The 44,885-nt window shown below is 74.2% G+C and carries 45 protein-coding genes; 15 read left to right on the forward strand and 30 right to left on the reverse strand.

Features of this window, described 5'->3' with window-relative positions:
* Positions 1–718, reverse strand: a 718-nt coding sequence (locus ABZ128_RS31170) for a hypothetical protein (protein ID WP_356852699.1), incomplete at its 3' end; no start/stop codon positions are given.
* Positions 719–850: 132 nt separating this feature from the next.
* Between ABZ128_RS31170 and ABZ128_RS31175 the strand changes: the two genes are divergently transcribed.
* Together ABZ128_RS31175 and ABZ128_RS31180 are read left to right on the forward strand one after the other, a co-directional pair.
* Positions 851–1,285 (forward strand): Hsp20/alpha crystallin family protein, encoded by a 435-nt coding sequence (locus tag ABZ128_RS31175; protein ID WP_356852701.1) that lies wholly within the window; start codon positions 851–853, stop codon positions 1,283–1,285.
* Between the two features lie 109 nt (positions 1,286–1,394).
* A complete protein-coding gene (locus ABZ128_RS31180) occupies positions 1,395–1,853 on the forward strand; it encodes a DUF2267 domain-containing protein (protein ID WP_356852703.1) in 459 nt (152 codons plus the stop codon).
* 19 nt (positions 1,854–1,872) lie between these two features.
* On the opposite strand, the gene ABZ128_RS31185 is transcribed toward ABZ128_RS31180, so the two are convergent.
* From ABZ128_RS31185 to ABZ128_RS31195, 3 genes are all read right to left on the reverse strand, one after another.
* Positions 1,873–1,995 (reverse strand): hypothetical protein, encoded by a 123-nt coding sequence (locus ABZ128_RS31185; RefSeq protein WP_356852704.1) that lies wholly within the window; start codon positions 1,993–1,995, stop codon positions 1,873–1,875.
* A 79-nt stretch (positions 1,996–2,074) separates the two neighbouring features.
* Positions 2,075–2,488 carry an ATP-binding protein gene (locus tag ABZ128_RS31190; protein ID WP_356852705.1) on the reverse strand — a complete coding sequence of 138 codons (414 nt, stop codon included), beginning with the start codon at positions 2,486–2,488 and terminating at the stop codon, positions 2,075–2,077.
* Between the two features lie 158 nt (positions 2,489–2,646).
* The gene (locus tag ABZ128_RS31195; RefSeq protein WP_356852707.1) at positions 2,647–3,570 is read right to left on the reverse strand and encodes a SigB/SigF/SigG family RNA polymerase sigma factor; all 924 of its coding nucleotides are present in this window, start codon (positions 3,568–3,570) and stop codon (positions 2,647–2,649) included.
* Positions 3,571–3,716: 146 nt separating this feature from the next.
* Here ABZ128_RS31195 and ABZ128_RS31200 point away from each other — a divergent pair, with 146 nt between their 5' ends.
* Entirely contained in the window at positions 3,717–4,061 is a 345-nt protein-coding gene (locus ABZ128_RS31200; RefSeq protein ID WP_356852709.1) for an STAS domain-containing protein, read from the forward strand.
* 22 nt (positions 4,062–4,083) lie between these two features.
* Here ABZ128_RS31200 and ABZ128_RS31205 read toward each other — a convergent pair whose 3' ends face one another.
* Entirely contained in the window at positions 4,084–4,455 is a 372-nt protein-coding gene (locus tag ABZ128_RS31205) for an ATP-binding protein (protein ID WP_356852711.1), read from the reverse strand.
* Between the two features lie 194 nt (positions 4,456–4,649).
* Here ABZ128_RS31205 and ABZ128_RS31210 point away from each other — a divergent pair, with 194 nt between their 5' ends.
* On the forward strand, positions 4,650–6,116 hold the full coding sequence (locus ABZ128_RS31210; protein ID WP_356852712.1) for a DegT/DnrJ/EryC1/StrS family aminotransferase: 1,467 nt from the start codon (positions 4,650–4,652) through the stop codon (positions 6,114–6,116).
* A 59-nt stretch (positions 6,117–6,175) separates the two neighbouring features.
* Here the strand turns inward: ABZ128_RS31210 and ABZ128_RS31215 are convergent, their stop codons facing one another.
* The 9 genes from ABZ128_RS31215 to ABZ128_RS31255 form a co-directional block, all read right to left on the reverse strand.
* Positions 6,176–7,705 carry an FAD-dependent oxidoreductase gene (locus tag ABZ128_RS31215; protein WP_356852765.1) on the reverse strand — a complete coding sequence of 510 codons (1,530 nt, stop codon included), beginning with the start codon at positions 7,703–7,705 and terminating at the stop codon, positions 6,176–6,178.
* Between the two features lie 86 nt (positions 7,706–7,791).
* Positions 7,792–8,418, reverse strand: coding sequence for a nucleoside/nucleotide kinase family protein (locus tag ABZ128_RS31220; protein WP_356852714.1), 627 nt, complete (start codon positions 8,416–8,418; stop codon positions 7,792–7,794).
* 54 nt (positions 8,419–8,472) lie between these two features.
* The gene (locus tag ABZ128_RS31225; protein WP_356852715.1) at positions 8,473–9,123 is read right to left on the reverse strand and encodes a M15 family metallopeptidase; all 651 of its coding nucleotides are present in this window, start codon (positions 9,121–9,123) and stop codon (positions 8,473–8,475) included.
* A 107-nt stretch (positions 9,124–9,230) separates the two neighbouring features.
* Positions 9,231–9,434, reverse strand: a complete 204-nt coding sequence (locus tag ABZ128_RS31230) for a hypothetical protein (protein WP_356852717.1) — start codon at positions 9,432–9,434, stop codon at positions 9,231–9,233.
* 110 nt (positions 9,435–9,544) lie between these two features.
* Positions 9,545–10,618, reverse strand: a complete 1,074-nt coding sequence (locus ABZ128_RS31235) for an SDR family oxidoreductase (protein ID WP_356852766.1) — start codon at positions 10,616–10,618, stop codon at positions 9,545–9,547.
* 91 nt (positions 10,619–10,709) lie between these two features.
* Complete coding sequence (locus tag ABZ128_RS31240) at positions 10,710–10,904, reverse strand: hypothetical protein (RefSeq protein ID WP_356852718.1); 195 nt, start codon at positions 10,902–10,904, stop codon at positions 10,710–10,712.
* Positions 10,905–11,075: 171 nt separating this feature from the next.
* Positions 11,076–11,270: a hypothetical protein gene (locus ABZ128_RS31245; RefSeq protein ID WP_356852719.1), complete on the reverse strand. Its 195-nt coding sequence runs from the start codon at positions 11,268–11,270 to the stop codon at positions 11,076–11,078.
* 102 nt (positions 11,271–11,372) lie between these two features.
* Positions 11,373–12,890, reverse strand: a complete 1,518-nt coding sequence (gene glpK / locus ABZ128_RS31250) for a glycerol kinase GlpK (RefSeq protein WP_356852721.1) — start codon at positions 12,888–12,890, stop codon at positions 11,373–11,375.
* A gap of 90 nt (positions 12,891–12,980) precedes the next feature.
* On the reverse strand, positions 12,981–13,835 hold the full coding sequence (locus ABZ128_RS31255; protein ID WP_356852722.1) for an MIP/aquaporin family protein: 855 nt from the start codon (positions 13,833–13,835) through the stop codon (positions 12,981–12,983).
* 329 nt (positions 13,836–14,164) lie between these two features.
* Here ABZ128_RS31255 and ppk2 point away from each other — a divergent pair, with 329 nt between their 5' ends.
* Entirely contained in the window at positions 14,165–15,124 is a 960-nt protein-coding gene (ppk2, locus tag ABZ128_RS31260) for a polyphosphate kinase 2 (RefSeq protein WP_356852724.1), read from the forward strand.
* A 13-nt stretch (positions 15,125–15,137) separates the two neighbouring features.
* Here ppk2 and ABZ128_RS31265 read toward each other — a convergent pair whose 3' ends face one another.
* The 7 genes from ABZ128_RS31265 to ABZ128_RS31295 form a co-directional block, all read right to left on the reverse strand.
* Entirely contained in the window at positions 15,138–16,007 is an 870-nt protein-coding gene (locus ABZ128_RS31265) for an SDR family NAD(P)-dependent oxidoreductase (protein WP_356852726.1), read from the reverse strand.
* On the reverse strand, positions 16,004–16,600 hold the full coding sequence (locus ABZ128_RS31270) for a TetR/AcrR family transcriptional regulator (protein WP_356852728.1): 597 nt from the start codon (positions 16,598–16,600) through the stop codon (positions 16,004–16,006). Before ABZ128_RS31270 ends, ABZ128_RS31265 begins: the two co-directional genes overlap by 4 nt.
* 160 nt (positions 16,601–16,760) lie before the next feature.
* Entirely contained in the window at positions 16,761–17,027 is a 267-nt protein-coding gene (locus ABZ128_RS31275; protein ID WP_356852729.1) for a hypothetical protein, read from the reverse strand.
* A gap of 28 nt (positions 17,028–17,055) precedes the next feature.
* On the reverse strand, positions 17,056–17,442 hold the full coding sequence (locus ABZ128_RS31280; protein ID WP_356852731.1) for a VOC family protein: 387 nt from the start codon (positions 17,440–17,442) through the stop codon (positions 17,056–17,058).
* 84 nt (positions 17,443–17,526) lie between these two features.
* Complete coding sequence (locus ABZ128_RS31285; RefSeq protein ID WP_356852732.1) at positions 17,527–18,486, reverse strand: ABC transporter ATP-binding protein; 960 nt, start codon at positions 18,484–18,486, stop codon at positions 17,527–17,529.
* Positions 18,483–21,224, reverse strand: coding sequence for a hypothetical protein (locus ABZ128_RS31290; RefSeq protein WP_356852734.1), 2,742 nt, complete (start codon positions 21,222–21,224; stop codon positions 18,483–18,485). Before ABZ128_RS31290 ends, ABZ128_RS31285 begins: the two co-directional genes overlap by 4 nt.
* On the reverse strand, positions 21,221–24,595 hold the full coding sequence (locus ABZ128_RS31295; RefSeq protein WP_356852735.1) for an FtsX-like permease family protein: 3,375 nt from the start codon (positions 24,593–24,595) through the stop codon (positions 21,221–21,223). Before ABZ128_RS31295 ends, ABZ128_RS31290 begins: the two co-directional genes overlap by 4 nt.
* Before the next feature lie 191 nt (positions 24,596–24,786).
* On the opposite strand from ABZ128_RS31295, the gene ABZ128_RS31300 reads away from it, so the two are divergent.
* Positions 24,787–25,488, forward strand: coding sequence for an ABC transporter ATP-binding protein (locus ABZ128_RS31300; RefSeq protein WP_356852737.1), 702 nt, complete (start codon positions 24,787–24,789; stop codon positions 25,486–25,488).
* 15 nt (positions 25,489–25,503) lie between these two features.
* Here the strand turns inward: ABZ128_RS31300 and ABZ128_RS31305 are convergent, their stop codons facing one another.
* Positions 25,504–27,717 carry an FUSC family protein gene (locus tag ABZ128_RS31305; RefSeq protein ID WP_356852738.1) on the reverse strand — a complete coding sequence of 738 codons (2,214 nt, stop codon included), beginning with the start codon at positions 27,715–27,717 and terminating at the stop codon, positions 25,504–25,506.
* A 228-nt stretch (positions 27,718–27,945) separates the two neighbouring features.
* Between ABZ128_RS31305 and hemC the strand changes: the two genes are divergently transcribed.
* Together hemC and ABZ128_RS31315 are read left to right on the forward strand one after the other, a co-directional pair.
* Positions 27,946–28,884 (forward strand): hydroxymethylbilane synthase, encoded by a 939-nt coding sequence (gene hemC, locus ABZ128_RS31310; RefSeq protein WP_356852740.1) that lies wholly within the window; start codon positions 27,946–27,948, stop codon positions 28,882–28,884.
* A 25-nt stretch (positions 28,885–28,909) separates the two neighbouring features.
* Entirely contained in the window at positions 28,910–30,103 is a 1,194-nt protein-coding gene (locus ABZ128_RS31315; RefSeq protein WP_356852742.1) for a Gfo/Idh/MocA family oxidoreductase, read from the forward strand.
* Between the two features lie 107 nt (positions 30,104–30,210).
* On the opposite strand, the gene ABZ128_RS31320 is transcribed toward ABZ128_RS31315, so the two are convergent.
* Together ABZ128_RS31320 and ABZ128_RS31325 are read right to left on the reverse strand one after the other, a co-directional pair.
* Entirely contained in the window at positions 30,211–30,810 is a 600-nt protein-coding gene (locus ABZ128_RS31320; RefSeq protein ID WP_356852744.1) for a hypothetical protein, read from the reverse strand.
* Positions 30,807–31,073, reverse strand: coding sequence for a hypothetical protein (locus tag ABZ128_RS31325; protein WP_356852745.1), 267 nt, complete (start codon positions 31,071–31,073; stop codon positions 30,807–30,809). The genes ABZ128_RS31320 and ABZ128_RS31325 overlap by 4 nt, the downstream gene beginning before the upstream one ends.
* A 173-nt stretch (positions 31,074–31,246) precedes the next feature.
* On the opposite strand from ABZ128_RS31325, the gene ABZ128_RS31330 reads away from it, so the two are divergent.
* The gene (locus tag ABZ128_RS31330; RefSeq protein WP_356852747.1) at positions 31,247–31,975 is read left to right on the forward strand and encodes a DUF2625 family protein; all 729 of its coding nucleotides are present in this window, start codon (positions 31,247–31,249) and stop codon (positions 31,973–31,975) included.
* Between the two features lie 246 nt (positions 31,976–32,221).
* Here the strand turns inward: ABZ128_RS31330 and ABZ128_RS31335 are convergent, their stop codons facing one another.
* The 4 genes from ABZ128_RS31335 to ABZ128_RS31350 form a co-directional block, all read right to left on the reverse strand.
* The gene (locus tag ABZ128_RS31335) at positions 32,222–33,460 is read right to left on the reverse strand and encodes a cytochrome P450 (RefSeq protein WP_356852748.1); all 1,239 of its coding nucleotides are present in this window, start codon (positions 33,458–33,460) and stop codon (positions 32,222–32,224) included.
* A gap of 24 nt (positions 33,461–33,484) precedes the next feature.
* Positions 33,485–34,876 (reverse strand): FAD-dependent oxidoreductase, encoded by a 1,392-nt coding sequence (locus ABZ128_RS31340; RefSeq protein ID WP_356852750.1) that lies wholly within the window; start codon positions 34,874–34,876, stop codon positions 33,485–33,487.
* The gene (locus ABZ128_RS31345; protein ID WP_356852768.1) at positions 34,869–35,123 is read right to left on the reverse strand and encodes a ferredoxin; all 255 of its coding nucleotides are present in this window, start codon (positions 35,121–35,123) and stop codon (positions 34,869–34,871) included. The genes ABZ128_RS31340 and ABZ128_RS31345 overlap by 8 nt, the downstream gene beginning before the upstream one ends.
* Positions 35,124–35,229: 106 nt before the next feature.
* Positions 35,230–35,862 (reverse strand): hypothetical protein, encoded by a 633-nt coding sequence (locus ABZ128_RS31350; protein ID WP_356852751.1) that lies wholly within the window; start codon positions 35,860–35,862, stop codon positions 35,230–35,232.
* Between the two features lie 244 nt (positions 35,863–36,106).
* Between ABZ128_RS31350 and ABZ128_RS31355 the strand changes: the two genes are divergently transcribed.
* From ABZ128_RS31355 to ABZ128_RS31365, 3 genes are all read left to right on the forward strand, one after another.
* The gene (locus ABZ128_RS31355; RefSeq protein ID WP_356852752.1) at positions 36,107–38,185 is read left to right on the forward strand and encodes a SpoIIE family protein phosphatase; all 2,079 of its coding nucleotides are present in this window, start codon (positions 36,107–36,109) and stop codon (positions 38,183–38,185) included.
* A gap of 63 nt (positions 38,186–38,248) precedes the next feature.
* A complete protein-coding gene (locus tag ABZ128_RS31360; RefSeq protein WP_356852754.1) occupies positions 38,249–38,689 on the forward strand; it encodes a hypothetical protein in 441 nt (146 codons plus the stop codon).
* A 64-nt stretch (positions 38,690–38,753) separates the two neighbouring features.
* A complete protein-coding gene (locus tag ABZ128_RS31365; RefSeq protein WP_356852770.1) occupies positions 38,754–39,650 on the forward strand; it encodes an aminoglycoside phosphotransferase family protein in 897 nt (298 codons plus the stop codon).
* Here the strand turns inward: ABZ128_RS31365 and ABZ128_RS31370 are convergent.
* Positions 39,641–40,327, reverse strand: coding sequence for a DUF4230 domain-containing protein (locus tag ABZ128_RS31370; RefSeq protein WP_356852756.1), 687 nt, complete (start codon positions 40,325–40,327; stop codon positions 39,641–39,643). The two genes, ABZ128_RS31365 and ABZ128_RS31370, sit on opposite strands and share 10 nt — an antisense overlap.
* A gap of 158 nt (positions 40,328–40,485) precedes the next feature.
* A complete protein-coding gene (locus tag ABZ128_RS31375; RefSeq protein ID WP_356852757.1) occupies positions 40,486–40,845 on the reverse strand; it encodes a hypothetical protein in 360 nt (119 codons plus the stop codon).
* A 399-nt stretch (positions 40,846–41,244) separates the two neighbouring features.
* Between ABZ128_RS31375 and ABZ128_RS31380 the strand changes: the two genes are divergently transcribed.
* From ABZ128_RS31380 to ABZ128_RS31390, 3 genes are read left to right on the forward strand one after another with little or no spacing between them, the layout of a single operon-like run.
* Positions 41,245–42,585 (forward strand): uracil-xanthine permease family protein, encoded by a 1,341-nt coding sequence (locus ABZ128_RS31380; protein WP_356852759.1) that lies wholly within the window; start codon positions 41,245–41,247, stop codon positions 42,583–42,585.
* A 23-nt stretch (positions 42,586–42,608) separates the two neighbouring features.
* Positions 42,609–44,051, forward strand: a complete 1,443-nt coding sequence (locus ABZ128_RS31385; protein ID WP_356852761.1) for an amidohydrolase family protein — start codon at positions 42,609–42,611, stop codon at positions 44,049–44,051.
* Positions 44,048–44,758, forward strand: coding sequence for a sulfite exporter TauE/SafE family protein (locus ABZ128_RS31390; protein WP_356852763.1), 711 nt, complete (start codon positions 44,048–44,050; stop codon positions 44,756–44,758). The genes ABZ128_RS31385 and ABZ128_RS31390 overlap by 4 nt, the downstream gene beginning before the upstream one ends.
* Positions 44,759–44,885: the final 127 nt, after the last annotated feature.

The following is a 44,885-nucleotide window of genomic DNA, read 5'->3' on the forward strand; positions in this document are numbered from 1 at the left end:
CCCCCTCGCCTGAGGGGTCGTGGCGCCGGGGGTCGCGGCGCCGGTTGCTGCGGTCGCGGAGCCGGCGGGTGTGCCGGCTGATCGCCGCGACGCGTTCCGCCAGGTCGCCGTGGGCCGGATGGAGGTCGTCCCGTGTGGCCGTCAGCGGGGCGACGAGGCGGGCCGGGTCGTGGTGGCCGAGCGCCTCGTTGAGGTCGCCGAGTCGCTGCTCGGCTCCCGCGGGCAGGTCGGTCAGCGCGGTGACCTGACCGGCCAGCTGCCGCAGGGCCGCCGCGTTCTCCCGGGCCCAGGCGGCCACCGAACGGTCGGCGGCCCGCCGGTCGCGTACGGCCTGCACCCGCTGTTCGCCGGTCGAGTCGGCGGGACCGGGACGCAGGCGCAGGTAGCGGCGTTCGGCGGCCTGCCGGCTGGCCACCCCGAGCGGCGCGGCGAGGTCGGCCCAGCTGGCCCCCGCGTCTCGGGCGGTCTCGATCAGCCCGGCCTCCCATCCGGCGAGCCGCTCGCGGACCTCGCGCAGCAGCAACAGCGAGGCGAGCGCCGGGTGCGGGCCGCCCTCGGCCCTGCCGGGCGTCGGCTCGGCCTCCTGGGCGGCGCGCACGGCTTGGTCGATGGCCTGCAGGGCGGAAGCGGCCGCCAGGAAGGAAGCCGGGCCGGATCCTGCTGCAGGCCCGGCCTCGGGCTCGGCCTGCGGATCCGTGGGGCGGTGGGCCGGGGGCATCTCGGTCTCCGTTCGCAGATGTCATCCTCCAGATGACGTCTTTCTTGTCATCGACTGGATGACATGTTACAACGGAGGCACGTTGAAGCGCATGGGCAGGTACTGCCTGAACCAACCGGAGGTGTTTCGCGAATGCTGATGCGCACCGACCCGTTCCGCGAGCTCGACCGGCTCACCCAGCAGCTGACGGGGTCACCCGGCACCTGGTCCAGGCCGGCGGCGATGCCGATGGACGCGTACCGCGAGGGCGAGGAGTATGTGATCGCCTTCGACCTGCCGGGGGTGGCGGCCGACGCCATCGACGTCAGCGTCGAACGGAACACGCTCACCGTGAAGGCGGAGCGCCGCCCGGCGGCCGGGGCCGACGACGTTGCCATGGAGTTCTCCGAGCGCCCGCTCGGTGTCTTCTCCCGCCAGATCACCCTCGCCGACACCCTCGACACCGAGAACATCCGCGCCGACTACGACGCAGGCGTCCTGACCCTGCGCATCCCGGTGTCCGAGCGTGCCAAGCCCCGGAGGATCGCCATCGGCACCGGCGCCGCACACAAGGAGATCAGCGGCTGAGCGCAGGCCGCCCCCCGTACCCCGTGCGACGGCACACCGCGCGCGGCGCGGCCGGGCCGACGGCCCCGTGGTCCGGCAGTCCCTTCGAGGAGAAAGGCATGCAGCACCCATGTTCCCCCCGCCTGAAACGCTCCAGCAGGCCCCGGACATGACGTACGAACAGATGCTGGAGACCGTGCGCTACGAGGGCGCCTACCCGACGCGTGAACGGGCCGCGGAGGCCGTCGGGAACGTCCTGGCGGCCCTGGGGCGCCAGATCACCGGGGATGAACGCGTCGACCTCGCGGCCCGGCTGCCGAGGGAGGCCGCCCTCGCCTTCACCGGCCAGATCCCCGACACCCGGCAGCTCACCGGCTGGGGCTTCGTGAAGGATCTCGCAGGCCGGACCGGCGCCACACCCGCGACCACCCGCTGGGAAACGGGGGCCGTCCTCACCGTGGTGGCCCGTCTCGCGGGGCCCGAACTCCTGGCCCGCATCCTGGGCCGGCTCCCCGACGGCTGGGCCCTCCTCTTCGGGCAGGCGGAGCTCGTCCGCCACCCTCAGGTCGCCGCTCAGGCGGCCGCCTAGGAGCTGGGCCGGCCCCCCGCTACCGGTGTCGGGCCAGGCTGTGCAGCAGGACCAGCAGGGCGAACGCCATCACCAGCAGGTGCAGCCAGGCCGGCCCGGGGGCGGGGGCCAGGGCCAGGGACGTGAGCAGATTCGAGGTCATGCCGCGCGCCTGCCCCCTTCCGCGGAAATGAAGCTCCGCGGGCGAGGGTGAAGAGCGTACGCGGGCGGCCGACGGGGCCTCAGGGCCGCGCAGGCCTGCCCGAGACCAGACGGGAGGACTCGAACTCCGCCCAGACCACCTTGCCCGGCGGCCGGGGGTCGGTGCCCCAACGGTCGGAGAGCCGCTCGATGATGTACAGACCATGGCCGCCGGGCAGGCCCCGCTGGGGCGAGGGGTGACGGCGCGGCAGGTCCGCCGTGCCGTCGAGCACTTCGATCCGCAGCGAGTCACCGGCGGTCAGGACGAGTTCGAGGCAGCCGTCCGCGTGCAGACCGGCATTGGTCAGCAGCTCGGAGACGACGAGCAGGGTGTCCTCGGCCGTCTCGTTCCCGTACCAGCCCCAGTCGCGCAGCGCCTGGCGGGTGAAATCACGGCCCTTGCCCACCTGGCCCCGCACACCGGCCAGCGCGAGGCGCCGCCGCTGGCCCGGCACGGGAGGTCCTGCACGCAGTGGATCGCCGGTATCCGGCCCGCTGGTCTTCACAGTGGTCTCTCACCCCCGGCGTTTCTGCGTCTTCGAGTGACCTGCGCACGCCCGTGACAGTGTAGGCGACCGGGGGTCTCATACGGTTGTCGTGCCGCGCTTCGCCGTTACGACGCGAGCATGCCGGCCCGGAGCCGGCCCAGCATCCGCGACAGCAGCCGCGAGACCTGCATCTGGGAGATGCCGAGTTCGGCGCCGATCTCCGCCTGCGTCATCTCCTGGCCGAACCGCATGCCGAGGATCAGCCGGTCCCGGGCGTCGAGTTGCTCCAGCAGGGGGGCGAGGGTGTGGAAGTCCTCGAACAGCTCCATCGCCGCGTCCGGTTCGCCGAGCTTGTCGCTGAGCGGACGCGTCGGCCGGCCGGATCCCGCGGCTTCCTCGGCCTCCGTGGCGGTGTCCAGGGAGCCGCTGGTGTAACCGTTGGCCGCGACCAGGCCGTCTATGACCTCGTCCTCGGACAGTTCGAGGTACCGCGCGACCTCCTTGACCGTCGGGGCGCGGCCCAGCGTGTCGGTGAGCGACTCCTGGGCCTTGGCGAGTTCGGAGCGCAGTTCCTGCAGGCGGCGGGGGACGTGGACGGCCCAGGTGGTGTCGCGGAAGTACCGCTTGATCTCGCCGGTGATGTAGGGGAGCGCGAGGGTGGAGAACTCCACCTCGCGCTCGGGGTCGTACCGGTCGATGGCCTTGATCAGGCCGATGGTGCCCACCTGGATGATGTCGTCCATGTCCAGCCCGCCGCCCGCGGCGCGGGCCCGGAAGCGGCGTGCGGCGAACTGCACGAGGGAGAGGTTCATCTCGATCAGGGTGTTGCGGGCGTACTGGTACTCGCGCGTGCCCTCCTCCAGCACCCGCAGCCTGCCGAAGAACTGCCGCGACAGTTCTCGGGCGTCGGCAGGCGCGATCTCCCGCGCGTTCGCCAACTGCGGCAGCTCCACGTCCTGCGCGGGCTCCCCTCCCACGGGCCGGGCCGATACCGGTACCTGCACATCGGTCGCGCGAACGGGGCTTGCAACTGCGGCCGTACGAAGCATGGTGGCCGTTCCCTCCCATTGACTGATGGCTGCCGGACCCGCTTGTGCCCAGAGCTGCCGCTCCCACACAAGGGCGTCGTGATCCACAGCGCGAACGGGCATACTCCCCAGTGGAGGCCGCACATGTGACGATCCGGGGAGGCAGCATGACCGGAGCAGAGGACGCGCATCAGGAAGGCGTGGTCCGCGACAGCTATCCGGCGGGTTCCGGCTGGGTGGTCGCGGCCCGCGGAGAACTGGACCAGGACACGCTGGCCCCGCTGGAGGCCGCCCTCTCCGCGGCCGCCGACCGGTACCGGCTGGTGGTGCTGGACGCCGCGGCCATCACCTTCGGCGACTCCTCGTTCCTCAACCTGCTCCTACGGCTGCACCGCCTCACCGCCCTGCGCATCGCCGCCCCCGGGGAGCAGTTGCGCCGGCTGTTCGCGCTCACCGGAGCCGATACGGTCCTCTCCCTGTACCCGAGCGTCCAGGACGCCCTGCACGTCTGATGTCCCGGTGCCCGCACGCCCGTCAGCCGGCGTGCGGGCCGGGTTGACCCCCGGGGCGGAAGCAGGCGGTCACCGCCTTGCCGCCGTGACACGCGTGCACGTCCATGGAATCCGCCAGGACGTCGACGATGCCCAGCCCCCGGCCGGACCCGGCGCCCGGGTCGGCATCGGCCTTCCGCGGACGCGGCAGGCGCGGGTCGGCGTCGGCCACGCTCACGTGCAGGCAGGTACCGTCCCAGGTCAGCACCAGATGGGCGGTGGTGGCCGCGTGCAGATGGGCGTTGGTGACCAGCTCCGAGACACTGACCAGGACCGCATGGGCGGTGTCCGAGGCCTCGCCGTTCCATGGCAGGGAGGCCAGATGGTCGGCGGTCCACTGCCGGGCCGCTCTCACGCCCTCGGAAACCGGAAACGAACGGGCCCAGCCCACTGCCTTGACCGCCAATGTCCTCACCTCACCTCGGCCGTAGTGCCGTTGACCACCGGCTCGCTTACCCCGCCTGCGGCGGCCCACCCTCGGACTCCCCGGGAAGGTGACGGGGAGCGGACCGCGGTTTCTCCCGTGGGGAACCGGGCAGGCGCCACCCCATGGACCAGTCGAAGGCCCCCGTACTCGAAGCCCTGGCGGATTACCACGCGCAGGGCCAGACACCGTTCACCCCGCCCGGACACAAACAGGCCCGCGGAGCCGACCCCCGCGTACGGGCCGTCCTCGGTGACGCCGTCTACCACTCGGACGTCCTGGCCACCAGCGGCCTGGACGACCGGACTTCCTCCCACGGCATCGTCCGTGAGGCCGAGGAGCTGATGGCGGACGCCGTGGGCGCCGACCACGCCTTCTTCTCCACCTGCGGCAGCTCCCTGTCCGTGAAGGCGGCCATGCTCTCGGTGGCGGGGCCGCACGAGAAGCTGATCGTCGGCCGCGACGCCCACAAGAGCGTCGTCGCCGGGCTCATCCTGTCCGGCATCGAGCCCGTCTGGGTCGACCCGGAGTGGGACCCCCGGCTCCACCTCGCCCACCCGCCGTCCCCCGAGGCGTTCGAGGCCGCCTTCGAAGCCGAGCCCGAGGCCCGCGGGGCGCTGGTGACCAGCCCCACCCCGTACGGGACCTGCTCGGACCTCGCCGCCATCGCCGAGGTGTGCCACCGCCGTGGGGCGCCGCTGATCGTGGACGAGGCCTGGGGAGCGCACCTGCCCTTCCATCCGGGGCTGCCGACCTGGGCGATGGACGCGGGCGCCGACGTGTGCGTGACCTCCGTGCACAAGATGGGATCCGGGCTCGAACAGGGCTCGGTGTTCCACCTCCAGGGCGATCTGGTGAAGCCGGAGGTGCTCAGGAGCCGCGCCGACCTGCTCGGCACCACCAGCCCCTCCGTACTGATCTACGCCGGCCTCGACGGCTGGCGGCGGCAGATGGCCGAGCACGGCCGCACCCTGTACGACGACGCCCTGGCACTCGCCCGCACCGTCCGCGCACGCATCGAAGCGCTCGACGGCCTGCACGTCCACGACCGGGACGACTTCTGCGGACCCGGCCGCGCCGGCGACATGGACCCCCTCCAGGTCATCGTCGACATCACCGGCCTCGGCACCACCGGCTACCGCGCCGCCGACTGGCTGCGCGAGCGGCACCGGATCAACCTCCACGTCTCCGACCACCGCCGCATCAGCGCGCAGCTGACCCACGCCGACGACAAGGACACCGCGGACACCCTGCTCACCGCACTGCGGGACCTCGTGGCACACCGCGACGAGCTCCGCACGGAGCAGCGGGTGAGCATCCCGCCGCCGTCGCGGCTGCGGCTGGAGCAGGGCCGGCTGCCGCGGGACGCGTTCTTCGGGCGCACCGAACAGGTCCCGTGGGAGAAGGCGGACGGCCGGATCGCCGCCGAGATGCTGACCCCGTACCCGCCGGGCATTCCGGCGGCCCTGCCGGGCGAGCGCCTCACCACCGACGTGCTGACGTACCTGCGCACCGGAGTGGACGCCGGCATGGTCGTCCCCGATGCCGTGGACACCGAGGTCAGGAGCGTGCGGGTGCTGCGCGATGAGTGACGCCCGCCGTCAGGGCTGCCCGGAGGCCAGGCAGCCCGGACGTCAGCGCTTCTCGGGCGTCAGGGCTTCTCGGGCCACTGCCACTCCTCCCCGTTGATGTCGGGCCGGTCCAGGGGACGCAGCGCGGGACCCTGCAGCACCTCGCCGTCGATCCCGAAGCGCGACCCGTGGCAGGGGCACTCCCAGGTGCGTTCCGCATCGTTGAAGGAGACGAGGCACCCCAGGTGCGTGCAGGTGGCGGACACCGCGTGCAGCCGGCCTTCGTCGTCGCGGTGGACCGCGCACGGACGCCCCCGCACGTCGACGACGGCCGCCCGGCCCGGCGGCAGCCCGTCCGCCTCCGAGAGGGCGCCCGCAGACAGCGCCGCGAGCCGGTCTCCCACGAAGTGCTTCCCGACCTGCCACTGGGTCTTGGCGAAGGAGGGTGCCGCCCGCGCAACGGAGGCCATCCGGCGCGGGTCGTACAGTTCCGCCCAGTCCGGCGGCTGACCGTCGACGAGGGCCCGCAGCAGCTGCCCGGCCAGGACACCGCCGCTCATGCCCCAGCCGCCGAAACCCGTCGCCACGTAGACGTGGGTGCTGCCGGGGTGGAAGAGACCGATGAGCGGCACCGTGTCCACCGCGGCGTTGTCCTGGGCCGCCCAGCGGTGCGTGACGGGGACGCCGGGGAAGCGCTCCCGCATCCAGCCCGTCAGACGCCGGTAGCGGTCCTCGACCCCTCCGTCACCGGGAGTGAACACCTCCCCGGTCACGATCAGCAGCCGGCGGCCGTCGCCGTACGGGGCGGTGCGCACGGAGCGTTTGCCGTCCTCCCGGGTGATGTACATGCCGTCCGGGTCGCGGTCGGCCGGAATCGGCCCGGCCACCACCAGGTCCCGGTGCGGGGTCAGCCTCGTGAACATCAGGGCCCGGTCGAACACGGGGTAGTGCGTGGCGACGATGACGTCCCGGGCCACCATGGTCACCCCCGCGTCGGTGGTGACCCGGCAGGGCTCGCCCTCCGCCAGGTCGACGACGCGGGTGTGCTCGTAGATCTCGCCGCCCTGCGCGATCACGTCCTCGGCCAGCGCCCGCAGGTACTTGCGGGGATGGAACTGGGCCTGGCCGAGGACGCGTACGGCGCCCGCCACCCGGAAGGGCAGGCCCGTGTCGGTGACGAAGTCGGCCTCCAGCCCGGCGGCCCGGGCGGCCTCCGCCTCGGCGCGCAGCTCCTCCACCCCGTCCGGTTCCTCGCAGTACGTGTACGCCGAACGGCTCTCCAGCTCGCAGTCCACGCCCAGGGTGTCGGCCACCTCGCGGACCCGCCGCAGGGCCGCGCTCTGGGAGCGGGCGTAGTCCCGCGCGGCCTCCGGCCCGGCGCTGCGCCCCAGCTCCGCGTAGACGGTCGTGTGCAGCGCGGTCAGCTTCCCGGTGGTGTGGCCCGTGACCCCCGCGGCGATCCGTCCCGCCTCCAGCACCGTCACATGACGGCCCGACCGCGCCAGCTCCCACGCGGCGCTCAGCCCGGCGATGCCGCCGCCGATCACGACGACGTCCGCGGAGGCCGGGTTGGTCAGCGGCGGATGCGCCGGCACCTGAACGGTCTGCATCCAGTGGGAGGGAGCGAAGTCGGTGGTGTGGTTCATGCCGGGCGTCTGCCCTCGATCGCGGCGGCGATGCGGTGGCCCGCATCCGCTCACTCCACGACGAGGTCCGCACGCGTGCGCCCCGGCGCGACCAGGCGCGCGTTCGCCTCGTCCGAACGCGCCACCCAGCGTCGCGCGTACGCCTCCTCCTTGCCGTGGCGCACATGGCGCTCGACCAGCCGCCGCACCCGCAGCCCGTCCTCCGGGGCCAGGAACCACGCCTCGTCGAGCAGCGCCCTGACCCGTGCCCACGGCCCCGCGTCGTGCAGCAGGTAGTTCCCTTCGGTGATCACCAGGGGGACGGACGGATCGACCCGGATGCTCCCGGCGACCGGCTCCTCCAGCGAGCGGTCGAAGGCAGGCGCGTAGACCGCCTCGGCGCCGCCGTCGGAGTCGCCCGACGCGCGCAGCCGGCCCAGGAGCGCCGTGTACCCGGCGGCGTCGAAGGTGTCCGGCGCGCCCTTCCGGTCGGCCCGGCCCAGGCGTGCCAACTCGGCCTGGGCGAGGTGGAACCCGTCCATCGGCACCACCACGGCCAGCTCCGGGCCCAGCCCGTCCGCCAGCTGAGCGGCCAGCGTGGACTTGCCCGCGCCCGGCGCCCCCGCGATCCCCAGGATCCGCCGGCCGCCCGCCGCCGCCAGGCGGCGGGCCCGTCCTTCCAGCTCCGCCCTGTCCATCCGCCCATCCTGCACCCCGGCGCCGCCCGCCAGACGGGACTTCGACGACACGACTTACGTTCCGTCGGCGGAAAAGTGCTGGTAGTCCGGGGGGTGCCAGAGGCCTCCCCACTCCCATCCCACGTCCTCGAAGGCCCGGGTGACGGCGTCGCCCGGGCGGACCATGCCCGGCTCCGCGCGGTCGCGGCGCAGATACGGCTCGCCCTCGGCGGGGTGCGCGGTGCCGTGGCGGTCCACGTAGGGGTTCTCGACGGGGTTGATGTCGACGGCCATGCCGTACGCATGCCGCGAGAGGCGCCGGGGGTCGCCGGTCACCTGGCGGCAGTTGAAGGCGGAGGTGTTGTCGTCGGCCATCGACCTCCGGTCGTCGCCGCCGTACTCCGCCGTCGGCCGCATACGGCGGATCGGAAAACCGGCCTCGAAGGCCTTGCCGAACACGTGGAGGAGGGGCCCGACCGCGTCCTCGTGCACGAGGATCTCGCCCCGGTGGAGCGTGCCGTCGAAGCCCCAGTGGTTCATCCGGATCAACCGCAGCCGGTCGGGTGCGACCGGGCAGCCGGGCCGGTACGTGGTCGCGAGCGCGGCGGCCGGGGCGGCCGTCACCTCCGCCGCCAGCTCCGGCCGCGGCAACCGGGGCGGCAGCCCCGCCGGGGCCGGAGCCGTGCAGGACAGCGCGGTCGTGCACCACACGCCGACCGCAGTCACCGCGGCCTGGGCGAGGCGGCGCCGCGCCCCCCGGTGCACGGCCCGGACACGGCCGCCCGGGTCCGCCGTGCGGACCGGGCGGCCGGCCGGACGCGGAGCCGGACGCATCAATCGCCGGCCGGCGTGCCGCGCTTCCCGGGCCCTTCGTGCTGCCGCGTTTCGTCGGACTGCTTGTCGGCTGCCGTGTCCGACGAAGACTCGCGCTCCCTGCGGCGCCGGTCCATGATGGACGGCTTCACATGGGGCCTGCGGCGTTCGCTGTCTCCCTCGTCGTGCAGTGGCGCTCCACCGGCGCCGCCCTGGTCCTCCATCGCGGACTCCTCTCCGGATCCCCCCGTCCCTGCCCCCTGAACCTGTCGGCTGGCGGCTGCCCGGCCGCCGACCGGGCAAACCTGCGGCGCCTGGAGGTCGCCCGGGTGGCCTAAAAGCGGCCTGCGGGCCGCCGCCGCGCCGGGTGGGCGAGGTCCGGTGCCGGGCCCCGCCCCGACCGCAGGCCGCTCGCGGCGGCGAACGCCGCCACGGCGAGCGATCCGGCGGTGAGAGCGGCACGGTGGCGGCTCGCCCACCACTGGAGGCTGCGCCCGTGTGCCCCGGCGTCGAAACGCCCGTGCGCGCCGCGGTCGCGGCGTGCGTCGGCCGGTGCCCAGAGGTTCGACGGCTCACCGGCACGGGCCGGCTCGTCGGTCTGCTGGGAGTCGAATCCCGTCCTGGCGAGGTACCGGTCGAGGAGCCCGGGCGCGACCGCGTTGGCGAGCAGCGTCAGGGCCGTGCTGCCGCCCACCCGGTACTCACGCCGGCCGGGGTGGTCGGCCGCGTACACCACCGCACGGGCGGCGAGCTCGGGCTGGTAGACCGGCGGCACGGGCCGGGCCCGCCTCGGCAGCCGGGAGAGCACCCAGTCGAACTGCGGGGTGTTCACGGCCGGCAGCTGGACCATCGTCGTGCGGACCCGGGTGTGCGAGGCGAGCAGCTCGCACCGCAGCGCCTCGTGCCAGCCCTGGAGGGCGTGCTTGGCGCCGCTGTAGGCGCTCTGCAGCGGGATGCCGCGGTAGGCGATGGCCGAGCCCACGTGGACGAGGGTGCCGTGGTCGCGGGGCAGCATGTGCCGCAGGGCCGCACGGGTGGCGTAGACGTACCCCAGGTACGTGACCTCGGTGACCCGCCGGAACTCCTGCGGGTCGATCTCGGTGAACGGGGCGAACACGGAGGTGAACGCGTCGTTGACCCAGACGTCGATCGGCCCCGCCTCGTCCTCGGCCCGCTGCGCGGCGTCCTCGACGGCCTCGGGGTCGGCGACGTCCGCCTCGATCGCGAGGGCGGTCGCGCCCAGCGCCTCGACGTCACGCACGGCACCTTCGAGACCGGCCCGGCCCCGGGCGATCAGCACCAGCCGGTCGCCGCGGGCGGCGAACGCCCGGGCCACCGCGCGCCCCACGCCCGCGCTGGCTCCGGTGACGACCACGACCTTCGGGCGGCCCCTGTGCACTGTCCTGATCCCTTCGGGTGTCCGGCCCGGTGTCCCGGTACGGCCCCGGCGGGACCGCAACCGGCCCGTACCCGCCCGATGCCCGCGCATTCCCCGTCGGTCAGGGGCGGCACACGGCCGTCGGGGACCCGCGGCCCGGGCCCTCGGCGCGCACGCCGCCCGTCTGGTGGAACCAGTAGTCGCCGGCCGCGACGTAGCGGCCCGGCTCCGTGCGCCTGCGCTCACGGGGCGGGGCGTCGGCGGCCGAGGCCGCGGCGAAATCGGTGCGGAGAGTGCGCGGCGTGCCGTCGGGCATGGACAACTCCTCGGTGAGATCAGGGGTACGGGCTTCAATCCCCGCCAGTTCATCCTTGGGCCAGACCCGCCGCGCCGCATCCCGAAACCGCGACGACGCACCGCCTTCACCCGTGCGTGTCCGCGCCCGGCGCCGACACCGGTGTCGGCGCCGGACCTGTTTCCGGCTTGATCACCGCGCTTCGCCGGCGGGCCGACCGGCCCCGCCCGCCCCCTGAGTTCGGGTCCGGGGGGTCCGGGTCCCGGGGGCGCTGCCGGACGGGCGCGTGTCGAGCTCCGTCGTCTCCTCCCTGAGCTCCTGGAGTATCTGCTTGGCCCGCTCCTTGAGCTTCTCGGCCTTGTCCTTCGGTGCTTCCCTCTTCGTCATGCCTGCCCTTCCTCGCTCCGTGCGGTTCTGCCGTGCCCGTGGCCGAGCCGTGCCCGGCCGTGTCCGAGGGGTGCCCGGGCCGTGCCCCGGGCCCTGTCGTGCTCAGGCGACCTCGGCCCAGTTCAGCGTCCGTTCGACGGCCTTCTTCCAGCCCGCGTACCCCTCCGCACGCTGCTCCTCGGTCCACTTGGGCTCCCAGCGCTTGGATTCCTGCCAGTGCGTGCGCAGTTCGTCGCTGTCCCGCCAGAAGCCGGTGGCCAGCCCCGCCGCGTACGCGGCGCCCAGGGCGGTGGTCTCGGCCACCACCGGGCGGCTGACCGGGACGCCGAGGACATCGGCCTGGATCTGCATGCACAGGTCGTTCGCCGTCACACCGCCGTCGACCTTGAGGACGTCGAGGTGGACGCCGGAGTCCTGTTCCATGGCCTCCACGACGTCGCGGCTCTGGTAGCAGATGGCCTCCAGAGTGGCGCGCGCCAGATGCCCGTTGGTGTTGTAGCGGGCGAGGCCGACGATCGCGCCGCGGGCGTCGGAGCGCCAGTACGGGGCGAACAGGCCCGAGAAGGCGGGGACGAAGTACATCCCGCCGTTGTCCTCGACGGTGCGGGCCAGCCGTTCGCTCTCCGCCGCGTCACCGATGACCTTCATCTGGTCGCGCAGCCACTGGACGGCGGAGCCGGTGACCGCGATGGAGCCCTCCAGGGCGTAGATCGCCGGGCTGTCGCCGAACTGGTAGGCGACGGTGGTCAGCAGGCCGTGCTGCGAGCGGACCAGCTCGGTCCCGGTGTTCAGCACCAGGAAGTTGCCGGTGCCGTACGTGTTCTTCGCCTCCCCGGGCGCGTAGCAGACCTGTCCGACGGTCGCCGCCTGCTGGTCGCCCAGCACCCCGGTGACCGGGATCGCGCTCCGCAGCGGCCGGGACGTACGGGTCGCCCCGAAGGCCTCGGGGTGCGAGGACGGCCGGATGGCGGGCAGCATCGCCCGCGGAACGCCGAAGAAGCCCAGCAGCTCGTCGTCCCAGTCGAGGGTCTCCAGGTTCATCAGCATCGTGCGGCTGGCGTTGGTGACGTCCGTGGCGTGGACCCCGCCGTCCGGGCCGCCGGTCAGGTTCCACAGCACCCAGCAGTCCGTGTTGCCGAACAGGGCGTTCCCGGCCTCCGCCGCCTCGCGGACCCCGTCGACGTTCTCCAGGATCCACTGGATCTTCCCGCCGGAGAAGTACGTGGCGGGCGGCAGGCCGGCCTTGCGGCGGATGACGTCGCCCTGCCCCGAGCGGTCCAGCGCCGCGGCGATGGAGTCGGTACGGGTGTCCTGCCAGACGATCGCGTTGTAGTACGGGCGCCCGTTGCGGGGGTCCCACACGACGGTCGTCTCGCGCTGGTTGGTGATGCCGATCGCCGCCAGGTCCTCGGCCTCCAGGTTCCCGTGCCGGAGGGCGTTCTGGATCACCGAGTTGGTGCGTTCCCAGATCTCCACCGGGTCGTGCTCCACCCATCCGGAGCGCGGGAGTATCTGCTCGTGCTCCAGCTGGTGCTTGGCCACCTCGTTGCCGGAGTGGTCGAAGATCATGAAACGGGTGCTGGTGGTTCCCTGGTCCACCGCGCCGATGAAGTCCGCCATGGCGGTTCCCGCCTCTCCTGTGGGATGGGCTGCTGGGACGGGCTGCGCGGGCGCCACGCAGCGCCGGGGATGCTGTGGGCCGGTGCCGGGTCAGGCCTCTTCCCCTTCGGGGGTCGGCACGCGTCCGGGCGGTTCCGGCTCTGCCGTCGGCAGGTACCTGCCGACGAAGAACTTGTACACGGCTGCGCCGACCAGGGCCCCGACCAGGGGACCGACGATCGGCACCCAGAAGTAGAAGTGGCCGTACTGATCTCGCCATGCACCGCCGTACCCCGTGATGAAGCTGGCCAGACGGGGCCCGAAGTCACGGGCCGGGTTGATCGCGTAGCCGGCGTCGGTGCCCCAGGCCATACCGATCGCCACGACGATCAGGCCGATGATGAACGGGGCCAGGTTGGCGCCGGGAGGCGTGTTGAACAGGTCCGTGACGGCCAGGATCAGCAGCATGAGGATCGCCGTCCCGATGACCTGGTCGCGCAGGGCGCCCCACTCGGTGACCGGGAGGTTCGGATTGCCGTTGGCCGGCAGGGTGGAGAACACGCCCTGCGACTTGATGGTGTGCGTGGGGTCGAACTTGGCCAGCGCCTCGCTGTAGTTCCAGCGCACCAGCAGGGCCGCGACGAAGGCGCCCGCCGTCTGGGCGAGGGCGTACGGGGCCACCCGGCTCCACGGGAATCCCTTGAACGCCGCGAGTGCCAGGGTCACGGCCGGATTGAGGTGGGCGCCGCTGAGCCGTGCGGCGACGTAGACGCCCAGGGTGACGCCCAGGCCCCACGCCCACGCGATGCTGTCGTGGTTCCCGAGGCCGCCCGGCGGGGTGGTGAGTCCCCCGCCCGCGACCACCTGCGCCACCACGCCCACGCCGAAGAGGATGAGGATCATCGTGCCTGCGAATTCGGCCGAAAGCTCTCCGATCAGGCCGGACTTTTTGAGCCGCTCAGCCATGGGGGCCCCGCTTTCCGCCGGCCAAAGCCGGCTGTCAAGCCGCGATATTGGGCGGAGAAATATTTCTTTGTGGACTTCGCGAGGTGAGGCTCCGTGCATGCGCACACGCACGCGGTTCGCGTATTCACCGGTGCACGGACCCGTGAATGCCGCGAAGTGGGCCGCCGGCTGCCGGGCCGTCCTTCCGCGAACCGGCGGGGGTGTGCCGGGGTGCCGCGGCCCGGCGTGGGGCCTGCCTCTGCTCCAGCGTACGTGCGATGGAGGTACCTCACCTGCCCGCGGCATGACGGGCCGCGCGGGGGTATAAGCACCGCGTGGGAGGTCCCTCGGTGAACGACGGTAGGCACGGCGAGGCGCAGCAGCAGCTGCTCCGGGGGCTCAGCGTGGACGCGAGCCGCCCCGAGCAGCCCGTGCTGCTGGACGCCGAGGGCGCGGCGATCCAGACGTGGCGCGAGAACTATCCGTACGACCGCAAGGTGCGCCGCGCGGAATACGAGCGGGCCAAGCGCATTCTGCAGATCGAGATGCTCAAGCTCCAGCGGTGGGTGAAGGAATCCGGGGCCCGCGTGGCCGTCCTGTGCGAGGGCCGGGACGCGGCCGGAAAGGGCGGCACCATCCAGCGGTTCACCGAGCGCCTCAACCCCCGCGGGGCGCGCATCGTCGCCCTGGACAAGCCCACGGAACGAGAAGCCGGGCAGTGGTATTTCCAGCGGTACACGGCCCACCTTCCCTCACCCGGGGAAATCGTCTTCTTCGACCGGTCCTGGTACAACCGGGCCGGGGTGGAGCGGGTGATGGGATTCTGTACCGAGGAGCAGTACCAGCTGTTCCTGCGCCAGTGCCCCCTCTTCGAACGCATGCTCGTCGAGGACGGGATCCACCTGATCAAGTTCTGGTTCTCCGTCTCCCGCTCCGAGCAGCGCACCCGTTTCGCCATCCGCCAGGTGGACCCCGTACGGCAGTGGAAGCTGTCCACCACCGACCTGGCCTCCCTCGACCGGTGGGACGACTACACGACCGCCAAGGTGGACATGTTCCGGGCCACCGACACCGCCCACGCCCCGTGGACGGTGGTCAAGAGCAACGACAAGCGCCGGGCCCGGCTGGAGGCCATGCGCAGCCTGCTGTGGCGGCTCGACTACGCCAGGAAGGACCCGGCGGCGGTGGGGGAGCCGGATCCGCTGATCGTGGGCGCCGCCGACACCCTGCTGGAGGCCGGGGAGGAGACGACCTCCCTCTCCCCGACCCCCTTGGCCCCCATCCCGAGGCACAGCTTCCGCGGGCCCTGAGGGGCCGCGGGCCTCAGCGGGCCGACGTGGCGGCCGGCTGCGGGGACGGCAGCGGGAAGTTCAGCCGCATCACGGCGTCGAAGGCGGAGTCCGGCAGGACCCGCCGGGCCAGCATGGTGGCGCGGGCCATCACCCCGATCGCGTACCGCGCCCGCGGCCGGCGCACGGTCGCCGCCCGGACGATCACCTTCGTGGCCGCCCCGGCCGGAACGGCCCCGTTGCGGCGGCGGAAGGTGCGCCGGGCGTACATGTCCGCCAGCTCGGCGCGGAAGCGGCCGTACGGGTCGGCGGGGTCGGCCTCCGCGCCCATGGTGGAGACGGCGGTGGAGCCGAACTCCGTGATGGTGGGCCCGGGCTGGACCACGGTGACCTCGATGCCGAAGGGGGCCACCTCCAGGCGCAGGGAGTCGCTGATCGCCTCGACCGCGTGCTTGCTCGCGTGGTAGAAGGCTCCGCCGGGCGGGGAGAAGCGGCCCCCCATCGAGGAGATGTTGACGATCCTGCCGCGCCCCGCCCGCCGCATGCCCGGCAGCACCAGCTGGGTCATCCGGACGAGCCCGAAGACGTTCGTCTCGAACTGGTCGCGGATCTCCCGGGCGGTGGCGGCCTCGACCGGTACGTGCAGTCCGTACGCGGCGTTGTTGACCAGGACGTCCACGCTGCCGTGCGCCTCCTCGACGTGCCGTACGGCAGCGGCCATCGAGGCCTCGTCGGTCACGTCCAGGGCGAGCGTCGTGATGCCCTCGGCGGCCAGCGCGGCCAGTGCCTCGGGCCGCCGGGCGGTGGCGTACACGCGGTGGCCGAGCCGGTGCAGGGCGAGCGCCGTGCTCCTGCCCATGCCCGACGAGCAGCCGGTGATCAGAACGGACTTCGGGGAGGTCATGCGGGGGCCTTTCGACTCAGGAGGTCCCAGACGGCGTCCTGCGCCCGGGTGAGGGCCTGCGGGGTGAGCCGGGACAGTCCGTCGGGGCGCTGCTGCCGCAGCAGCCCCGTGAACGCCCCGACGGCGAGCGCGATCAGGTGCTGGGCGTCTCCGTCCCGGATGGCACCGGCACGCTGGCCGCGCTCGATGAAATCGCTGCCGACACGGTCGATCTCGGCGGCGAGCTCACGGCTCTCCGGGGCGAGGAAGGTGTCGTGCTGCTGGTGCTCCAGGAAGACGAACGCGTCCAGGTGGGCCGAGGCGTAGCGGGTGAGGCCGGTCCAGAAGCGGTCGAACTCCTCACGGGTGGAGGTGGCCGGACCGCCCTCGGCGAGGGCCCCGGCCATCTCGGCGAGCAAGGCCCCCTTGGCGTACTGGAAGGCGGCGTTCCCCAGTGCTTCCTTGCTCGGGAAGTACCGGTAGATGCTTCCCACCCCGACCCCGGCGCGCTGGGCCACGGCGGGCATCTGGGTGCCCTCGTAGGTCCGCTCGGCGAAGAGGGTGATGGCCGCGTCGAGGAGCAACTGGGCGAGGTCCGGCTTGCGCGATGTCACGGAATGAATATTCATTCCGCTAGCTGGCCACTGTCAAGCCCGAAGGGGAGGCGGTTGTGCGGGGGAGGGGCGGGCGGCCGGGGCGGGCTGGTTCAGGCGGAGCGCGCGCGGGCCCGCACCGGCGCGACGGAAACGCGACGGCAGGCCGCACCGGCGCACGTCACCGGGCGTGGAGCGCCGCCTCGCAGGCGTGGCACCGGCGGTCCTCGGAGGCCGGCGGGTACCACGGCTCGCCCGGTCCGCCGGGACTGTAGTGGGCGTGTTCCATGGGGTCGGTGTCCAGTCCGCAGAGGGTGCGGGGGAGCGGGTCCTGCGGTACGTCGGGGTCGGCCCCCGCGGCGTGCACCGCGACCACCACGGGCTCGACGCCGTCCGGGCCGAGGGCCCGGTCCGCCGCCAGCTCGAACAGGACGACGATCGATGCCATACCCGCCGGTCCCGGTCCGGTCCGCGCCCTAGGAACCGTCACCCTGCTGGATGACCGAGAGGATGTTGCCCGCGGGGTCCTTGAACCACGCGATGGCGGGCCCCGGCGGATTCTCCCGGGCGATGCCCTTGGCGTCCTGCCCGAACCCCTCGTACCGCTCGAAGGCCACACCCCGGGCGGACAGGTCGTCGACGACCCGGTCGATGTCGTCCACCGGGAAGTTCAGCACCGTGAACGTCGCGGGCGCGTGGTTGTCCTTCGGGTAGAGCAGCACGTCGGAGTCCCCGCCCAAGTGCAGGAACAGCATGCCGTTCTCCTCGGAGACCCGCAGCCCCAGCGTGTCGGCGTAGAACTGCTTCACGCCCTCGACGCTGTCGACCGAGTACCCGCTGAATGCCCTGCTGTCTCCCAGCATGGTGGATGCCCTCCGTTCCCCCGGGAATCGACCGGCACGCGCCCCCGCGCCCCATTCTCCCTCCGATCCGCCCCCGTCACCCGTTCACTGCGCTTCCAAGTCGTCGCGGCGGACCTCGATGCGGTCGGAGGCGAGATCGACCGCCACCCGGTCCTCCATGCCCAGGGCCTGCAGGAACTTGTACGGGAGCTGCACGCGCCCGGTGCGGTCGAGCATCACGTACTCGCGCTCGCTCACCGACTCCGCCCCGTGCTCGTCGGTGACCGTGCGCCGCAGCACCTCGCTGCTGGTGCGGCCGTCGCGGATCGCGACCGTACGGCGGACCTCGCCCGCCACGAGCGGGTCGTGGGTCACGATCACCACGGTCGTGCCGAGTTCCCGGTTCACGGTCCGGAAGGCCTCGAAGATCGCGGCTCCGGTCTCCGAGTCCAGTTCCCCGGTCGGCTCGTCCGCCAGCAGCACCGCGGGGTCGTTGGCCAGGGCCACCGCGATGGCGACCCGCTGCTGCTGGCCGCCGGACAGCTCCGCCGGGCGGCGGTCCGCCAGCCCGCCGAGCTCCAGGAAGTCGAGGAGCTCGGCGACCCGGGCGGCGCGCCGCGCGGCCGCGCCCCGCCCTCCGCTCCGCAACTGCATGGGCAGGGCCACGTTCTGAGCCGTGGTCAGGAAGGGCAGCAGGTTGCGGGCCGTCTGCTGCCAGACGAAGCCCACGGTCTCGCGGCGGTAGCGCAGCCGGTCCCGCCCCGACATCTCCAGCAGGTCGCAGCCGCCCACCACGGCCTTCCCGGCGGTCGGCACGTCCAGGCCGGCCAGGATGTTCAGCAGCGTGGACTTGCCGCTGCCGGACGCGCCGACCAGCGCGATCAGGTCCCCCTGCGCGACGGTCAGTTCCAGCCCCTGCAGGGCCTGCACCTCGACGCCGGTCGTGGTGAAGATCCGGACCAGGCGGTCGCAGACGATGGCGTGGCCCGCGTCGCGGCCCGGCGGCCCGGCTGTGGCCGGCGCCGTGCGGCGCAGCTCCTCGTACGTGGGCGCTTCGCTCTTCAACGCTGGTCTCCCGCTCTCAACTCGGTGGTGATCTGACGACGGCCGGACGTCACGGCCTCGGCGCACACGGCCAGGGCCACGAGCGCGGCCAGGCCCAGCGCCTGCCCGAGCACCGGCCGCACCGCCACCCGCAGACCGGTCGGAACCGCGGCGCCCACCAGGGTGCTCAGGTCCACCGCCGGAGCGAGCAGGGCGACGGCCGCGGCCGCGAGCAGTCCGCCGCCGAGGGCCGCGGCGACCGCCTGGGGCAGCGCCTCGGCCAGCACCAGCGCCAGGCCCTGCCGACGGCGCAGGCCCATCGTGCGGAGCCGGGCCAGCAGCGCCGCGCGGTCGGGCGCCGCCCGGACCAGGGTGAGGAGCACGCACAGCACCGCGAACCCCGCGGAGCCCGCGAGGGACGCCCGGAACAGCCGGGCCGCAGAGCGCTGCAAGGGGTCGCCCGCCAGCTCCGCGTACACCCCCGTGCTGGTGCGTACGCGGTACGAGTCGAGGACCGCCGCCGGGACGTGGGCGCGTACCACCTCGTGCAGCCGGTCGTCGTCCACCGCGCCGACCGCGAACCAGTGCGTGGGCCGGGAGGCCTTCGGGTACTGGGCGGTGGCCGCCGCGGCGGGCAGGACGACGAAGGCCCTGCCCTCCGGGAGGGCGGGGGTTCCGTCGACCACGGCAACGGCCTTCGCCCGCAGCTCCTCGCCGTCCGCGAACCGCACCCGGTGGACGCCTCCGGTGGCCCGCTTGAGCAGGTCCCGGCTGAACAGGGCCGGCACGGCCTCGGGCGAACCCCCGTCGAGCAGCGCGGGATCGAACCGCCCGCGCCCGAGGGAGCGGGCGATCTTCGCGTACTCCACCGGATCGGCGACGACGACGGTGGCCCTGACGGAACCCCGGTCGCTGTCGAAGACGTACCCGTCGGCGTCCACCCACGCGGTGAGCGAGCCCCGCACCCCGGGCAGCCGCGCCGCCGCCTCCGCCAGCGGCTGCGCCACGGGGACCCCCGAAGGCGGCGCGATCTGCGCGTCGCCGCCCACGCTCTCCCGGGCCGCCTGGAGCCGGACGGTGTCCACCGCCGACAGCACGGTGGCCCCGAACCCGCCCGTGGTGACGGCGAGGAGCAGCGCGATCAACGGGAGCGCCGGCGGCCGCGCCCGCCCCGCGGCGCCCCGCGCCGCCCGGGCCAGGCCGAGGAAGAGGACCAGGCCGGACCCGCGTCCCGCGGCGCGGGCCGGCGCCCCGACGAGCACCGGCAGCAGCCGCGCCAGCAACAGGCCCCCGGACAGCGCGAGCAGCAGCGGGGCCGCCACCAGCAGCGGGTCCGGATCCTGCCCGGCGGGGGAGATGCCGCGGCTGCGCACCTCGAACACGGCGGCGGCCGTGGCCGCCAGGACCAGCAGCTCGCCCACCAGGCGCCGGCGCGGAGCAGGCGGGCGCGGGGGCGACAGCAGCAGGAAGGCCCGTACGGGGAAGGCGAGCAGCATCACGAGCGTGACGCACGCGGCCGAGATCAGCGAGGGGGCCCACCGGGGCGTCGGCAGCAGCAGCCAGGCGAGCCCGGTGGCGAGCGCGGCGGCCGGCAGTACGGTGACCGCCGCCTCCCCCAGGAGGCGGCCGGCGATGCCGGCGCGGGAGCCGCCCCGGGCCGCCAGCAGCCGCAGTTCGGCCCGCCGCCGGTCACCGGTCAGCCCGGCGGCCAGGCACAGCACCACCAGGGCCACCCCGGCGAGCCCCGCGGGCCCGATCGCGGCGAGCGGCGCCGCGGCCTGCCGGCGGGCCCGGGCCTCGGTGAACAGCTCCGGCAGGCCCGAGGCGACGCGCAGGTCCGGCCGCCCGGACCGTGCGGCCAGCGCGGTCGCGGTGGGACCGGCCACGAACGCGGAGATCTCCTTCTGGACGGCGGGCAGCCGGTCGGCACGCAGCCTGCCGGTGTCCACCGGAAGGCGCCAGAAGTCCTCGGAGCGCTCGCCCCAGGCCGCCAGCCCGTCGAGGGCCTCCGGGCCGACGAGGGCGGAGGCCTGCCAGTACACCTGGGGCAGGGGCCCCTTGGTGCTGCTGCGGCAGGCGCGGACGAGGCAGCTCAGATCGGTCCAGAAGGCCGCGCCCGGGTCGTCGACGGCGTAGAGGCCGACGACCTCGGCGCCGATCGGAGCGTCGTGGCCCAGGGAGCGCCCCTGAAGGACCGTGCCGACCCTCGCCCCGAGGGTGTCGGCGACGCTCTGCGACAAGGCGACCTGGAGCGGGCCGCCCGGGGAGCCGCCGCCCGGCCACCGTCCGGAGACGAGCCGGGTGCGCGCGCCGCTCTCGCGCAGGTGGAACAGGTTCAGTACGGGATCCACGCCCTCGGGCCGGGCCAGTTCCGGATTGGCCAGTGAGCGCCCGCCCATGGCCCGGGCGCCGTGCACCTCGCCGTCCGCGGACAGGGCGAAGCCGTGGCCGGCGGGCGCCCGCAGGACGGAAAGGATCCGGTCCAGGTCCTCCGCGTTCCCGCCCGCCTCACGGGACTTGGCGGTGGCGAACAGACTCGTACCGCTGGTCCCCTCGTGCTCCAGGAAGGAGCGCAGGGCCTGATCCGCGCCCCGGTCCAGGGCGCGCGGCAGTCCCGCGCCCAGCAGGACGGTCAGGAAGGCCAGCGCGGCGCCGAGCAGGGCGGTCAGCGGCGCGGTGCGCAGCCGGGTCCGCACCCAGGGGGCGAGACGGGCGTGCGGTGGCGTCGACCGCCGGGACGCGCCGGACGGGCTGCTCACATCTCCTCCACGGACCGCAGCCGGGCGGCTGCGCTTGAGGCGTTCCGGCTGCGCCGGCCCCCGAACAGGGCCGACAGCAGCGGGACTGCCGCGATGCAGGCCGCCAGCAGCACCGTTTCACCGGCCGGCAGATCCACGACGACCGCAGGTACGGGGCGGTGCCCGCCCGAGGTCAGCACCATCAGCGGCACCGTCAGGTGCACGATGGCCGCCCCCAGCCCGATCCCCACGGCGGTGGCGAGGACCACCAGCACACCGCTCCCGGCGGCAGCGGTCCGGGCCAGGTCCCGGCGCGGGGCGCCCAGGGCCAGCAGGACGGCGAACTCCCCGGCCCGTTCCTGGGTGTTCGCCGCGGCGGACGCCGCGAAGCCGATCCCCGCCAGCACCGCGCAGGCGAGGGCCAGCGCCGCCAGTGCGGCCTGCGGTCCGGCGCTCAGCGGGTCGTCCAGCAGCCGCGCGAGCACCTGCTCGCGCAACTGGACCTGCTGCGTCCCGCCGGCCCCGGACCGCAGTTCGGCGGCGGCCAGGGAGGGGGCCGGGTCGCCGGCGGAGGCGGCCGGGAGCCACCACTCGGTGGCCGCGGGCAGCGCCGTCCCGCCGTCGGCCGCCAGTCGGTGCCCGAGGGTGCGCAGGTCGACGGCCAGGGCGGCCCCGCCGGCCGCGGGCAGGGATTCCACGGCTCCCGTGATCCGTACCCGCACGGTGTCGAAGCCCAGCGGTACGGAGACCACGTCACCGACGGCCGAGCCGATGCCGGCGAGGTACGCGCGGGTGGCGAGCGCCGGGACCTCGGCGGCCGGCGGGGCGCCCGCGGTCACCGGGACCTGGAGGTCGCCGTAGTCGGAGGACCGGTAGTGCAGCCGCAGCAAGGCACCGTCCGAGGACCGGAGTTCACCCGTGGACGGGGCGCCTTCCACGCCGCCCTTGGCGGGCTCCGGCCCCGCCAGGTGCCAGGCGGGCGCGGGGGCGGGCAGTGCAGCGGCCGGGCCGTCGGCGCCCTGCGCCACGGCGATCCCGCGCACCGTGAGCTCGGCGTCGACGCGCGGCGGCCGCTGCGCGTCGCCGTACTGCGGGGCGGGCGCGGTGAAGGAGAGGACGATCCCGCCGATCTCCAGCGGAGCCGCGGCGGACCCGACCGGCGCATCGGCAAGCCCGGCGAGGTCGAAGGAGGCCGTGCCCCCGCCGTTCACCGGGAGCGGGGCGGCCGGCGTCCGGTAGGTCAGCCCGAACCGGTCGCGCAGCAGGAGGCCCAGCCGGGGACGGCCCGCCTCGACGGGCGCCGTCACGGACACGTCGAGGTCGACCCGCTGTGTCCGGGCGGGCAGGGCGACACCGGTGGGCCCGGCGGGGCTCGCCGCAGCCGCGGGACCCGCCGGGTTCGCGGGACTTGCGGAGGTCGCGGGCCCAGCGGCGGCGCCCGGTGCGGGCGCCGTCAAGGGGCCGAACACCTCCTGCATGCTCCGCCCGTCCCGCAGATCGGGCCGCAGCGGTACCCGTTGGGCCACGGCCGGGGCGTCCAGGGCGAGAACGGTGGCGGCCCCACCGCCGGGCAGCGAGTGGTCGTGGCGGACCACCGGGATCACCCGGTCCCCGCCCGGGAGGGAGGCGTAGCGGCCGCCGCGGCCCAGGGGGGACAGATCGCCCCCGACGATCCGCAGCCCCCCTGCGGTGGCGAACTCGGCCTGGTCGCGCTGGGATCCGGTCCACGCGCGGTGCTGGCCGAGGGCCAGGACCCCGCTGGAGACGGCGAGGACCAGCAGCAGTACCGGGCCGGTGGCCTGCCGGGGGCGGCGGGCCAGCTGCCAGCCGGTCAGCGCGGGGCCGAGCCCGCGGCCCCGCGCCGCCATCCGGCTGCCCAGCCGCGCGGCGAAGGGCAGTACCCGCAGGACGAGTACCGTGCCCGCGCACAGGGCCAGGGTGGGCGCGGCGACGAGGACCGGGTCGACCCCGAACCACCCGGCCCCGGCGGCCGCCCGGCTTCCGTCAGCGCCGTACCGGACGAGCTGCGCGTAGGCGAGGACGGCGAGTGCCACCAGCGCGAGGTCTCCGCCGGAGCGGACCACGCCGGCCACGACGGCCTGCCGGGCGCCGGTACGGCGCAGGGCCGCGGCGGCCGCCCCGCGCAGCACGGCGGGCAGCGCGGTCAGCAGCACACAGCCCAGGGCGCAGCAGCCGGCGAGCGCCCACGTCAGCGGGCTCGCCGAGGTGTCGGGCGCCGGCTTCGCCGCCGGGCCGGACCGGGTGAGCAGGCCGAGCAGGGGAGGGGTGAGCAGCGGGGCCAGGACGGCGGCGGGCAGGGCCAGGAGCAGCGACTCGAAACCGGTGAGCAGAGCCAGCCGTCGGCGGGAGGCGCCCCGGGCGGTGAGCAGGATCCGCTCGGCCTCCTTGCGTTCGGCCATGAGGTACGCGACCAGCAGCAGCGCGGCCGCGGCCAGCACGGCGAGCTGCAGGGCGCCGACGAGCAGCGTGGACCGGGCGACCCGCTGCGCCGACTCCAGTTCCCCGAGCAGCTCGGGCAGTTCGGTGGCCGCCTTGATTCCGGCGGCTTCCAGCGGGCCCGCGGCGGCGTCCGCGTCCGGGCCGGTGGCCCGCAGGCCGGCTGCCGCCGCGCGGACGGCCTGGACGTCGGCGGGCCGGGCGGCGGAGAAGTCCGCGGTCAGCAGGCCGGCCCGGCTGTTCTGCGGCAGGGCCCCGCCGGTGAACGCGGAGTCTTCCGTGAGCAGGGGCCCGTAGGTGGTGAAGCCGGACACCTGGACCTCGCGGCCGCCGATCGGGTCGAGCCGCCAGTACGGGGAGCCGGGATCGGCCGCCCGGTAGACGCCCGTCACCTGCACGGTGAGCGGGGCCCCGCCGTAGCGGTCGTCGAGCCGGATCTCCGCGGGCAGCGCGTCGGCGACCAGCCCCAGCCGGGTCAGCAGGGCCTGCGGGGCGGCGGCCTGGACCGGGGCGGAGGGGTCCGCGGCGGGCTGCGGCCACCGGCCTGCCAGGAGCCGCGTACGCGAGCGGTCCAGGGCGGCGAGCAGGGTCAGATCGGCGTCCTTGCCCGGGGCGTGGGCGCCCGGCAGCCCGTACGAGCGACTGCGCGCCACGCTCTCGACGGCGACGGGCAGCCGGCCGAACAGCCGGGTGGCGAAGGCCCGTACGGCCTCGTCGTCCTTGGCCCGCGTTCCCGCCGCGTGCTCACCGGTGACCACGACGGTGGTCCGGGCGTGTCCGGGGCCCTGCAGGGCCTGGCGCAGCCCGGCGTCCGGCACCACACGGGTGAAGGCGAGCAGCGCGGTCAACGCGGTCGTGGTGATGAGCACCGTGAGCAGCACGACGGCAGCGAGCGGCAGTCGCCCGCGCAGCCGGCGTGCGACGAAGCCGAGCATGGTGTGTCCCCTCCCCCGATCCGGAGCGTGAACCCCGGATAGCGGACGATGTTTTCAGAAACGATCGTGAGGCGGAAGGGACTTGCGCGAAGGATGTGAGGGATGAGCAAATTCAGCAGGGAGTCGAAAGACAGGGGTCGGATGGGCGGCAACCACCCGTGTCCACCGACCGATTCGCGGGGGAGCCGGTCATGACGCAGCAACACACCACACCCGGGCCCATGGTGGCCGTACACGACGTGCACCGCAGCTTCGGATCCGGCGAGCGGGCCGTCCACGCCCTGCGCGGCGTCTCGTTCGAGATCCGCCACGGTGAACTCACCGCCCTCAAGGGCCGGTCCGGCTCCGGCAAGACCACCCTGCTCAACCTCGTCGGCGGACTGGACACCCCGACCAGCGGGAGCATCTCCCTCGACGGCACCGACCTGGCCACGCTGGACGAGGCGGGACGGCTCGCGCTGCGCCGCGACCGGATCGGCTTCGTCTTCCAGTCCTTCGGCCTGCTCCCCGTCCTGACGGCCGCCGAGAACATCGGCGTCCCGATGCGCATGCGGAAGGTCCCGGCGAAGCAGCGCGAGGAGCGGGTCCGCACCTTGCTGGCCCTCGTCGGCCTCGCCGACCACGCCGATCAGCTCCCCGGCGAACTCTCCGGCGGCCAGCAGCAGCGCGTGGCCGTGGCCCGGGCCCTGGCCAACGAACCCGACCTGATCATCGCGGACGAGCCCACCGGCCAGCTCGACTCCGAAACGGGCCGTTCCATCATGGAGCTGCTGCGCGCCGCGGTGCGCAGCGAGGGCGTCACCGCCCTGGTGGCCACCCACGACCCGACCCTGATGGAACTCGCGGACCAGGTGGTGGAACTGCGCGACGGCCGCATCGCCGTACCCGTCTAGGGGGCGTCCCGGCCTTCACGAGTGCGGCACCCGCGCCGGTGGTCCGGACATGTGCTCCAGGTCCGTGGTCAGCGAGTCGAGCCAGACCAGCGCCGTGAAGAACAGCGGCGGCTCGTCCGCGCCGAAGCCGTCCAGGGGGAGCGGTGGTCGGGGGCGGTCCGGCGCAGGGGCGGGTGCGTCGGAGCCCTTCGGCGGGGCGAGGCGTACGGCGGCCCGCTGCATTCCCCGCCCCACGGTGGACCCGTACTCCCGTACCAGCGCAGCCGCCTCCGCGCCCGGCGGGCCCCCGTCCGAGAGTTCCCGGACCCGCCGTGCGCCCCACAGCACGTGGTGGCCCGTCATCAGCACGGCCTGCCAGTCCGGGCCCGGACCGGGCGGCCGCTGGGTCTCGCTCTGGTACTGCGCGTACGCCGTCTCGGCCATGATCAGCGCGTGCCGCACCCGCGACTCCCGGTCGTCGAACACCGCTTGCCCGCCACCGGGCCGCGCGGCGGGACCCCGGAGGGCGACACCGTCCGTGGTCTGCTGCACATGGTCCCCGCACTCCGCCAGCAGACGGGCCACGGCCCTGCCCAGCTCGTCGTGGGCGCCCCGCGGCCAGGCGAGCAGCCCGCAGACGAAGCCGATCGAGCTCCCGATCAGAACGTCCACGAACCGCACCTCGGCCAGCTGCCACGTGGCGGGCGACAGCTGGGCGAACACCAGCGCGATGACCAGCGTGAACAGCCCCTGCGACCAGCCCACCCCGCGCACCGGCCCGATGCAGAACGCGGCCAGCATCAGCGGCGGCAGCACGAACGCGTACACGGTCGACGCCGTGCCCGTCAGGGAGAGGACGCCCGCCGCCGCGAGGGCGCCCAGGCAGGTCCCGATCAGCGCGGCGCGCACCGCCGCCCGGGTCTGCACCGCGGTGGTCCGGGTGAGGCTCAGGACGGCCAGCATCGCCCAGAAGCCGTGCGGCAGCGAGCCCAGCGCGGCCACCGTCCGGGCGGCCGCCAGCGCCAGACTGATCCGCACCGCGTTCTGGAAGAACACCGAACGGGGGCCGGCATGCCCGGCGAGCCGGTGCCGGTACAGCGCGGCCTCGCTCTGCTGCGCGTACCAGAACCGGCCCGTCGGATGGTCCGCCTCCGCCACCGCCGCCCGGCCCCGTACCGCCATGTCGGCCGCCGTCCGCAGCGCCAGCGCCGCGTCCGCGACCTCCAGCAGCAGGGCCTGTCGCCGCCGGACCTCCGCCACCGGGGCCGGGGCCGTCGTCGCGACGCGGGCGCGCCGCCGCCGCAGTTCCTCCGCCCCCTCGGGGCGACCGCCCTCCCGCAGCTCCCGCGCCACCGCGTCGGCCGTCGCCTGCACCGCCCCTACGAGCTCCAGGCCGGGGGGCGCGGGGGAGCGCCCGGCCGGGGGCGGCGGCAGGTTGTGCAGCCGGCCCAGCAGGGTCCGGGCGGCCAGCCCGGCGTGGGCCAGGGCGCGCTGGCGCAGCCCGGGTCCGGCGGGCCGCTCGGCCTCCGGCACCCGCGAGGACCGCAGGGACTCTCCCGCCGCCGAGGCCTGCGCCGCGAGCGCACCGGAGACGACGTGCGGCACCCGGGCCAGCGCGGCGGCGAGCCGGGCCGCCGTGGCCGCGGCGTCGGCGGTCCGCTCCCGGTACGTGGGCACCGGCGGGTCGGGCAGCAGGTACCGCTCGGCGACGAGCAGCAGCAGCGCGCCGGCGGCGGCGCCCGTCAGCCGGTCGCCCAGACTCTGCGGGGCGTACGGCGGGAAGCACGGCAGGATGTACATCAGCTGGAGTCCCGGGACCGCCCCGGCCGTTCGGGGCCCGGCCGCCGCCGAGAAGGCGAGGCAGAAGCCGATGACCAGCATCCCGACCACGGCGGCCCAGTCCCGTACCGCCAGCCAGGTGCCGACCAGCACCAGGAGGCAGGCCGCGGGCAGCGCCCTGCCGATGACGGCGGCCCGCTGCCGCCCCGTGCCCGGGATCCGGGACAGCCCGCCCAGCGAGACGGCCGCGAACAGCGCGTACGTGGCACCGACCGGCCGGTCCAGCCCGTAGAGGAAGCCGTAGAAACCGGTGCACGCGGCGAGGGTCAGCCGTATCGCCCTGCGTGCGGCCGACGGCCAGGGACCCGTACCGCCCCGCAGCTCCCCGGCGGCCCGTGACAGCGCCGGCGCCCACCCGGTATCCGCACCGGACCGGTCTCCGCCCGCACCACCCCTGGGTTCCGTGGCCATACGGCACCGCCTGCCCGTTCGCGGTCCCCGGTTCCCAGCGTGCCAGGACCGTCCCGCCCCGGCGACTCCGGCGCCGCGGCGTCCGCCGCGGCCCCGGGCGACGGACCGGTCGGCGCCCCGGGTGGCGGACCGGTCGGCGCCCCGATCCCAACAGACTGTCGGAATCCGCACGCTTGTCGGCCCACTAGGCTTGACCAACGACCTTCGCCGTACGAGGAGTTGGCAGGCATGGGTGATGTGTTCGTCGTCGGGTCCCGGGCGAGCGCGCTCGCGAAGCAGCAGGTCAGGGAGTGGCTGGAGCAGATCCGGCCCGCGTTCCCCCAGGTGGTCTTCAAACGGCTGCTGATCACCGAGGGCGGCGACCGCGACAGGACCACCTCCACCCTCGCCGAGGTCGCCAGGACGTCCGGGGGTTCGGCGTTCTCCTCCGACCAGGAACACGCCCTGGTGACGGGCGCGGCCGACGTCATCGTCCACTCCCTGAAGGACCTCCCCACCCGCGTCGCCGAGGGCACGGTCCTGCTGACCACCCCGGGCCCGCGCCAGGACGTACGGGACGTGCTGTGCGGCGCCACGCTGGACGGGCTGCCCGAAGGCGCGGTCGTCGGCACGGGTGCGCCCCGCCGGATCGCCCAGCTCCTGCACCTGCGGCCCGACCTCAAGGTCGTCCCGATCCGGGGCAACGTGCCGACCCGGATCAAACACGTCGGACGCGCGGGCATGCACGCCGTGGTCCTCGCGGCCGCCGGACTGAACCGGCTGGCCATGACGCCCCCCGCGCACCAGCGGCAGGTCCTCGACCCGTCCGTGTTCCTCCCGTCCCCCGGCCAGGGGGCCCTCGGCATCCAGGTCCGCGCCGATTCGCCGGCCGCCCGCCTGCTCGCCGGGACGGGAGACGCCGAAGTGGACGCCTGCGTACGGGCCGAGCGCGCCCTGCTCGCCGAACTGCACGGCGGCTGCTCGGTCCCCGTGGGGGCCTGGGGCCGCATCGGCTCCGACGGCCGCCTGCACCTGTCCGCCGCCGTCACCTCGCTGGACGGGGCCGTCCAGGTCACCGCGGCGGGCGCGGGGCCGGTGGACGCTCCGGAGAAGGTGGGGGCCGCGGTCGCCGCAGACCTCCTCGAACAGGGCGCGGCGGACGTGCTGGCCGCCATCAGGAAGTCCTGAGCAACCCGGTCGAGGGAGACGGCTGATGCAGGACGTACGGATCGGAGTCCTCGGCTACGGCCTGCGCGGCAGCCTCGCCCGCGTCGCCCACCGCCCCGGACACGGCGCGGCGGTGACCGCCCTCGCGGACCCCGACCCGCGGGCCCGGGCGCTCGCCGCCACCGCCTTCCCGGGCGCCCGGACCTGTGCGGACCACCGCGAGGTCGTCGACGCGTCCGACGTGGACGCGGTGCTGGTCCTGACCCCGGACCACACGCACGCGGAACTGGCCTGCCGCACGCTCAGGGCCGGCAGGCCCGTCTTCGTCGAGAAGCCCCTCGACATCTCCGTGGAGCGCTGCGACCGGATCCTGCGGACCGCGTACGAGACCGGCACCCGGCTCTACGTGGGGCACAACATGCGGCACATGCCGGTGGTCCGCCTGATGCGGCGGCTGATCGCGGAGGGCGCCGTCGGGCAGGTCAAGACGGTGTGGATCCGCCACTTCGTCGGCTACGGCGGCGACTGGTACTTCAAGGACTGGCACGCCGAGCGGCAGTACACGGGCGGCCTGCTGCTCCAGAAGGCCGCGCACGACCTCGACGTACTGCACTGGCTGGCGGGCTCGTACGCCCAGGACGTGCAGGCCCTCGGCGACCTCATGGTCTACGGCGACAACCCGCACCGCCGCGCCCCGGGCGAACCCAAGACGCAGGACTGGTACACCGAGACGGGCCACTGGCCGCCGCACACGCAGCGCGACCTCAACCCGGTGATCGACGTCGAGGACGTGTCCCTGATCAACCTGCGCCTGTGCAGCGGGGTCCTCGCCGCCTATCAGCAGTGCCACTTCACCCCCGACTACTGGCGCAACTACACGGTCATCGGTGACGCCGGACGGCTGGAGAACTTCGGCGACGGCCCGGGGAGCGAGGTACGGGTGTGGAACACCCGGCGCTCGGCGTACCGGGCCGAGCCGGACGCCACCCACACGGTCGCGCAGGCCGAGGACCCGGGCGGGCACGGCGGCGCGGACCCGCTGCTGATCGACGAGTTCCTGCGCTTCGTCCGCGAGGGCGGGGCGACGGACACCTCGCCGGTCGCCGCGCGGATGGCCGTCGCCGCGGGATGCGGGGCGACGGAGTCACTGCGCGACGGAGGGAGCCCGCGGCGGATACCCCCGCTCGACCCCCGGCTGGCCGCCTACTTCGAGAACGGCCAGCGCCGCTCCCGGCACTAGTCCCCACAGGGCGTCCGTGCGCCGTCGATCTCGGAGCCGACAACAGGGCAGCGACATGACGTGAGCGCGGCGGCGGGCCGCTCCGGGTGAGCCAGTACACGGGGGGCTCAGCGCTCCTTGGTGGTCCCGAGGGGCCGTTTGTAGTACCGCCAGGGGAACCAGCCCGCACCGACGGGGATCCAGCCCTCCGCCTCCATCCGCCGGTGCCGGCCGCCGGAGGCGAGGGTCACCCGGCAGTGCTCCCACGGGTGGTCGGACGCCTCCACCTCGTGGAAGAGCGGACCGTACCCGACGAGGTGCCAGCCGTCGCGGCCGGCCTCGGCCAGGGCCGCCATCTCGGTGAACGCGGACACCGGACTGAGGATGCGGCGCTCGGCCGAGCCCGCGCCCCCGGCGGCCGGTCCGGATGCGGCGGCGTCCGCGGCCTTGCCCGCGAACCGCTGCTGGGCGGCCTGGCGGCTCACTCCCAGGACGCGGCCGACGGTGTCCCAGCTGTGTCCGGCGGCCCGCGCCCCCTGGACGGCCTCGCGCAGGAGCCGGCTCGCTTCTTCGGCACCGACCCGCGAGGCGTCCACCAGGCGCAGGTACCCGTCGGCGTCGTGCTCCAGCGACTCGGCCAGCCCTTCCGGGGCGCCGAGGACGGCGGCGGCGATGCCCTCGCGGATGCGGACGGCCTCCTGCGGGCCGAGCAGCGGCTCGCCGCTCATCGCCGTACGCCGGAGAGGGGCTCCAGTGCGTCGAGTACTTCCTCGTCGCGGCGCGCCCGGGCGGCGCCGCGGGTGGCCAGCGCGGCCATGGCGGCGATCAGCGCGAGTTCCACCACGACCAGCGTGACCCAGGCGGCCGTGCCCAACCGGTCGGCGAACAGCGCCGTCAGGGCGGGCAGGCCGGCGGTCAAGGGGATGAGGGCTGTGCAGGAGTTGTCGGAAGAGGCGTTCTCGCGGGACGCCTTCGCGTTCAAGATCGGCATGTGTCAAGGAAACCTTGACATGATCGGGTTGTCAAGGATTCCTTGACGCGACTGAAGGCCGCTCCCGGGCAGGCCCGCACGCCGCTCCCACCGCCCGCTCCGCCTCAACGCCCCCCGCAGCAGGGCGATCCGGCTGACGGGCAGGAAGCGGCGGCCGGTGCGACGATGTGGGCGTGCGCGAACTGAGCGAACTGATCGAGGTCGAGGACCCGGCTTGGCCGGTCCTCGTGGAAGAGTTCTCCACGGCCGCGGTGCCCGTGGAGGTCCTGCCCGTCGCCGCCGAACCGGCCCACGCCTCGCTCCTCCAGCTCCAAGTGACCGCGCAGTCCTGGCTGGGCGCCGTGGTGCTGCACTCCGGCGGAGTGCTCGTGGACGACGGCTGGATCCGCGTCTTCGGCAGCCCGCACCCCGACGATCCCCGGGGCCACCCGGGCCTCGCGCAGGTCAACGGCTTCCCGTGGTCCTTCGAACCCGAATGGACGCCGATCACCGGCCTCGTCGTGGCCCACGACGTCCTGGGCGGTGTCTTCGCCGTCAACGGCCCCGGTCCCGCAGGCGCCGGTCGCCCCGGTGAGCCGGGAGAGGTGGTCTACTTCGCGCCGGACTCGCTCCGCTGGGAGGCGCTCGGCGCCGGATACCCGGCCTGGCTGTCCTGGCTGCTGCGCGGCGGATCCGCAGAGTTCTACGCGGGGTTGCGGTGGAGCGGGTGGCGCGAGCTGACGCGTACGCTGCACGGCACCGAGGGCATATCGGTGGTGCCGTTCCTCTGGTCGGCCGAAGCCCGCCAAGAGCTCGTGGCGGCCAGCCACCGGCCCGTTCCCATGAGAGAGCTGCTCGCGCTCGGCCGGGACTCCGGCCGCCGACTGGACGGCCGGGACCCGGGGTTCCTCGGCGAGCTCTGAGCCCGCCCGCACGCCCGCACGCCCGTACGCCCGTACGCCCGCACATGCTGCGCCGTGAGCCGCCCATGCGCTCGTGTCCGCGCAGCGGTGTGATCCGTCTGCCGCCCGGCGCTGCGCGCCCGCGGAAACGGCCGTGAACGGCCGTGAACGGCTCCGCACAAAAGGCCGGAAGCGGCCACACGTGCGGCTCCGCCGGTCGACCGTGACCGGCGGAGCCGCACATGCGCCCTGCGGGCGGACCGCGGCTCAGCCGCGGATGCCGTCGCAGGCGATCCGCAGATGGCGCGGCCCGCGCAGCACCGCGTTCTGCCGGTACGGCGGCGGGTCCTCCAGCAGGCGGGGGTTCTCCAGGCGGCGCGCCAGCTCGCTCAGGGCCGTCTGCGCCTCCAGGCGGGCCAGCGGTGCGCCGAAGCAGCTGTGGATGCCGCTGCCGAGCCCCAGGTGCTGGACGTCCTTGCGGTACGGGTCGAAGCGGTCCGGATCCGCGAAGCGCCGCGGGTCCCGGTTGCCGGAGGCGAGGATCAGCCACATCGAGGAGCCCTTGGGAATGGTGACCCCGCCGACCTCGATGTCGACGAGCGGAGTGCGCTGCGGCAGCAGCTGAACCGGAGGCTCGAACCGCAGCAGTTCCTCCACCAGCGGCACCACGAGCCCCGGGGTCTCGCGCAGCTGGCGCAGCACGTCCGGGTTGCGCAGCAGCGTGAGCATCCCGTTCGTGATGAGGTTGACGGTGGTCTCGTGACCCGCGATCAGCAGCAGGGCGGCGGTGCTGAGGAGCTCCATGGTGCTCATCGCACCGTCCGGCCCCTGCCCGGTGGCCAGTTGGGAGAGCATGTCCTCGCCCGGGTTCTTGCGCCGCTCCTCGATCAGCCCGGCCAGGTACATGCCCAGTTGCATCCGGGCGTCGTGGGTGGTCTTCTCCCGCTCGCTGCGGTCGGCGTCGGGGTCGGGGTCGAGGCTCGCGGCGAGCGTGTCGGCCCACACGTGGAAGCGCGCCTCGTCCTCCCGCGGCACGCCCAGCAGCCGGCAGATCATGGTGACGGGGAACGGGTACGAGAACTGGTCGACCAGGTCGATCTCCGAGGGGTCCCCGAGATTGTCGATGAGGCCGGAGACGATGGAGTTCAGGTCACCGCGCATCCCGTCGATCCGGTGCGGTGCGTGCGGCGGGCCGAAGGGCCGGTTCGTCATCCGCCGGAGCCGGTCGTGCTCGGGAGGGTCCAGCTTCAGGAAGCTCGGCGGCAGCGCCGCGGCCCCCTCCTCGGCCTCCTCGGCCAGCGGATCCTTGGCCGTCGCCGCCAGGTTGCGGGCGTCCGAGCTCAGCCGCGGGTCGTGCAGCAGGCTCCGGATCTCGTAGTAGGTGCTGATGACGTACGGCCCGTTCCCGTCGTGGTGGACCGGGGTCTTGCGCAGCTCCTCGTACAGCGGATAGGGGTTCGCGCGATTGGCGTAGTTCAGGATCTCGCTCAGGATGCCTTGCGTCATGCGGGCCCTCCGAGGACGTGCGGGTCAGTGCCCGGCGGGGGTGAACGTCATCCGCCGGTCCGCCGGCGAATATCCGCTGAGGGTGATGGTCGGCCCGTGCGTGGGCACGGACGGGTCGGGGAAGTCGGCGGGCATCGGCTGCTGCCCTTCGGAGCGCCGGTCGACCGTGGGGAACGGCGGCGGGAAGGGCGCGGTCCGCTCGATCTGCTCCTCGTAGAACTGCAGCCACCGCGCGTTGTCGAAGGTGACCGCCCCGATGACGCGGCCCTGGTACCCGTACACCCCGGTGAAGCGGCGTTCGGCCCGCGACCCCTGGGTGATCATGATCTCCGTGCCCATCGGCGGCACGCCGACGGACTTGATGTTCACCCCGAACTGGGACGACCAGAAGGCCGGCACCCAGATGTGCGGGCGCCGTTCGGCGCTCTCGCTGAGCATGTTGTGGGCCGCCGTCTCCGCCTGGGAGACGGCATTGCCCCAGTGCTCCAGGGACAGGAACTGGTAGCCGAACAGCGGGTGCGGGGAGCGCGCCACGTCGCCCGCCACGTAGATGTCGTCGGTGACGATGCCCCGGATGTCGAACGCCCGGCAGCCGGCGTCGCAGGCGATACCGCGCGGACCGGCCCCGAGCCCGGAACCCAGCAGCCATTCGGTGTTGCGCTGGGCGCCCAGGGACACGACGACCACGTCGCACTCCAGGGTGGTCCCGTCGGAGAGGTGCGCGGCCCGGACCCGCCCGGCCGAGTCGCCCTCCAGCGCCGTGACCATGACCCCGGTCCGCAGGTCGACGCCGTGCTCCCGCTGGAGCTCGGCGGCGACGGCTCCGATCACCCCGCCCAGGGCGCCGACGAGCGGCGCGTCGCCCCGCTCCGCGACGGTGACCGCCAGCCCGCGCTCCCGGCAGGCGGAGGCGATCTCGGAGCCGGTGAATCCGGCGCCGATCACCAGCACCCGGCGCGGACCGGCGTCCAGCCGCCGGGCCAAGGCCGCGCCGTCGTCGCGGGTGCGCAGGACGAAGACGCCGTCGAGCTCCCCCTCCGCCTCGTTCGGCCAGCGCCGGGCCCGTACGCCCGTGGCGATCAGCAGCCGGTCGTACGGAACCTCGTCGCCGTCGGCCACCTTGACCGTACGGGCCGTCATGTCGAGCCCGCTCGCCGCAACCCCGAGCCGCCAGTCCGCGTCCAGGGCCAGCCGCCGGGGGAGGGCGGTGTGGTCGGCGCCGGCCTTGCCCAGCAGCACCTGCTTGGACAGCGGCGGGCGGTCGTACGGTTCGTACGGCTCGTCGCCGATCAGGGTCAGCGAACCCTTGAAGCCCTTCTCCCGCATGGTCTCGGCGGCGCGCAGCCCGGCCAGCGAGGCCCCCACGACGACGATCCGGCCCTCGCGCTTGAGCTGCTCCAGGCTTCCGTCAGGCATGGGGCGCCGCCGTGGTGGGGGCGGTGGCGGCCCCTGCGCCGGCGGGGGCGTCCAGGTCGATCGTGTCCACCATGATCGCCTGGACGGGGCACGCGGCGGCGGCCTGGGCCACGCGTTCGCGCTGGGCCGCCTCGGCCTGGGGGTCGTAGAGGAGTCCTTCGTCCCCGTGCATCGCGAAGACATCGGGTGCGAGGAACGCGCACTGCGCGTATCCCTGGCAGCGGTTCAGGTCGACGACAAGCCTCAACAAGGTGCGGTCCTTTCCGTGGCCCCCTCGACTCCCGGACCATCCTGCGCGGGCCGGGCCGGGCCGGCCCGTCCGCCCGGGCCATCGGGGTGACGGCGGCGCGCTCTCACGCGGGACGGCGGGCCGCCCGCAGGATGTACAGGCTGATGACGAGGGCCCAGGCGGGGAAGACCAGCTCGGACCACGGCAGGGTGGAGCCCACCACCAGCAGGACCAGGCCGGCCACCATCCCGGCGAGGCTGAGGGGGCGGGGGAAGACCCTCATCCTGCGTCCGATGGCGGAGGTCGCGAAGACGAAGACGGCGGCCATCCGCAACCCGTACGTCGTGAGCAGCTCGTACGCGAGGTGCCGGCCGAACGCCTGCGGCTGCCCGGAGCCCAGTACGCTCCCGGAGGCCGCGGCGGCGCCGAAGAGGCAGGCGACGAAGACCAGCCCGCTGCCCAGGAAGACGGTGGCGATGAACCGGTCCTCCTTCTCGCCGGTGTGCGCACGCAGCGCACCCATGAACCACAGGAAGGCGATCCCGGCGAACGGCACGAGTTCCACCGCCGTGGCCACCGCGTTGCGCTGGCTCTGGTCCAGGTCCACGGTGTCGCCGTCGGCCCCGGAGGGCAGCCCGGTCCGGACGAGCACGATGGCCGCCGCCAACAGGAGGGCGAAGACGATCCCCGCCAGTCCTGCGGCCCGCGGGGTCTGCAGGCTCTGCTCCCGGGAGGCACCCGGTGATCGCTGTCTCATCCGTCCAGCAAGCCGGGCGCGCGGCCCGGCGGCCAACGGGCGCACCCGGTCGGGTGAGGCGATCCGCCCGCCCGGCTCCGCGGGAACGGGACGGCTCCGCGGGAACGGGACGGCCCCGGCGCCGCGGGGCGCCGGCCGTCCCTGATGCCGGGGCGGCCCACCGGTGCCCATACTGACGGGAGGGGGACAGGTGCGACGGGTCGCGCGAGCAGCCCGTTGCGGCGACGGGTCGGAAGTGCGGCGGATGGAGCAGGTGCCCTTCGATGACGTGACCACCAGCGCGGCCAGGGACGCGGGGGGATGGCTGGGCGCCCTGCCCGTCGCGGTCGTGGCCACGAGCGCCGACGGGCTGATCGTCCGCTGGGACCATGCCGCGGAGGACCTGCTGGGCTACCCTCCGCACGACGTACTCGGCCGCCACATAGCCGAGCTGCTCCACCCCGGCGCGGACCGGACCCTCGGCCGGTCGCTGTGGGAGGGCGCGGCCACCGGGCGCGGGGTGATGGGGACGGTGACGGCCTGGCACAGCGAGGGACGCCCGCTGGAACTGGAGATCTGGGCCTGCCCCGTCCCGGCGCGGCACCGGGGCGGCACGACGGTCCTGGTGTTCGCCGTGGACGCGCAGGCGGCCCGGCGCATCCGCGGCTCCTCGGCGGTGTGGGACGGGCTGTTCTCCCGTTCCCCGGTGGGAATCGCCGTGCTCGACACCCAGCTCCGGTTCCTGCGCGTCAACCCGGCCCTGGAGGCGATGAACGGCCTGCCGCAGGCGGCGCACGTGGGACGCCGCCTGGTGGAGATCCTCCCGGACGTCAACGGCGCCGACATGGAGCGCGCGATGCGCCGGGTCCTGGCCACCGGGGAGCCGATCCTGGACTACCGCCGCACCGGTCGCACCCCGGCCGACCCGGACCACGACCACGTGTGGTCGGGGTCGTACGTGCGGCTGGAGGACGCCGACCGGCGTCCGATCGGCCTGACCGCCACCTTGATCGACATCACCGCCCAGCAGCAGGCCCAGTTCGAAGCCGAAGCAGGCCGGCGCCACCTGGCCCTGGTCAACGAGGCCAATGCCAAGATCGGCACCAGCCTGGACATGGAGCGCACCGCCCAGGAGCTCGCCGACGTCGCCGTGCCCGACCTCGCGGACGCGGTCACCGTCGACGTCCTGGACAGCCTGGCCGGCGGCGGCGACCTCGGCGCCGGCCTGATCGGCGGCGCCGCACTGCGCCGCCTGGGCAAGGCGCCGCTGACCGGCTCGCAGATCACGGCCACCCTCGCCCCGCTGGGCCGCACCCTGACGTTCCCGCCCAACGCCCCGTACAGCCAGGCCCTCAGCGACCGGAGCCCGTTCGTCATCGAGAAGCTCGACGAGGAGACGATCGCCCCGGCCGCCCGCCATTCGGCCATCCCGCAACGGCTGTTGGAGCAGGGGGTGCACTCCTTCATGATGACCCCGCTGCTCGCGCGCGGTGTCGTCCTCGGGCTGGCGACCTTCTACCGCACCCGGCACGTCGGCCCGTTCACCCCGGACGAGGTGTCCCTGGCCGGGGAACTCGCCTCCCGGGCGGCGGTGTGCGTGGACAACGCCCGCCTCTACAACCGCGAGCACGACACCGCCACCGTCCTGCAACGCAGCATGCTGCCCCAGCACATCATCGCGCCGCCGGGCATCGAGATCGCCCACCGCTACCTGCCGGCCAGCGACGTCAACGAAGTCGGCGGCGACTGGTACGACGTCACCCCCCTCGGCGGCGGTCGCGCCGCCCTCGCCATCGGCGACGTGATGGGCCACGGCACCGCCGCCGCGGCGGTGATGGGGCGGCTCTCCGCCAGCGTGCGGGCCCTCGCCCGCCTCGACCTCGCCCCGGGCGACCTGCTGTACCAGCTGGAGGCGGCGCTGGAGGACCTGGCCGAGCCGATGCTCGCCACCTTCCTGTACATCGTGGTCGACCCGGCGACCGGCCACTGCCAGGTCACCCGCGCCGGCCACCCCCCGCCGGTGAGCGTCGCCCCCGACGGCACGGTCAGCGTCCTGGACGTGCCGCCCGGCCTGCCGCTGGGCGTCGGCGGCGGCACGGCCTTCACCACCGCCGAACTCACCCTCGCCCCCGGCACCCTGCTCGTCCTGTACACCGACGGCCTGATCGAGGCCCGGGGCGCGGACATCGACGAGCGGCTCGGCGAACTGACCGATCTGCTCGCACAGCCCGTCCGGTCCCTGGAAGGGCTCTGCGACAGCCTCCTCACCCACCTCGTCCCGGCCGCGGCCGACGACGACATCGCCCTGCTCATCGCGTCGGTCAACCCCCACGGGACCGCCTGACCCCCTGCGGGGCGGCCCCCGGATTCCCTAGAGTGGGAGCAGGATGCGGCGGGGGGAGCACGGATGTCCACGTGGAACGGGATCGGCACCAAATACCTGGGCTTCAGCCGTGCGCGCGCCGACGGCAGCCACCACGCCACCGAGTGGTTCGTCGTGGCCTCCATGCCGATCGTCCCGCTGCGCCGCCATCACCTGGTGGTCGGCCGTACGACCTACACCCGGGGCACGGCCGCCGGGAGCACCTCGACGACCACCTACCGCTTGCTGGGCCGAACCCGCCTGCGGTGGCGCGACGTGCTCGCCACGTACGCCGCCTGGTGGGTCGTCGGCCCGGCCCTGGTCCTGGCTCCGTTCCTCCTTTTGTCCTGGGCGGACGGTGATGCCGGCCGCGGTTCGGCCTTCTGGAGCGGGGTGATCGTCATCGGCGGCCTGGTGTGGGTGGTGGGCCTTCCGTTCCTGCTCATCACGCTGTCCCGGCGCCGGCGCGGACTGCCTCCGGGATGACGGCGCCGTGACCTCCATCGGATCCCCGCCCCCCGTCCGGGTCCCTGCCGCCCTGGCCTCCTCCATGCCGGGCGCAGCATGGCGCGCCTGGACCGCCGGTCTGCCCGCGCTGGCCGAGGCGTACCTGGCCCGCTGGGACCTGCGCCCGGACGGGCCGCCCCGGCACGGGGCCCTCGCCCTCGTGCTGCCGGTGGTCCGGCGGGACGGCACGCAGGCGGTCCTCAAGCTGCAGCCAGTCGACGACGAGACCCGGGGGGAGCCCGTCGCGCTCCGCTCCTGGGGCAGTTCCCACGCCGTCGCCCTGCTCGACCACGATCCGGAGTCCGGCACGATGCTGCTGGAACGCCTCGACGCCGACCGGTCATTGGCAGCCGTCCCCGATCCCACCGAAGCCCTGCAGCGCCTGGCGGAGTTGCTGGCAGGCCTCGTGGCGGCCCCGGCCCCCGCGGGACTGCCGCTCCTGGCCGACATCGCGGGAGCCATGCTCGACCGGGTGCCCGGCGGACGGGCCCGGCTGGCCGACCCGTCCGAGCGCCGTCTGCTGGACACCTGCGCCGCCGCGGTGCGGGACGTCCTGGACGAACCCGGTGACCGCCTCCTGCACTGGGACCTGCACTACGACAACGTCCTCGCACCCCTCGCACGCACGCCCGCGCACTCCCCGGAACGCTCGCCGTGGCTGGCCATCGACCCCAAACCCCTCTCCGGCGACCCCGGCTTCGAGCTGCTGCCCGCGCTGCGCAACCGCTGGGACGACGTCGCGGGTGCCTCGGACGTCTCCCGGGCGGTACGCCGCCGGTTCCACCTCATGACCGAGGTCCTCGGCCTCGACCGGGAGCGGGCCGCGCGCTGGACGCTGGGCCGCGTGCTGCAGAACGCCCTGTGGGACATCGAGGACGGAGCCGCGGGGCTCCAGCCGGAGCAGATCGCCATCGCCGGGGCGCTGCCGGCTCAGCCGTAGCTGACCGTCACCCGCCGGAAGCCGAGGCTGCGCAGCAGCCGGTCGAGCATGGCCGTGGTGTTCTCCTCGGCGCGCGCGGCGAGTCCGCTGTCGCGGGCCGCTTCGCCGATGTGCTGCGCGGCCAGCCGTTGCACGGCCTGTTCGCCGGCGGGGTTGTCGGAGAACAGGTCGCCGAGCCGGTCCAGCAGGCCGCGCTGCTTCGACACGGCGTACGAGCGGTCCGGGTCGAGGGAGGCGGGGCCGAGCACCGCGTGCGGCAGCCGGATCGCGGCCTCGGTGCGGTCCCCGTTCACGGTCACGCTGCCCTCGTCCAGCCCGCCCATGTCGACGTACCCGCCGACCGTGCCGGCGCCGACGTACAGGGTGCGGGTCCCGCGGATCGCGTCCGGGAGGAAGGCCGCGTCCTTCTCCAGGTCGACGACCACCTGGAAGTTCCCGACGGCGCCCTCGTAACGGTGCATGTCCTGGATCGATTTGAGCAGCGCGGGACCGGAGCGGTCGCGGGTGGTGTCCCCGCGGAACAGGCCGCCGAAGCCGGGCAGCAGGCTGAAGCGGGCGACGAGGACGAACAGCACCACCAGGGCCGCCAGGGCGGCGGCCACCCGCCCCCACCACGGAATCCCGGTTCGGCGCCGCGGGGTTGCCGACACGTCGGAGGAACGCGAAGAGGTGTCCATACCCACCGTTTACCCCGCCGGGCGCGGAGCACGGCTCCCCGGCATGCTCCGGCCGACGGCGCGGCCGCGGCGGTGAGGGCCGGCCCGGGGGTCCGGACCGGCCCTGGCAGGGTCCGTCTACCGGCTCAGGCTCCGGCAGTCCTGGTCGTGGTGGCGGTTCAGTGGTCGGAGTAGCTGAAGTCGCCCATGGTCCAGGCGCTCACGTCCCCGATGGCCACGCGGTACATGCCACCGGTCTCCGGGATCCCGACCGTGCCCTGCAGGATCCTCGCGACGTGGAAGTGCAGGTGTGTGGGCGGCCGGCCCTTGCTCGTGGAGGCGCTGAAGATGCCGGAGAACTCGCCCAGCCGGGCCGAGTCCGTCAGCACCTCCGACACACGTTGCCGCCACACGGCTTCAGGCGCCAGCCGGCCGGTGATGACGGCTCCTCCGGCGACCACGGTCAGGGACATCTGAGTGCTTTGCCCGGACTCCACGAGCGCGGCGATGTCAACGAGCAGTTCGTCAGGCTTCGACATGGAAGCCAAGTCTATTCACCTGCCGCCGTCACCCCGCCCCGGCCCGCGTCAACCCGTTGACGTAATAGGGCCGTCGGCGCCGCCCGGTGCCTCCGGCTGCCGGAGCCGGCCGTAAGCGGACGGACAACAGGCCCGCTTGCCGGGTCTATTGACGTGCCCCAGAGACCCTTACATACTGGCGGCCAAATCGATTTGGCCCCGCTGTTGCGGCCCCCGTCCCGGGCCGTGCCGTGGCCATATCCGGAACGAGCCGAACGGAGCTCGCACGTGCCCTGGTCCCGTCCCGTGTCCCGCCGTTCTTCCCCGCCGACGTCCCCCTCCGCACCGGCCGGAGCCGAATCCGGTCCCGCACCCCGTCCCGCACCGGCCGGAGCCGAACCCCGTCCCGAGCCCCATCCCGTGGACGAGGCCCGTCCGCTGGGCAGGATCCTCCTCTTCGGCGTCCAGCACGTCCTGGTGATGGCCGCGACCCCCATCTCGGCGATCTTCCTGATGAGCGCGACGCTCAAGCTCGATGCCGGGCTGACGGTCAATCTGCTCTCCGCGGCTTTCGTCCTCTCGGGGATCGGTTCACTCATCCAGTCGCTCGGCCCCTGGAAGTTCGGTCCGCGGCTGCCGTTCGTCATGCTGCCCGGCGGCGCGCCGCTGATCCTGTTCCTGGCCATCGCCGATCAGCACGGGCTGCGCACCGCGACCGGTGCCGTGATCATCACGGCCGCCTTCTACTTCGTGTTACTGCCGGTCTTCTCCCGGCTGCTCGTCTTCTTCCCCGCCCTGGTCATCGGCACGATGATCGTCATCGTCGGCGTCAACCTCGTGAAGGTCGGGGCGGTCCTCGTCACCGGCCGACCGGGGGAGCCCGGCTTCGCGGACCCCACGCACCTCGCCCTGGGCCTGGCGACGATCGGCTTCACCGTCGCGTTCTACCGGCTGTTCACCGGGATCCTGCGCCAGCTCGCCGTGATGCTCGGCCTCGTCGCCGGTACCGTCCTCGCCTTCGCCCTCGGCTCCGTCGACCTCGGCCGGGCGGCCCACGGCCCGCTGCTGAACGCCCCCCAGCTGCTGCCTTTCGGCTCGCCCCAGTTCAACCTGGTGGCCGCGCTGCCCCTGATGCTCTACAGCATCGCCTCGATGGCCGAGGCCACGGGCCAGACCGTGATCAACGCCGAGGCGGTGGGCAAGCAGATCGACCGGCGCACCGACGTGCCCAAGACCATCCGGGGTGACGCCGCGGCCTCCCTCATCGGCGGTTTCTTCGGGCTGCCGCTGATGGTGACCAGCGGCGAGAACATCGGCATCGTCCGCGTGACCGGGGTGCGCAGCCGCTACGTCACCGCCGCGGCCGGCGCCGTGCTGATCCTCATCGGCTTCCTCGCCCCCGTCACCCGGGTGATCGCCGTGGTGCCCTCGGCGGTCGTCGGCGGTACCGCCATGGTCGTCTTCGCCGTGATCACCGTGCTCGGCATCCAGATGCTGGGCCGCGCCGACCTCGACCGGCACACCCACACCTTCGTCTGCGCCGTCGCCCTCGCGCTCGGCCTGCTCCCCATCCTGGTCCCGGGCGTGTACGCGGGCTTCCCCCCGGGCGTCCGGATCCTCCTCGAAAGCGGCGTCGCCGTCGGGGCGTTCACCGCGGCCGTGCTCAACGTCCTGTTCCACCACACCCGCCCGGGCCCCGTGCGCAAGCCGGCCCCGGTACCCGATCCGGCGACGGCCGACGCCCGGCCCGCACATTCGTGAACCCCTCCAGCGGAAAGAGAACCATGAGCAACACCCTGTCACCGGCCTTCCTGCAGGGAACCGGCCCGCGGCTGTTCGTACCCGAGGTGGTGATCACACCCCAGGGGGCCCTCGAAGCCCATGCCGTCGTCGTGGCCGACGGCTCCTTCGCCGCGGTCGGCCCCGCCGCCGAACTGGAACGCCGAAACCCCCGGCTGACGCCCGTACGGCTGCCCGGCCACGCGCTGATGCCCGGCTTCGTCGACGCCCACCACCACCTGACCCAGAGCTTCGGGGCGGCGCTGGCCTTCGGTGAACCCTCGGAGATATTCCGCCGGGTGTGGGCGCCCCTGGAGGCCGCGCTGGACGAGGAGTCCGCCTACGTGGCGGCGAAGCTCGCGGCGCTGGAGGCGCTGCGCGGCGGGTTCACCACCGTGGCGGACGCCGGGACCCGGGCCGCCGTGGACGTGGAGGCCGTGGCGTCCGCGACGCGCGACGCCGGCATCCGCTGCGTGCTCGCCCTCCTCTGCAACGACGCCCCCGCCCCGGAACGGGCCACGGGCGCCGGGCACTGCGGTGCGCCGGGCGGCGACGTCCTCGCGGCGGCCGAGAAGCACCTGGCCCGTTACGCCGCGGACGACCTGGTCCACCCCTCCCTCGCGGTCTCCGTCCCCGAAGCCGCGACGGACCGCACCCTGCACGCCACCGCCCGCCTGGCGGCGGAAGCGGACGCCGTCGTCCAGATCCATGCCAACGAGCACCTCGTCGCCGTCGAACGCTCCCTGGTGACGCACGGACTGCGCCCCCTGGAACACCTGCACCGCGTGGGCGCCCTGGGGCCCCAGCTGCTGGCGGCCCACGCCACCCTCCTGACCCCCGGCGAGCTCACCCTGCTCGCCGACACCGGGACCGCCGTCAGCTACAACCCGGTGGCCAGCGCCTGGAAGGGCAACGCCGTCGCCCCGGCGGCCCTCATGGCGGAGCGCGGCATCCGCCTCGGGCTGGGGACGGACGGAACCCGCGGCGACGCCTTCCGGCTGGCCGACGCGGCCGAGACCGCGCAGCGCCTGGCCTACGGGCTCGCCTCCGGCGACTCCTCCTGCGGGGCCGGCTGGACCTGGCTGGAGCACGCCTCCCGCGGCGGGGCCGACGTCCTAGGCCTCGCCGACCGTGCGGGCACCGTGAGCGAAGGGGCCGCCGCCGACTTCCTGCTGGTCGACATCACCACGCCCGAGCTGCGGCTGTCGTGGGACCTGCCCTGGGAGCTGGTCCGGCGCGGCAACCGGGACCAGATCAGCGCCGTGTTCGTCGCGGGCCGCCTGCGGCTGTGGCAGGGATGGCCGCCCGACTGGGACGGGCCGGCCCTGGTGGAGCGGGCGGCCGGACTCGCCCGCGCCGTCGTGGGGCGGGCCGCGGTGACCCGTACGCATCCCACCTCCTCCGCCGCCCGCGCGGAGCGCCGCGGCAGGCGGAGCGTGGCACGGTGACCACGCAGGCCCTGGTGGTCCTGGCGGTGACGGTCGCGGTGGCGGCGTTCGTCCAGGGCGCCGGCGGACTCGGGTTCGCGCTGATCGTCGCCCCGGTGGCCGGTCTGCTGGACCCGGCCCTCGTGCCGGTGTTCGTCCTGGCGTCGATGATCCCGCTCAACGCGTACGTCGCCTGGCGGGAGCGGGCCAGCCTCGACCTGCGCGGCGCCGGCTGGATCACCGGGGCGCGGCTCGCGGCCACCCCCGGCGGGCTCCTGCTGCTGTGGGCGATCCCCGCCGGGCGGCTCGGCCTCTTCGTGGGGGCGGCCACCGTGCTGGCGGCGCTCGTCAGCCTGGCCGCCCCGGCCTTCACGCCCTCCCGCGGGGCGTACGTGGGTGCCGGACTGGTGACCGGGCTGACCGAGACCGCGACCGGGGTCGGCGGGCCGCCGCTCGCCCTGGTCTACCAGCACCGCCCGGCCGCCGAGTTGCGGGCCACGATCGCCGTGTGCTTCCTCGTCGGCGAAGTGGCCTCGCTGGCCCTGCTGTTCGCGACGGGCCGGGCAGCGCCGGCCCAGCTGGGCCAGGCCGTGCTGCTGCTGCCGGCCCTGGCCGCGGGAGCCTGGCTCAGCAGGCTGGTGCACCACCGGCTCGACGCCCGCCGGACGAGGCTGTTCGTCCTGGTCTTCGCCCTGGTGTCCGGGGCGCTGCTCATGCTGGGTCCGTGACCCGCAGCGACGAGGCGCGGGGGACGAGGCGGGGGGGGGGGGGGGGGGCCCGCGCGCGCGGGGGCCCGGCCCCCCGCCGCGCCCGCGCGGCCCCCGCCCCTTATCTCATCAATCTCTGTGCTTTAGA

The organism is Streptomyces sp. NPDC006326 (assembly GCF_040612915.1).
Classification (GTDB): Bacteria; Actinomycetota; Actinomycetes; order Streptomycetales; family Streptomycetaceae; genus Streptomyces.

What these genes read in the sequence shown, in the direction of transcription:
- ABZ128_RS31175 (WP_356852701.1), top strand. Translation starts at nt 851, where the DNA reads ATGCTGATGCGCACCGACCCGTTCCGCGAGCTCGACCGGCTCACCCAG.
- ABZ128_RS31180 (WP_356852703.1), top strand. Translation starts at nt 1,395, where the DNA reads ATGTTCCCCCCGCCTGAAACGCTCCAGCAGGCCCCGGACATGACGTAC.
- ABZ128_RS31185 (WP_356852704.1), bottom strand. Translation starts at nt 1,995, where the DNA reads ATGACCTCGAATCTGCTCACGTCCCTGGCCCTGGCCCCCGCCCCCGGG.
- ABZ128_RS31195 (WP_356852707.1), bottom strand. Translation starts at nt 3,570, where the DNA reads ATGCTTCGTACGGCCGCAGTTGCAAGCCCCGTTCGCGCGACCGATGTG.
- ABZ128_RS31200 (WP_356852709.1), top strand. Translation starts at nt 3,717, where the DNA reads ATGACCGGAGCAGAGGACGCGCATCAGGAAGGCGTGGTCCGCGACAGC.
- ABZ128_RS31210 (WP_356852712.1), top strand. Translation starts at nt 4,650, where the DNA reads ATGGACCAGTCGAAGGCCCCCGTACTCGAAGCCCTGGCGGATTACCAC.
- ABZ128_RS31215 (WP_356852765.1), bottom strand. Translation starts at nt 7,705, where the DNA reads ATGCAGACCGTTCAGGTGCCGGCGCATCCGCCGCTGACCAACCCGGCC.
- ABZ128_RS31220 (WP_356852714.1), bottom strand. Translation starts at nt 8,418, where the DNA reads ATGGACAGGGCGGAGCTGGAAGGACGGGCCCGCCGCCTGGCGGCGGCG.
- ABZ128_RS31230 (WP_356852717.1), bottom strand. Translation starts at nt 9,434, where the DNA reads ATGGAGGACCAGGGCGGCGCCGGTGGAGCGCCACTGCACGACGAGGGA.
- ABZ128_RS31240 (WP_356852718.1), bottom strand. Translation starts at nt 10,904, where the DNA reads ATGCCCGACGGCACGCCGCGCACTCTCCGCACCGATTTCGCCGCGGCC.
- ABZ128_RS31245 (WP_356852719.1), bottom strand. Translation starts at nt 11,270, where the DNA reads ATGACGAAGAGGGAAGCACCGAAGGACAAGGCCGAGAAGCTCAAGGAG.
- glpK (WP_356852721.1), bottom strand. Translation starts at nt 12,890, where the DNA reads ATGGCGGACTTCATCGGCGCGGTGGACCAGGGAACCACCAGCACCCGT.
- ABZ128_RS31255 (WP_356852722.1), bottom strand. Translation starts at nt 13,835, where the DNA reads ATGGCTGAGCGGCTCAAAAAGTCCGGCCTGATCGGAGAGCTTTCGGCC.
- ABZ128_RS31265 (WP_356852726.1), bottom strand. Translation starts at nt 16,007, where the DNA reads ATGACCTCCCCGAAGTCCGTTCTGATCACCGGCTGCTCGTCGGGCATG.
- ABZ128_RS31275 (WP_356852729.1), bottom strand. Translation starts at nt 17,027, where the DNA reads ATGGCATCGATCGTCGTCCTGTTCGAGCTGGCGGCGGACCGGGCCCTC.
- ABZ128_RS31280 (WP_356852731.1), bottom strand. Translation starts at nt 17,442, where the DNA reads ATGCTGGGAGACAGCAGGGCATTCAGCGGGTACTCGGTCGACAGCGTC.
- ABZ128_RS31295 (WP_356852735.1), bottom strand. Translation starts at nt 24,595, where the DNA reads ATGCTCGGCTTCGTCGCACGCCGGCTGCGCGGGCGACTGCCGCTCGCT.
- ABZ128_RS31300 (WP_356852737.1), top strand. Translation starts at nt 24,787, where the DNA reads ATGACGCAGCAACACACCACACCCGGGCCCATGGTGGCCGTACACGAC.
- ABZ128_RS31305 (WP_356852738.1), bottom strand. Translation starts at nt 27,717, where the DNA reads ATGGCCACGGAACCCAGGGGTGGTGCGGGCGGAGACCGGTCCGGTGCG.
- hemC (WP_356852740.1), top strand. Translation starts at nt 27,946, where the DNA reads ATGGGTGATGTGTTCGTCGTCGGGTCCCGGGCGAGCGCGCTCGCGAAG.
- ABZ128_RS31315 (WP_356852742.1), top strand. Translation starts at nt 28,910, where the DNA reads ATGCAGGACGTACGGATCGGAGTCCTCGGCTACGGCCTGCGCGGCAGC.
- ABZ128_RS31320 (WP_356852744.1), bottom strand. Translation starts at nt 30,810, where the DNA reads ATGAGCGGCGAGCCGCTGCTCGGCCCGCAGGAGGCCGTCCGCATCCGC.
- ABZ128_RS31325 (WP_356852745.1), bottom strand. Translation starts at nt 31,073, where the DNA reads ATGCCGATCTTGAACGCGAAGGCGTCCCGCGAGAACGCCTCTTCCGAC.
- ABZ128_RS31335 (WP_356852748.1), bottom strand. Translation starts at nt 33,460, where the DNA reads ATGACGCAAGGCATCCTGAGCGAGATCCTGAACTACGCCAATCGCGCG.
- ABZ128_RS31340 (WP_356852750.1), bottom strand. Translation starts at nt 34,876, where the DNA reads ATGCCTGACGGAAGCCTGGAGCAGCTCAAGCGCGAGGGCCGGATCGTC.
- ABZ128_RS31350 (WP_356852751.1), bottom strand. Translation starts at nt 35,862, where the DNA reads ATGAGACAGCGATCACCGGGTGCCTCCCGGGAGCAGAGCCTGCAGACC.
- ABZ128_RS31355 (WP_356852752.1), top strand. Translation starts at nt 36,107, where the DNA reads ATGGAGCAGGTGCCCTTCGATGACGTGACCACCAGCGCGGCCAGGGAC.
- ABZ128_RS31360 (WP_356852754.1), top strand. Translation starts at nt 38,249, where the DNA reads ATGTCCACGTGGAACGGGATCGGCACCAAATACCTGGGCTTCAGCCGT.
- ABZ128_RS31365 (WP_356852770.1), top strand. Translation starts at nt 38,754, where the DNA reads ATGCCGGGCGCAGCATGGCGCGCCTGGACCGCCGGTCTGCCCGCGCTG.
- ABZ128_RS31370 (WP_356852756.1), bottom strand. Translation starts at nt 40,327, where the DNA reads ATGGACACCTCTTCGCGTTCCTCCGACGTGTCGGCAACCCCGCGGCGC.
- ABZ128_RS31375 (WP_356852757.1), bottom strand. Translation starts at nt 40,845, where the DNA reads ATGTCGAAGCCTGACGAACTGCTCGTTGACATCGCCGCGCTCGTGGAG.
- ABZ128_RS31385 (WP_356852761.1), top strand. Translation starts at nt 42,609, where the DNA reads ATGAGCAACACCCTGTCACCGGCCTTCCTGCAGGGAACCGGCCCGCGG.